49 protein-coding genes and 2 pseudogenes (1 of these 51 running past the window's edge) are annotated in these 57,671 nt (G+C 68.5%); 21 read left to right on the forward strand and 30 right to left on the reverse strand.

Annotation, left to right across the window (positions count from 1 at the left end; all coding sequences use genetic code 11):
* On the forward strand, nucleotides 1-282 hold a 282-nt coding region (locus tag AB0915_RS16880; RefSeq protein WP_366691821.1), incomplete at its 5' end, for a hypothetical protein.
* A gap of 144 nt (nucleotides 283-426) precedes the next feature.
* Here AB0915_RS16880 and AB0915_RS16885 read toward each other — a convergent pair.
* From AB0915_RS16885 to thyX, 3 genes are all read right to left on the reverse strand, one after another.
* Nucleotides 427-2,112: a ribonuclease J gene (locus tag AB0915_RS16885; protein WP_366691822.1), complete on the reverse strand. Its 1,686-nt coding sequence runs from the start codon at nucleotides 2,110-2,112 to the stop codon at nucleotides 427-429.
* Nucleotides 2,113-2,239: 127 nt separating this feature from the next.
* Nucleotides 2,240-3,139, reverse strand: coding sequence for a 4-hydroxy-tetrahydrodipicolinate synthase (gene dapA / locus AB0915_RS16890; RefSeq protein ID WP_345514408.1), 900 nt, complete (start codon nucleotides 3,137-3,139; stop codon nucleotides 2,240-2,242).
* Between the two features lie 153 nt (nucleotides 3,140-3,292).
* Entirely contained in the window at nucleotides 3,293-4,030 is a 738-nt protein-coding gene (thyX, locus tag AB0915_RS16895; protein ID WP_366137094.1) for an FAD-dependent thymidylate synthase, read from the reverse strand.
* A gap of 185 nt (nucleotides 4,031-4,215) precedes the next feature.
* Between thyX and AB0915_RS16900 the strand changes: the two genes are divergently transcribed.
* On the forward strand, nucleotides 4,216-4,452 hold the full coding sequence (locus tag AB0915_RS16900) for a hypothetical protein (protein WP_366137095.1): 237 nt from the start codon (nucleotides 4,216-4,218) through the stop codon (nucleotides 4,450-4,452).
* A gap of 93 nt (nucleotides 4,453-4,545) precedes the next feature.
* Nucleotides 4,546-5,097 carry a hypothetical protein gene (locus AB0915_RS16905; RefSeq protein WP_366691823.1) on the forward strand — a complete coding sequence of 184 codons (552 nt, stop codon included), beginning with the start codon at nucleotides 4,546-4,548 and terminating at the stop codon, nucleotides 5,095-5,097.
* A gap of 380 nt (nucleotides 5,098-5,477) precedes the next feature.
* Here the strand turns inward: AB0915_RS16905 and AB0915_RS16910 are convergent, their stop codons facing one another.
* The 7 genes from AB0915_RS16910 to eccD all read right to left on the reverse strand — a co-directional run bounded on the left by AB0915_RS16910 (nucleotide 5,478) and on the right by eccD (nucleotide 13,592).
* Nucleotides 5,478-6,011 carry a putative immunity protein gene (locus AB0915_RS16910; protein WP_366691824.1) on the reverse strand — a complete coding sequence of 178 codons (534 nt, stop codon included), beginning with the start codon at nucleotides 6,009-6,011 and terminating at the stop codon, nucleotides 5,478-5,480.
* A 327-nt stretch (nucleotides 6,012-6,338) separates the two neighbouring features.
* On the reverse strand, nucleotides 6,339-6,830 hold the full coding sequence (locus tag AB0915_RS16915) for a tetratricopeptide repeat protein (RefSeq protein WP_366691825.1): 492 nt from the start codon (nucleotides 6,828-6,830) through the stop codon (nucleotides 6,339-6,341).
* A 14-nt stretch (nucleotides 6,831-6,844) separates the two neighbouring features.
* Nucleotides 6,845-7,597 (reverse strand): 4-hydroxy-tetrahydrodipicolinate reductase, encoded by a 753-nt coding sequence (gene dapB, locus AB0915_RS16920; RefSeq protein WP_366691826.1) that lies wholly within the window; start codon nucleotides 7,595-7,597, stop codon nucleotides 6,845-6,847.
* A gap of 24 nt (nucleotides 7,598-7,621) precedes the next feature.
* Nucleotides 7,622-9,001: a pitrilysin family protein gene (locus AB0915_RS16925; RefSeq protein ID WP_366691827.1), complete on the reverse strand. Its 1,380-nt coding sequence runs from the start codon at nucleotides 8,999-9,001 to the stop codon at nucleotides 7,622-7,624.
* Nucleotides 8,998-11,211, reverse strand: a complete 2,214-nt coding sequence (locus AB0915_RS16930; protein WP_266980869.1) for a polyribonucleotide nucleotidyltransferase — start codon at nucleotides 11,209-11,211, stop codon at nucleotides 8,998-9,000. Before AB0915_RS16930 ends, AB0915_RS16925 begins: the two co-directional genes overlap by 4 nt.
* 309 nt (nucleotides 11,212-11,520) lie before the next feature.
* The gene (gene rpsO, locus AB0915_RS16935; protein WP_189546018.1) at nucleotides 11,521-11,811 is read right to left on the reverse strand and encodes a 30S ribosomal protein S15; all 291 of its coding nucleotides are present in this window, start codon (nucleotides 11,809-11,811) and stop codon (nucleotides 11,521-11,523) included.
* 278 nt (nucleotides 11,812-12,089) lie between these two features.
* Complete coding sequence (eccD, locus tag AB0915_RS16940; protein WP_366691856.1) at nucleotides 12,090-13,592, reverse strand: type VII secretion integral membrane protein EccD; 1,503 nt, start codon at nucleotides 13,590-13,592, stop codon at nucleotides 12,090-12,092.
* A 234-nt stretch (nucleotides 13,593-13,826) separates the two neighbouring features.
* On the opposite strand from eccD, the gene eccCa reads away from it, so the two are divergent.
* The 5 genes and pseudogenes from eccCa (at nucleotide 13,827) to AB0915_RS16965 (ending at nucleotide 21,980) form a co-directional block, all read left to right on the forward strand.
* Nucleotides 13,827-17,801: a type VII secretion protein EccCa gene (gene eccCa, locus AB0915_RS16945; protein WP_366691828.1), complete on the forward strand. Its 3,975-nt coding sequence runs from the start codon at nucleotides 13,827-13,829 to the stop codon at nucleotides 17,799-17,801.
* A 358-nt stretch (nucleotides 17,802-18,159) separates the two neighbouring features.
* Nucleotides 18,160-18,604: pseudogene (locus AB0915_RS16950) on the forward strand (hypothetical protein).
* Nucleotides 18,604-20,685, forward strand: a complete 2,082-nt coding sequence (locus AB0915_RS16955) for a hypothetical protein (RefSeq protein ID WP_366691829.1) — start codon at nucleotides 18,604-18,606, stop codon at nucleotides 20,683-20,685. Before AB0915_RS16950 ends, AB0915_RS16955 begins: the two are co-directional and overlap by 1 nt.
* Nucleotides 20,682-21,221 carry a hypothetical protein gene (locus AB0915_RS16960; protein ID WP_366691830.1) on the forward strand — a complete coding sequence of 180 codons (540 nt, stop codon included), beginning with the start codon at nucleotides 20,682-20,684 and terminating at the stop codon, nucleotides 21,219-21,221. Before AB0915_RS16955 ends, AB0915_RS16960 begins: the two co-directional genes overlap by 4 nt.
* A 210-nt stretch (nucleotides 21,222-21,431) precedes the next feature.
* Nucleotides 21,432-21,980 (forward strand): hypothetical protein, encoded by a 549-nt coding sequence (locus tag AB0915_RS16965; protein ID WP_366691831.1) that lies wholly within the window; start codon nucleotides 21,432-21,434, stop codon nucleotides 21,978-21,980.
* A 352-nt stretch (nucleotides 21,981-22,332) separates the two neighbouring features.
* Here the strand turns inward: AB0915_RS16965 and AB0915_RS16970 are convergent, their stop codons facing one another.
* A complete protein-coding gene (locus AB0915_RS16970) occupies nucleotides 22,333-22,524 on the reverse strand; it encodes a DUF397 domain-containing protein (RefSeq protein ID WP_366691832.1) in 192 nt (63 codons plus the stop codon).
* An 11-nt stretch (nucleotides 22,525-22,535) separates the two neighbouring features.
* Nucleotides 22,536-23,375, reverse strand: coding sequence for a helix-turn-helix transcriptional regulator (locus AB0915_RS16975; RefSeq protein WP_366691857.1), 840 nt, complete (start codon nucleotides 23,373-23,375; stop codon nucleotides 22,536-22,538).
* A 159-nt stretch (nucleotides 23,376-23,534) separates the two neighbouring features.
* Between AB0915_RS16975 and AB0915_RS16980 the strand changes: the two genes are divergently transcribed.
* Nucleotides 23,535-23,861, forward strand: a complete 327-nt coding sequence (locus AB0915_RS16980; RefSeq protein WP_366691833.1) for a hypothetical protein — start codon at nucleotides 23,535-23,537, stop codon at nucleotides 23,859-23,861.
* Nucleotides 23,862-24,041: 180 nt separating this feature from the next.
* Here the strand turns inward: AB0915_RS16980 and AB0915_RS16985 are convergent, their stop codons facing one another.
* The 6 genes from AB0915_RS16985 to eccB form a co-directional block, all read right to left on the reverse strand.
* Complete coding sequence (locus tag AB0915_RS16985) at nucleotides 24,042-24,344, reverse strand: WXG100 family type VII secretion target (protein ID WP_366691834.1); 303 nt, start codon at nucleotides 24,342-24,344, stop codon at nucleotides 24,042-24,044.
* A 64-nt stretch (nucleotides 24,345-24,408) separates the two neighbouring features.
* On the reverse strand, nucleotides 24,409-24,768 hold the full coding sequence (locus AB0915_RS16990) for a WXG100 family type VII secretion target (protein ID WP_366691835.1): 360 nt from the start codon (nucleotides 24,766-24,768) through the stop codon (nucleotides 24,409-24,411).
* Nucleotides 24,769-24,847: 79 nt separating this feature from the next.
* A complete protein-coding gene (locus AB0915_RS16995) occupies nucleotides 24,848-26,107 on the reverse strand; it encodes a S8 family serine peptidase (RefSeq protein ID WP_366691836.1) in 1,260 nt (419 codons plus the stop codon).
* 1,764 nt (nucleotides 26,108-27,871) lie between these two features.
* On the reverse strand, nucleotides 27,872-28,345 hold the full coding sequence (locus AB0915_RS17000; protein WP_366691858.1) for a hypothetical protein: 474 nt from the start codon (nucleotides 28,343-28,345) through the stop codon (nucleotides 27,872-27,874).
* A 165-nt stretch (nucleotides 28,346-28,510) separates the two neighbouring features.
* On the reverse strand, nucleotides 28,511-29,770 hold the full coding sequence (gene mycP, locus AB0915_RS17005; RefSeq protein ID WP_366691837.1) for a type VII secretion-associated serine protease mycosin: 1,260 nt from the start codon (nucleotides 29,768-29,770) through the stop codon (nucleotides 28,511-28,513).
* Nucleotides 29,771-29,781: 11 nt separating this feature from the next.
* Nucleotides 29,782-31,314, reverse strand: coding sequence for a type VII secretion protein EccB (gene eccB, locus AB0915_RS17010; protein WP_366691838.1), 1,533 nt, complete (start codon nucleotides 31,312-31,314; stop codon nucleotides 29,782-29,784).
* A 185-nt stretch (nucleotides 31,315-31,499) separates the two neighbouring features.
* On the opposite strand from eccB, the gene eccE reads away from it, so the two are divergent.
* From eccE to AB0915_RS17055, 9 genes are all read left to right on the forward strand, one after another.
* Nucleotides 31,500-32,840, forward strand: a complete 1,341-nt coding sequence (gene eccE, locus AB0915_RS17015; protein ID WP_366691839.1) for a type VII secretion protein EccE — start codon at nucleotides 31,500-31,502, stop codon at nucleotides 32,838-32,840.
* On the forward strand, nucleotides 32,837-33,547 hold the full coding sequence (locus tag AB0915_RS17020) for a hypothetical protein (RefSeq protein ID WP_366691840.1): 711 nt from the start codon (nucleotides 32,837-32,839) through the stop codon (nucleotides 33,545-33,547). Before eccE ends, AB0915_RS17020 begins: the two co-directional genes overlap by 4 nt.
* 85 nt (nucleotides 33,548-33,632) lie before the next feature.
* Nucleotides 33,633-33,866 (forward strand): DUF397 domain-containing protein, encoded by a 234-nt coding sequence (locus tag AB0915_RS17025; protein WP_358860056.1) that lies wholly within the window; start codon nucleotides 33,633-33,635, stop codon nucleotides 33,864-33,866.
* A gap of 325 nt (nucleotides 33,867-34,191) precedes the next feature.
* Nucleotides 34,192-36,816 (forward strand): SCO5717 family growth-regulating ATPase, encoded by a 2,625-nt coding sequence (locus tag AB0915_RS17030; RefSeq protein ID WP_366691841.1) that lies wholly within the window; start codon nucleotides 34,192-34,194, stop codon nucleotides 36,814-36,816.
* Nucleotides 36,817-37,013: 197 nt separating this feature from the next.
* Nucleotides 37,014-38,891 carry an ABC transporter substrate-binding protein gene (locus AB0915_RS17035; RefSeq protein ID WP_366691842.1) on the forward strand — a complete coding sequence of 626 codons (1,878 nt, stop codon included), beginning with the start codon at nucleotides 37,014-37,016 and terminating at the stop codon, nucleotides 38,889-38,891.
* A 94-nt stretch (nucleotides 38,892-38,985) separates the two neighbouring features.
* Entirely contained in the window at nucleotides 38,986-40,068 is a 1,083-nt protein-coding gene (locus AB0915_RS17040; protein WP_366691843.1) for an ABC transporter permease, read from the forward strand.
* Nucleotides 40,065-41,000: an ABC transporter permease gene (locus AB0915_RS17045; RefSeq protein WP_366137116.1), complete on the forward strand. Its 936-nt coding sequence runs from the start codon at nucleotides 40,065-40,067 to the stop codon at nucleotides 40,998-41,000. The genes AB0915_RS17040 and AB0915_RS17045 overlap by 4 nt, the downstream gene beginning before the upstream one ends.
* Nucleotides 40,997-42,025 (forward strand): ABC transporter ATP-binding protein, encoded by a 1,029-nt coding sequence (locus AB0915_RS17050; protein ID WP_366691844.1) that lies wholly within the window; start codon nucleotides 40,997-40,999, stop codon nucleotides 42,023-42,025. The genes AB0915_RS17045 and AB0915_RS17050 overlap by 4 nt, the downstream gene beginning before the upstream one ends.
* Nucleotides 42,022-43,017: an ABC transporter ATP-binding protein gene (locus AB0915_RS17055; protein WP_366691845.1), complete on the forward strand. Its 996-nt coding sequence runs from the start codon at nucleotides 42,022-42,024 to the stop codon at nucleotides 43,015-43,017. Before AB0915_RS17050 ends, AB0915_RS17055 begins: the two co-directional genes overlap by 4 nt.
* A 74-nt stretch (nucleotides 43,018-43,091) precedes the next feature.
* Here the strand turns inward: AB0915_RS17055 and AB0915_RS17060 are convergent, their stop codons facing one another.
* From AB0915_RS17060 to rimP, 9 genes and pseudogenes are all read right to left on the reverse strand, one after another.
* Complete coding sequence (locus AB0915_RS17060; RefSeq protein WP_366691846.1) at nucleotides 43,092-44,045, reverse strand: bifunctional riboflavin kinase/FAD synthetase; 954 nt, start codon at nucleotides 44,043-44,045, stop codon at nucleotides 43,092-43,094.
* Nucleotides 44,046-44,316: 271 nt separating this feature from the next.
* Nucleotides 44,317-44,754: pseudogene (locus AB0915_RS17065) on the reverse strand (serine protease); the annotation flags it as partial.
* A gap of 210 nt (nucleotides 44,755-44,964) precedes the next feature.
* Nucleotides 44,965-45,921 carry a tRNA pseudouridine(55) synthase TruB gene (gene truB, locus AB0915_RS17070; RefSeq protein ID WP_366691847.1) on the reverse strand — a complete coding sequence of 319 codons (957 nt, stop codon included), beginning with the start codon at nucleotides 45,919-45,921 and terminating at the stop codon, nucleotides 44,965-44,967.
* Complete coding sequence (gene rbfA, locus AB0915_RS17075) at nucleotides 45,918-46,382, reverse strand: 30S ribosome-binding factor RbfA (protein WP_358860065.1); 465 nt, start codon at nucleotides 46,380-46,382, stop codon at nucleotides 45,918-45,920. Before rbfA ends, truB begins: the two co-directional genes overlap by 4 nt.
* 101 nt (nucleotides 46,383-46,483) lie before the next feature.
* Entirely contained in the window at nucleotides 46,484-46,777 is a 294-nt protein-coding gene (locus tag AB0915_RS17080) for a DUF503 domain-containing protein (protein ID WP_326606046.1), read from the reverse strand.
* A 137-nt stretch (nucleotides 46,778-46,914) separates the two neighbouring features.
* The gene (infB, locus tag AB0915_RS17085; RefSeq protein ID WP_366691848.1) at nucleotides 46,915-50,001 is read right to left on the reverse strand and encodes a translation initiation factor IF-2; all 3,087 of its coding nucleotides are present in this window, start codon (nucleotides 49,999-50,001) and stop codon (nucleotides 46,915-46,917) included.
* A 149-nt stretch (nucleotides 50,002-50,150) separates the two neighbouring features.
* On the reverse strand, nucleotides 50,151-50,429 hold the full coding sequence (locus AB0915_RS17090) for a YlxR family protein (RefSeq protein WP_266980910.1): 279 nt from the start codon (nucleotides 50,427-50,429) through the stop codon (nucleotides 50,151-50,153).
* A gap of 218 nt (nucleotides 50,430-50,647) precedes the next feature.
* Complete coding sequence (gene nusA / locus AB0915_RS17095; protein ID WP_366691849.1) at nucleotides 50,648-51,688, reverse strand: transcription termination factor NusA; 1,041 nt, start codon at nucleotides 51,686-51,688, stop codon at nucleotides 50,648-50,650.
* Between the two features lie 2 nt (nucleotides 51,689-51,690).
* Nucleotides 51,691-52,188 carry a ribosome maturation factor RimP gene (rimP, locus tag AB0915_RS17100; RefSeq protein ID WP_345514436.1) on the reverse strand — a complete coding sequence of 166 codons (498 nt, stop codon included), beginning with the start codon at nucleotides 52,186-52,188 and terminating at the stop codon, nucleotides 51,691-51,693.
* Nucleotides 52,189-52,365: 177 nt separating this feature from the next.
* Between rimP and AB0915_RS17105 the strand changes: the two genes are divergently transcribed.
* The 3 genes from AB0915_RS17105 (at nucleotide 52,366) to AB0915_RS17115 (ending at nucleotide 54,455) form a co-directional block, all read left to right on the forward strand.
* A complete protein-coding gene (locus AB0915_RS17105; protein ID WP_366691850.1) occupies nucleotides 52,366-52,980 on the forward strand; it encodes a hypothetical protein in 615 nt (204 codons plus the stop codon).
* A complete protein-coding gene (locus AB0915_RS17110; RefSeq protein ID WP_366691851.1) occupies nucleotides 52,977-53,414 on the forward strand; it encodes a ferritin-like domain-containing protein in 438 nt (145 codons plus the stop codon). The genes AB0915_RS17105 and AB0915_RS17110 overlap by 4 nt, the downstream gene beginning before the upstream one ends.
* Nucleotides 53,415-53,549: 135 nt before the next feature.
* Complete coding sequence (locus AB0915_RS17115) at nucleotides 53,550-54,455, forward strand: aminoglycoside phosphotransferase family protein (protein WP_366691852.1); 906 nt, start codon at nucleotides 53,550-53,552, stop codon at nucleotides 54,453-54,455.
* Between the two features lie 73 nt (nucleotides 54,456-54,528).
* Here the strand turns inward: AB0915_RS17115 and AB0915_RS17120 are convergent, their stop codons facing one another.
* The 3 genes from AB0915_RS17120 to AB0915_RS17130 form a co-directional block, all read right to left on the reverse strand.
* Nucleotides 54,529-56,229 (reverse strand): proline--tRNA ligase, encoded by a 1,701-nt coding sequence (locus AB0915_RS17120; RefSeq protein ID WP_366691853.1) that lies wholly within the window; start codon nucleotides 56,227-56,229, stop codon nucleotides 54,529-54,531.
* Nucleotides 56,230-56,302: 73 nt separating this feature from the next.
* Nucleotides 56,303-56,878: a GNAT family N-acetyltransferase gene (locus AB0915_RS17125; protein ID WP_366691854.1), complete on the reverse strand. Its 576-nt coding sequence runs from the start codon at nucleotides 56,876-56,878 to the stop codon at nucleotides 56,303-56,305.
* Between the two features lie 41 nt (nucleotides 56,879-56,919).
* On the reverse strand, nucleotides 56,920-57,671 hold the 3' portion of the coding sequence (locus AB0915_RS17130) for a GNAT family N-acetyltransferase (protein ID WP_366691855.1). Its footprint extends 94 nt past the window's final position; only the last 752 of its 846 coding nucleotides appear in the window; the start codon falls outside the window, past its right edge — the gene reads right to left on this strand; its stop codon occupies nucleotides 56,920-56,922.

Genomic DNA, 57,671 nt, shown 5'->3' on the forward strand with positions numbered 1-57,671 from the left:
TTCGTACTCACCCTCTCGGGCTTTCCTCCGGGCTTTCCCTTCGGTCTTGCGTTTCCGACTCTATCAGACTCTTTCCTGTCCGATTCCCGGTCGAAGCGGGCCCTCTGCGAAGCAGAAGATTTGTTACTGCGCTTTCAAGTTCTTCGCTTTCGCGTTTCGCTTTCCGGCGGCTCCAACTTTACCAGACTCTTTTTCGTTTCCGTTTCCGGTCCGAATTTGATTCCGGTGGCCGTTGAAGTGGCCTTTGCCTTTCGGCGGATCCGACTTTATCAGAAGTTCTGAGTCGGAATTTCCGACCCGCTCGGGGCTGTCGCTGCGCACGAGTGCGCCAGCTGCTTCCCGGTCAGGCGGAGCCGTAAACGTACTGGAGCGGGGCGCCCGATGCAAATCGGGGGCCCCGCTCCGGAGTTCGCGCCTGTCGGAGGGTCAGACCTCGACGACGACGGGGAGGATCATCGGGCGCCGACGGTAGGTGTCGGAGACCCACTTGCCCATCGTGCGGCGGACGAGCTGCTGCAGCTGGTGCGGCTCCATCACGCCGTCCTGGGCGGACTTGTTGATCGCTTCCTCGATCTTCGGTACGACGGCGTTGAATGCCGCGTCGTCGATACCGGAACCCCTGGCATGGATGTCGGGGCCGCCCGTGATCTTGCCGGATGTGCTGTCGACCACGATGAAGACCGAAATGATGCCTTCGTCGCCAAGGATGCGGCGGTCCTTGAGGGAGGTCTCGGTGACGTCTCCGACCGAGAGGCCGTCGACGTAGACGTAACCCGCCTGGACCTTGCCGACGATCTTGGCCTTGCCGTCGATGAGGTCGACCACGACGCCGTCCTCGGCGATGACGATGTGGTCCTTGGGAACACCGGTAAGGGCGCCCAGTTCGGCGTTGGCCCGCAGGTGGCGCCATTCGCCGTGCACCGGCATCAGGTTCTTCGGCTTGCAGATGTTGTAGAAGTACAGCAGTTCGCCGGCCGAAGCGTGACCCGAGACATGGACCTTGGCGTTGCCCTTGTGGACCACGTTGGCGCCCCAGCGGGTCAGGCCGTTGATCACGCGGTAGACCGCGTTCTCATTGCCCGGGATCAAGGACGACGCCAGGATCACCGTGTCGCCCTGGACGATCCGGATCTGGTGGTCGCGGTTGGCCATCCGGGACAGCGCGGCCATCGGCTCGCCCTGCGAGCCCGTGCAGACCAGCACGACCTCGTCGTCCGGCAGGTCGTCGAGGGTCTTGACGTCGACGACCAGGCCCGCGGGGACCTTCAGATAACCGAGGTCGCGGGCGATGCCCATGTTCCGGACCATCGAACGGCCGACGAAGGCGACCCGGCGGCCGTACTCGTGTGCCGCGTCCAGGATCTGCTGAATGCGGTGCACGTGGCTGGCGAAGCTCGCCACGATGATGCGCTTCTGGGCGTTCGCGAAGACCGTGCGCAGGACGTTGGAGATGTCCCGCTCGGGCGGGACGAAGCCGGGCACCTCGGCATTCGTCGAGTCGGAGAGGAGGAGGTCGATGCCTTCCTCGCTCAGCCGGGCGAAGGCGTGCAGGTCGGTGAGACGGCCGTCCAGCGGGAGCTGGTCCATCTTGAAGTCACCGGTCGCGACGGCCATGCCCGCGGGGGTGCGGATGGCGACCGCGAGGGCGTCCGGGATGGAGTGGTTGACCGCGATGAACTCGCAGTCGAAGACGCCGATGCGCTCGCGCTGGCCTTCCGCCACCTCGAGGGTGTACGGACGGATCCGGTGCTCCTGAAGCTTCGCCTCGATGAGTGCGAGGGTCAGCTTGGAGCCGATGAGCGGGATGTCCGGCTTCAGGCGCAGCAGATACGGGACGCCGCCGATGTGGTCCTCGTGGCCGTGCGTGAGGACGATGCCCTCGACGTCGTCGAGGCGGTCCCGGATCGTGGAGAAGTCGGGCAGGATCAGGTCGATTCCGGGCTGCTCCTCCTCGGGGAAGAGCACTCCGCAGTCGACGATGAGCAGGCGGCCGCCATACTCGAAGACCGTCATGTTGCGGCCGATTTCGCCGAGGCCGCCGAGCGGGGTGACGCGGAGGCCGCCCTTGGGGAGCTTCGGCGGGGTGCCGAGTTCGGGATGCGGATGACTCAAAAGACTCTCCTTACCACGCACGCCACGTACCGCTGAGGCACGTGGCGTGCATGTCATTCGTGCACTTGCTGTTCTCTGACGTCGCTCTTGTGAGTGTTCTTCGCTTATTCAGTTGTGAAGTCTGTGGTTACAGCTGTACCCCACCGGCGGCGAGGTCGATCTTGAGCTGGGCCGCTTCCTGTGCGGTGAGTTCCACCAGAGGGAGGCGCAGCGGGCCTGCGGGCAGGCCTTGGAGCGCCAGTGCGGCCTTGGTGGTGATCACACCCTGGGTGCGGAACATGCCGGTGAAGACCGGCAGGAGCTTCTGGTGGATCTCTGTGGCCTTCTGGACGTCGCCGCCGAGATACGCCTCGATGAGGGCGCGCAGGTCGGGGGTGACGACGTGGCCGACGACGGAGACGAAGCCGACTGCGCCGACCGAGAGCAGCGGGAGGTTCAACATGTCGTCGCCCGAGTACCAGGCGAGGCCGGACCGGGCGATGGCCCAGCTTGCGCGGCCGAGGTCGCCCTTGGCGTCCTTGTTGGCGACGATACGCGGGTGCTCGGCGAGCCGGACCAGCGTCTCTGTATCGATCGGCACACCGCTGCGGCCGGGAATGTCGTAGAGCATCACCGGGAGACCGGTGGCGTCCGCGATCGCCGTGAAGTGGCGGAAGATGCCTTCCTGCGGCGGCTTGTTGTAGTACGGCGTGACCGCGAGGAGGCCGTGGGCGCCGGAGCGCTCGGCCGTGCGGGCGAGCTCGATGCTGTGGCGGGTGTCGTTGGTGCCGATGCCGGCGACGACATGGGCCCGGTCCCCTACAGCTTCCAAGACCGCCCGTACGAGCTGGTCTTTCTCCGCGTCACTGGTGGTCGGGGACTCGCCGGTGGTGCCGTTGATGATCAGGCCGTCATTGCCTGCGTCCACCAGGTGGGCAGCGAGCCGCTGGGCGCCGTCGAGGTCGAGTGCGCCGTCCGCCGTGAAGGGCGTGACCATGGCGGTGAGGACCCGCCCGAAGGGAGTTTGCGGAGTGGAGATCGGAGCCATGGGTAACACGCTACTCGCTGCTCAGCGCCCGGTCGTCCCTCGGGGGGACAAGTGGAGAGGAGCCCGGCACTGCCTGCTCGGGGGTTCAAGCAGTGCCGGGTCCGTTTGATCAGCCTAGATGAACTTCACGAAACGTCGCAATACGGACACCGCTTACGGGGCTACGCGTCCATTCTTGTTGAAGGCTGCATGGGTGAGCGGCATGAGCCGCGCCCAGTGCTCCTCCATCTGTTCGCCGACCATTTCGATCTCACGCTGCGGGAAGGACGGGACCTTCGCCAGCTCGTGCTGGGTGCGCAGACCGAGGAAGTGCATCAGCGAGCGCGCGTTGCACGTGGCGTACATCGACGAGAACAGGCCGACCGGGAGCACGGCCCGGGCGACCTCGCGGGCGACGCCGGCGGCGAGCATCTCCTGATACGCCTCGTACGCCTGGCGGTACGAGTCCTCCATCACGCGGCCGGTGAGCTCCTGCTGGGCCGCGGTGCCCTCGACGAACTCGTACTTGCCGGGGCGGCCCTGCTGGACGAGCTTGCGGGCCTCACTGGGAACGTAGAAGACCGGCTCCAGCTCCCTGTAGCGGCCCGATTCCTCGTTGTACGACCAGCCGACGCGGTGACGCATGAACTCGCGGAACACGAAGATCGGTGCGCTGATGAAGAACGTCATCGAGTTGTGCTCGAACGGGGATCCGTGACGGTCCCGCATCAGGAAGTTGATGAGTCCTTTCGAGCGCTCCGGGTCCTTGGTGACCTCTTCGAGGGACTGCTCTCCGGCCGTGGAGACACGGGCGGCGAACAGGACGTCGGAGTCGGCCGCGGAGTGCTTCACCAGCTCGACGGTCACATCGCTGCGGAAGCTGGGCTTTGCGGGCTCGGGGGTCTCGGTCACCGGCGGGGTCCTTCCAATTGCGTCGCTCGGGCGGCGCCCACTCTACGGGCCGCCACTGACAACGTGCCCAGAAGGTCCGTCCGAGGATTTCTTCGGCGAATTCGGCGATTCGGGGCACCGAACGGGCCCGCCGTGCGTCTGACTCAATAGCACCGCCTCTATCAGAGTTCAAGGAGAGTTTCCTCATGTTCCGCCGGCGTGAAGCCGTCCCGTTCGCTTTCGTGGCCGAGGCCGACCGATTCCGCAGCAACGTCGCCCCGCCGCCCCGGGAGCGCGCCACCGTCTCGCAGCTGGCGGCCCGCTCCCTCGTGGGGCTGACCGTGATCGCCGGTCTCGCCGGATCGCTGCTCCTCGGCCTTCCCGCCCTCGCCCCGGAGCAGGCTCCGTCGCACAGCCAGCAGACCGAGGCCGCCCACCGCTGACTCGTACGGACCCCTGGGGTGGTAGGGGCAGGGGCCTGCTCGATAGCCTCACCGGGCACAGCAATCGAGCGTGCTTGTGAGTGAGGATCAGTCGTGCCCCTGCCCTTTCTGACGGCCGACCGCGCGTTTGACGCGAGCGCTGAGGACATTGCGCTGCCGTTCGACGACCACGACAACTGGCGGCGCCCCTACCGCCCCGGGCCGTGGCGGGTCGCGGTGGCGGCCACCTTGTTGTTGCTCGCCTCGTTCGTGCTCATCGCGGGCATGGTCACCGCGTTTGCCGGGGCGATGCCCGGGGCCGCCCTGTGTGTCGGGCTCGCCCTTGTGGTGATCTTCTGTGCCCTGCGACTGCTGCGAGTGGGTGCCTGGGTGAGCCGGCACGGGGTGCGGCGGGTGGGCTTCCTGGTGACGACGACCGTGCCGTGGGACCGGGCCGCCACGGTCCGTACGGTGCAACAGCCGGTGAGGTGGCTCGGATTCCCACGCACCGTGCAGGGTCAGGCTCTGATCGTCGTACGAAAGGGTGGCGAGGCCGTGCAGCCGCTGCTCACCGACTGCAATGCGGACTTCCTCGGGCGTGGCGAGGCGTTCGACCGGGCCGCCGACACGATCGAGGCGTGGGGGGACGAGTACCGGCGCGGTTGAGGGTTGTCCCGTAATCCCTGGCGGATCGGCGCACGGCGTCAGGCGCGGTGCTTCGCAGGGCGGAGGAGCGTCCTCGTACTGGAGGTGGTCGCACCGGCCGATGCCTCACCCGTTGGGGATGACGCCGGTCGGAGCCCTCGCGGGTGCGCGCAGTGCCGGCCGCCTCTGGCGGGGTCCGCCCGGGTGCCCGTCACCATGCCCGCGTGCAGCTGACCCGAACGGAGCGTAAGGAACTCTCGCGCGGCATCGCGGCGGGTGAGCCGGCTCGGGCGATCGTGCGGCGACCGGACCACCTCACACGAGCGCTTCGACCGCCTGCTCCACGCCGGCGGCGTCTCGGCGACGCTCCCTCCGCGGGGGCCTCCGGTATCGGATCGCTCTCAGGCGCGGAGAGCGGCGTCGAGATCGCGAATGAACTCGCCCACGCGCCCGCCTCCGGGAGGTGCGGCGGGCAGACGGCCGAGCACCGCGGTGACCGCAGTTGGCGCGTGATGACGTGCCCATTCGAGGGTCCCCGCGGTGGCACGCCGGTCTTCTCCGGATGCCAATTCTTCTGCTCGTGCCGCATGCGCTGCCGCACCGAGAATGTGTTTCACCTGATGAGCGCTTGCCTTGGGATGAAGGTACGCGGCGGCGGCCGCGTGGCTCGCCGCTCGTGCCGCGTCGGCCGCAGCGGGTGAAACGGCTTCTCGTGCCGCTCGGTACGCCGCCCACGCGCTCTCCCGCAGAGCACCCGTGCGCCCGGCGCCCCCAGCGAAAGCGTGTGCTGCATCGATGGCGTCGCGAGGACGCGTGTCAGCAGGAAGATTCTGTTCGAAGATCGACAGCGTCCTGCGCGCACAATCAGCCGCGTAGCCCGCGATCTCACGGAGTTCGTGTTCGCTCAGCTCAATCCTGTCCGATTCAGTTGGCACGGCTCAATCCTGCCGCAGGTCGCCGGGCGGTGTGAGGCACTCACTGCATGCCGGGCAGGCAACACCCCCGCGGTGACCGAACTCGACCGGTTCGCCCGATCTGTCCAGGCGCCCGCGACATCGTCGGCGAGCTCACCGACAAACGTGAAGCTCCGGATCGGCTCCGGCGTGCATGGCCCCGTTGGCCGGCTGCTGTTTCAACGTCCTCGCGCTGGTGCGTACCCGCGTGTGAGCCGCCGTGTGCGAGACACGCGTCTCGGCTGCGGCATGGACGTGGCGTACGGCGGCCGGTTCTGTTCTCGGCCGCCGTACGCTCGAACGATGTCCTCAGTCGCCGGACGGAACCGAGGTGGCGGCCGAGCCCGGTGCGCCCGTCGGCGTCGGGTTCATGTGCAGGGCGATGGCACGCTGCATGGCCTTGCGGGCGCGCGGGGTGTCCCGGGCGTCCTGGTAGGCGACGGCGAGGCGGAACCAGCAGCGCCAGTCGTCCGGGGAGTCCTCGGTCTCCTCGCGGCGCCGTGCGAACACCGCGTCGGCCGAGTCGCGGTCGATACGGCCTCCCGCGGTACGGACCAGTTCGTCGACCGGCAGGCCGCCCTCGGCGTCCAACTCCGCAGCGAGGGCGTTGGCCCTGCGGACGAACTGGGTGTTCTTCCAGAGAAACCAGATACCGATCACCGGCAGGATCAGCACCGCGACCCCGAAGGCAACCGTGAGCAGCGTGCCGTTCTCGATGAGGAGCACGCCACGGCTGCCGACCAGGACGAAGTAGAAGACCAGGACGGCAGCGGTGACGAAATAAGTGATCTTTGCGCGCATGGCGGTGGGCTCAGTCAGTTGAGGTCGAGGAAGTGTTCCAGGCCGAAGGTGAGGCCCGGGGTGGTCGCCACGCGGCGTGCGCCGAGCAGGATGCCCGGCATGAAGCTGCTGTGGTGCAGGGAGTCGTGGCGGATGGTGAGGGTCTCTCCCTCGCTGCCGAGCAGCACTTCCTGGTGGGCCAGGAGGCCGCGGAGTCGGATCGCGTGGACCGGGACCCCGTCCACGTCCGCGCCGCGGGCGCCGTCGAGCGCCGTGGCCGTGGCGTCCGGCTGCGGGGCGCAGCCGGCCTTCCGCCGGGCCTCGGCGATCAGCTGGGCGGTGCGGGTGGCGGTGCCGGACGGGGCGTCGACCTTGTTGGGGTGGTGCAGTTCGATGACCTCGACGGACTCGAAGTAGCGGGCTGCCTGCTCGGCGAACTTCATGGTGAGGACTGCGCCGATGGAGAAGTTCGGCGCGATGAGCACACCGGTCTCCGGGGAGCCGGAGAGCCAGGTGTTCAGCTGCGCGAGCCGTTCGTCGGTCCAGCCGGTTGTGCCGACGACCGCGTGGATGCCGTGCCGGATGCAGAAGTCGAGGTTCCCCATCACCGACCCGGGCGTGGTGAGTTCGACCACGACCTGGGCGTCGTTCTCGGCGAGGGTCTCCAGCCTGTCGCCTCGGCCGAGAGCGGCCACCAGTTCCATGTCGTCGGCGGCCTCGACGGCTCGTACGGCTTCCGATCCGATGCGGCCGTTGGCGCCGAGAACGGCCACGCGCAGCTTGCTCATTGCTCTGCTTCCTTACGGGTGGAGTTAGGAGACCGCTTCGTCGAGGCGGCCGGCCTGCTTGTCCTTGAGCGGACCGATGACGGAGAGCGACGGTCGCTGTCCGAGGACTTCGCCGGCCACCGCCCGGACGTCATCGGGGGTGACCTGCGCCATCCGGGACAGCAGGTCGTCGACCGACATCTGCTCGCCCCAGCACAGCTCGCTCTTGCCGATACGGTTCATCAGCGCACCGGTGTCCTCCAGGCCGAGGACGGTGGAGCCGGAGAGCTGGCCGATGGCGCGGCCGATCTCCTCGTCGCTCAGTCCGTCGGACGCCACCCGGTCGAGTTCGTCACGGCAGATCTTCAGGACATCGTGGACCTGGCTGGGCCGGCAGCCCGCGTACACGCCGAAGAGTCCGCAGTCGGCGAAGCCCGAGGTGTACGAATACACGCTGTAGGCGAGGCCACGCTTCTCCCGTACCTCCTGGAAGAGGCGGGAGCTCATGCCGCCGCCGAGGGCGGTGTTGAGTACCCCGAGTGCCCAGCGGCGCTCGTCGGTGCGGGCCAGACCGGGCATGCCGAGGACGACGTGGGCCTGCTCGGTCTTACGGTTCAGTACCTCGACCCGGCCTGCGGTGCGCAGGGTGCGGGATCCCTGGCGCGGTGCGACCGGAACGGCGTCGGTGCGGGTCAGCGCGCCGGCCCGCTCGAAGGCCCGGCGGACCTGGCGGACGACGGTGGCGTGGTCGACATTGCCCGCCGCGGCGACGACCAGGTGGGTCGGGTCGTAGTGCTTCTTGTAGAAGCGGGCGATCTGGCCGCGGCTGAGCGCGTTGATCGTGTCGACGGTGCCGAGGACCGGGCGGCCGAGGGGGGTGTCGCCGAGCATCGTGTGCGCGAACAGGTCGTGCACGCAGTCGCCCGGGTCGTCCTCGGTCATCGCGATCTCTTCGAGGATGACGCCGCGCTCGGCGTCGACATCCTCGGGGGCGATCAGCGAGCCGGTCAGCATGTCGCAGACGACATCGATGGCCAGCGGCAGGTCGGTGTCGAGGACCCGCGCGTAATAGCAGGTGTACTCCTTCGCCGTGAAGGCGTTCATCTCGCCGCCGACCGCATCGATCGCGGACGATATGTCGAGGGCACTGCGCCGGTCCGTGCCCTTGAAGAGAAGGTGCTCGAGGTAGTGCGTCGCGCCGTTCAGCGTGGGTGTCTCGTCGCGTGATCCGACGTTGGCCCAGATCCCGAAGGTGGCGGAGCGTACGGAGGGCAGGGTCTCGGTGACGATCCGCAGACCGCCGGGGAGGATCGTACGGCGGACGGTGCCGACGCCGTTGCTGCCCTTGAGAAGCGTTTGGGTACGGGCGACGGCCCGCGCCTCGAAGGAGGCGCGGGCCGTCGTCACGGAACTACGGGACGTCACTTGGCGGCGTCGTCCTTCTTCTCGTCCTCTTCGCCCTCGATCACGGGGATGAGGGAGAGCTTGCCGCGGGAGTCGATCTCGGCGATCTCGACCTGGACCTTGGCTCCGACCGCGACCACGTCCTCGACGTTCTCCACACGCTTGCCACCGGCGAGCTTGCGGATCTGCGAGATGTGCAGCAGGCCGTCCTTGCCCGGCATGAGGGAGACGAACGCACCGAAGGTGGTGGTCTTGACGACCGTGCCCAGGTAGCGCTCGCCGACCTCCGGCATGGTCGGGTTGGCGATCGCGTTGATCGTGGCGCGGGCGGCCTCGGCCTGCGAGCCCTGCTGGGCACCGATGTAGATGGTGCCGTCGTCCTCGATCGTGATGTCGGCGCCGGTGTCCTCCTGGATCTGGTTGATCATCTTGCCCTTGGGGCCGATGACCTCACCGATCTTGTCCACCGGGATCTTGACCGTGATGATCCGCGGGGCGTTCGGGGACATCTCGTCCGGGACGTCGATGGCCTCGTTCATCACATCGAGGATGTGGAGGCGGGCGTCGCGGGCCTGCTTCAGCGCGGCGGCCAGGACCGACGCGGGGATGCCGTCGAGCTTGGTGTCGAGCTGCAGCGCGGTGACGAACTGCTTCGTGCCGGCGACCTTGAAGTCCATGTCACCGAACGCGTCCTCGGCACCAAGGATGTCGGTCAGGGCGACGTAGTGGGTCTTGCCGTCGATCTCCTGAGAGATCAGGCCCATGGCGATACCGGCGACGGCGGCCTTGAGCGGCACACCGGCGTTCAGCAGCGACATGGTGGAGGCGCAGACCGAGCCCATGGACGTCGAACCGTTGGAGCCCAGCGCCTCGGAGACCTGGCGGATCGCGTAGGGGAACTCCTCGCGCGACGGCAGCACCGGCACGATGGCGCGCTCGGCGAGTGCACCGTGGCCGATCTCGCGACGCTTGGGCGAGCCCACGCGGCCGGTCTCACCGACGGAGTACGGCGGGAAGTTGTAGTTGTGCATGTAGCGCTTGCGGGTCACCGGGGAGAGGGTGTCCAGCTGCTGCTCCATGCGGAGCATGTTGAGGGTGGTGACGCCCAGGATCTGGGTCTCGCCACGCTCGAACAGCGCCGATCCGTGCACGCGCGGGATGGCCTCGACCTCGGCGGCGAGCGTACGGATGTCCGTGACGCCACGGCCGTCGATGCGGACCTTGTCCTTGATGACGCGCTCGCGGACCAGCTTCTTGGTCAGTGCGCGGTAGGCACCGGAGATCTCCTTCTCGCGGCCCTCGAACTGCGGGAGCAGCTTCTCGCCGGCGATCTCCTTGATGCGGTCCAGCTCCGCCTCGCGCTCCTGCTTGCCGGCGATGGTGAGCGCCTTGGCGAGCTCGGTGCTGACGGCGGCGGTGAGCGCCTCCAGGACGTCGTCCTGGTAGTCGAGGAAGACCGGGAAGTCGCCGGTGGGCTTGGCGGCCTTGGCGGCGAGGTCCGACTGGGCCTTGCAGAGGACCTTGATGAACGGCTTCGCGGCCTCGAGGCCGGCGGCGACGATCTCTTCGGTCGGGGCCTCGGCGCCGTCCTTGACGAGCTGGATGGTCTTCTCGGTGGCTTCGGCCTCGACCATCATGATCGCGACATCGCCGTCCTCGAGGACGCGACCGGCGACGACCATGTCGAAGACGGCGTCCTCGAGCTCGGTGTGCGTCGGGAACGCGACCCACTGGCCCTTGATCAGGGCAACACGGGTGCCACCGATCGGGCCGGAGAAGGGCAGGCCCGCCAGCTGCGTGGAGCAGGAGGCGGCGTTGATCGCGACCACGTCGTACAGGTGGTCGGGGTTGAGCGCCATGATCGTCTCGACGATCTGGATCTCGTTGCGCAGGCCCTTCTTGAAGGAGGGGCGCAGCGGCCGGTCGATCAGGCGGCAGGTGAGGATGGCGTCCTCGGAGGGGCGGCCCTCGCGGCGGAAGAAGGAGCCGGGGATCTTGCCGGCGGCGTACTGCCGCTCCTCGACGTCGACCGTGAGGGGGAAGAAGTCCAGCTGGTCCTTGGGCTTCTTGGACGCGGTGGTGGCCGACAGCACCATGGTGTCGTCGTCCAGGTACGCAACGGCGGAGCCGGCGGCCTGCTTGGCCAGGCGGCCCGTCTCGAAGCGGATGGTGCGGGTGCCGAAGGTTCCGTTGTCGATAACGGCCTCGGCGTAGTGGGTCTCGTTCTCCACTAGCGTTTTCTCCGATACATATCGTCTTCTCGCCCCCACGCCCGTGTGGCGGGGAACGGTAGCGGAGAAGCCCTCCATCGGCGGGCCGGTCTTCGATCGAAGCACCCGGGTTGCTGTGTCCGGGGGCCACTACCGAGGACCGGCGGCGGGGAGGCTGCCTCTCGCTCGTCTGTAGGACGTTCTGGGACCAGGTTACTGAGAATCGGCTCAGCTTGGCATTCCGGTCGTCCGGGCGAGCCGGACACGTCCCGTGCATACAGCAAAGGGAGCGGCTCCCTCAGTCGTGGGAACCGCTCCCTTCACGGCGTCTTACTTGGCGCCGCCGGCCGCACCGCGGCGGATGCCGAGGCGGTCGACCAGGGCACGGAAGCGCTGGATGTCCTTCTTGGCCAGGTACTGCAGGAGGCGGCGGCGCTGGCCGACCAGGATCAGCAGACCACGACGGGAGTGGTGGTCGTGCTTGTGGGTCTTGAGGTGCTCCGTCAGGTCCGAGATCCGGCGGGAGAGCATGGCCACCTGGACCTCGGGGGAACCGGTGTCACCCTCCTTGGTGGCGAACTCGGCCATGATCTGCTTCTTCGTAGCGGCGTCGAGCGACACGCGGTACTCCTCTTTGATGTTCGATGCGCCCGCGAGTGCCCCTGGTCTTGATCTCAGGGGGTCTTCCGTTACTCGGGGGCGAAGGTCCGATGAGCGCAGCCCTCAGGATGATCCGGGGGCGCGTACACAAACGGCCGTCACACAGCGTACCAGGCCGGCGGAGCCGGGCTGCCTGGGGGCGGTGACCCGGAGGCTCCCCGGCGCCACGGTGTCCTCGATCGCCGGACGGGCCTGTTTCTGCCCGGCCGAGCCGGGTTCGGCCGGGCCGGCCCGCAGGGTCAGCTGGTGAGGGCGCGGATCGAGTGGTAAAGGTCGAAAACGGCGAGGCACAGGGGCATCAGCGTAAGGAGCACGCACGCTTCGGCGATCTCGAGGAAGCGCCCCCAGAACGGGGTGACTCCCTTGCGCGGCACGATCAGCCCTATGGCAGTGATCACGGCGGCGGCGCCCGCGACGGCTGCGGTGAGCCAGATCGTACGGATGTCGAGCGCGGTGCTGTCCCCCGCGACAGCCCCGCGCAGCATGTCGGTCGGCGGATTGAGGGACAGGCCGAGGCCCAGGAGTACGAGCGCGCCGAGACCCGCCGCCAAGGCGCAGCCGACCTGGGACGTGTAGCGGAACAGGTGGGAGCGCATCAGCATGGCGACTCCGGTGGCGAGCGCCAACAACTGGCCCCAGACGTTGTCCGAGAACCCCAGGACGGCTGCGGCGCCCACGGCCACCAGCGCGCATCCGCCGACCAGGCCGACGAGCAGTTCGTGGCCGCGCCGCGCCTGGGCGGCAATGCGGTCGGCGTCGACCGGGCCCTGCGGCGCCGGTTCGGACGTCCCGTAGTCACCGACGGTGGTACGGGGCGGCTCGAAGCCGATGGGGAGGCGGGCGAAGCGGGTGGAGAGACCGGGCAGGAAGGCGAGGACACCCACGGAGAGCGGGGCACAGACCGCCGCGGTCTCGACAGGCTCCATGCCGGTCATGATCGCGATGAAGGTCACCAGCAGGCCGATGGCGGCGGCGAACACGAACGCGACGAAGAGACCGTCCCCGCCGGGGGCGGCGATCATGAGGATCACAGCCACCACCAGCACGGCGGCGCAGGCGAGCAGGAACTGCAGCCTGCCGATGCCCTGGCCCTCGCCGAGCGGCAGCAGCCCCGCACCGGAGACCGCGGCGTTCGTGAGCGCGCCGATCCCCAGAGCCGTGGACGATCCCCGGTCGTCGTACACACGCCCGCGTACACAGGCGAGCGCGAGAGCGAGTACGGCGATGACGGCGGCAAGGACGCCCGGCAGGCCGTGCATGTCGCGCCGGGGGCCGGAGGTCCACAGCACGAAACTGAGCAGGACCAGCAGAAGCGACCCGCCGAAGAGCCCGGCTCCGCGCATGAGGCTGTCGCCCCAGAGGGTGCGGTCCCGGGCGACAGCGGTGGCGACGGCGTCGGAAACATCGTCGAAGACCGCGGGGGGCAGCGACTCGGAGAAGGGACGCAGGGACAGCAGTTCGCCGTCGAGGATGCGTTGGCCGGCCAGGGTGCGTCCGCTGTCGAGGACGGTGCCGTCGCGGCGTACCAGGTGATAGCCGACCGGAGCGCCCTGGGCGGGGCTCTGTCCCGACAGCCGGAGAATCTCCGGGTACAGGTCTGCGACGGGGATGTCCTCGGGCAGCGCCACGTCGACACGGCTGTCGGGCGCGACGACCGTGACCCGGCAGAACCCGGTTCCGTTGCCGGCCGGAACTCCGGGACCCGGCCGACCGGATCCGGTGGCTGCCGCTCGGGCCGTCATAGTCACCTGCTGTTCCCCCTCATCGTTCTCCTGAAACGAACCTCAGGATCGCGGGCCTCGCTCGCGCTCCGAATGCCCTTTTGCTTACGGTAGTTAGCGGATGCTTACACGCGTCGCGACACCCTACCGCTCCCTGGTCATCCCGTACGCCAGTAGGATCCTCCCGCGGATGGAGCCCGTCGCCACGGGGGCGCCGATACGAACAGCTCTGTCCGGCAAGGGAATTGGTGAGCCGTGAGTCAGATCGTCGTCAAGCGCCCACCGCGGGCCCTGCCCTCCGAAGTGCCGGACGAACAGGTGCAGTTGCAACCCCCGCCCGAGCTGCCTCGCGGTCAGCAGGAGGGGATGATGATGCAGCTGCTGCCGATGCTCGGCATGGGTGGTTCCGTCGTCTTCTTCTTCATGACCCCGAACCCGATCATGCGAATCATGGGCATGATCATGATCGCGTCAACGATCGCCATGGCCGTCGCGATGATCGTCCGCCTCCGGCAGGGCACCCAGGGGCAGCTCGCGGACATGCGGCGTGACTATCTGAAGTATCTGACGCAGACACGACGCGCCGTTCTGAAGACAGCCCGCAAACAGCGCGACGCACAGTTCTATCTCCACCCGTCCCCCGAACAGTTGTGGGCGCTTGTCGCCGAGGGCAGCCGGGTGTGGGAGCGCCGCGTCGGTGACGCCGACTTCGCGCAGGTACGCATCGGCCTGGGCAGTCAGGAACTCGCCACGCCGCTCATCGCGCCCGAGACCGCGCCGGTCGATGAGCTGGAGCCGCTGACCGCCGGGGCGATGCAGCAGTTCTTGACGACCCACAGCACGCTGGACGGCCTGCCCATGGCGGTCTCGCTGCGCGCCTTCTACCACCTGACCATCAGCGGCGAAGCGGAGTCCGTTCGTTCCACGGCCCGTGCGATGATCGGTGCGCTCGCCTCGCTGCACTCCCCCGAGGATCTGATCATCGCCGTCGCGACGGGCCAGGACGCTGTCCCGCGCTGGGAATGGGCGAAGTGGCTTCCGCACGTCCAGGCCCCGGACTTCGTCGACGGTGCCGGCAGCCGCCGCCTGATCACCACCAGCGTCGCGGAGCTGGAGGAGATGCTCGCGGGCCGGCTCGACGGCCGGCCGCGCTTCCAGCCCGATGGTCAGCCGCTCATGGACCAGCCCCATGTCGTCGTCGTACTCGACGGCCAGTCCGTATCGCCGGTGTCGGCTCTCGCTGCGGCCGAGGGCCTCCAGGGCGTGACGGTCGTCGAGGTCGTACCGGGTGAGGTCAACGGGGCACGCGGCGGCCTGTCCGTCGTGGTGCACCCCCATTCGCTGCAGCTGGAGTCCGAGCACGGGCTGGTCTACGACGGCCTTCCCGACCTGCTCAGTTATGAGGCCGCCGAAGCACTGGCCCGGCAACTGGCGCCGCTCCAGGCGGCCTCGGGTGGGGACGACGACGAACCACTGCTCGCCAATCTCGAATTCACCGATCTCCTGAACCTCGGCGACGCGGCCTCGATCGACGTCAGCAGGACCTGGCGGGCCCGCTCCCAGGCGGAGCGGCTGCGCGTCCCGATCGGTGTCGGCGAGGACGGCACCCCCGTGATGCTGGACCTCAAGGAGGCGGCGCAGGAGGGCATGGGACCGCACGGCCTGTGCGTCGGCGCCACCGGTTCCGGCAAGTCCGAGCTGCTCCGTACGCTCGTCCTGGGCCTTGCCGTCACCCACACCTCGGAGACGCTCAACTTCGTCCTCGCGGACTTCAAGGGCGGTGCCACCTTCGCCGGCATGGCACAGATGCCCCACGTCGCAGCGGTGATCACCAACCTCGCGGACGATCTGACGCTGGTGGACCGCATGGGTGACTCCATCAGCGGTGAGCTCAACCGCCGCCAGGAGATGCTGCGTGACGCGGGCAACTACGCCAACATCCATGACTACGAGAAGGCGCGCGCCGCGGGAGCCCCGCTGCAGCCCATCCCCTCCCTGGTCCTGGTCATCGACGAGTTCAGCGAACTGCTGACGGCCAAGCCCGACTTCATCGAGATGTTCGTGCAGATCGGACGCATCGGCCGTTCGCTGGGCGTCCATCTGCTGCTGGCCTCGCAGCGCCTCGAGGAGGGGCGGCTGCGCGGTCTGGAAACCTATCTGTCCTACCGGATCGGCCTGCGCACGTTCTCGGCGGGCGAGTCCCGGGCGGCGCTGGGTGTGCCCGACGCGTACCACCTGCCCAACGTCCCCGGTTCCGGCTACCTGAAGTACGGCACGGACGAGATGGTGCGCTTCAAGGCCGCGTACGTCTCCGGGGCGTACCGCTCGGGCGCTCAGTCGGCCGTATCCTCCGGCCCCCTGCCGGTGGACCGCAGGCCGGTGGTGTTCACGGCGGCTCCGGTGCCGGTGCAATACGTACAGCCGAGCCCTCGGACCGGGGCCTCCGTACCCGACGCGCGTACGGCGGAGGACGACGCCCTGGCGGACACGGTGCTCGATGTGATCGTGCGCCGGCTGGAGGGCCGGGGGGCCTCCGCGCACCAGGTGTGGCTCCCTCCGCTGGACAACCCGCCGTCGCTGGACGAGCTCCTGCCGGGGCTCTCCGCGGTCGAGGGCCGTGGGCTGACCCAGCCCGGATTCGAGGGTTCGGGCCGTCTCGTCGTCCCCCTGGGCGTGGTCGACAAGCCGTACGAGCAGCGGCGCGACACGCTCTACCGGGACTTCTCCGGGGCTGCAGGCCACATGCAGATCACCGGTGGTCCGCAGTCCGGCAAGTCCACGCTGCTGCGCACACTCATCGCGGGCTTCGCACTCACCCACACGCCCCAGGAGGTCCAGTTCTACGGGCTCGACTTCGGTGGCGGCGGCATGGCCTCGGTCTCCGGTCTTCCGCACGTCGGCGGGATCGCGTCCCGGCTCGACCCGGAGCGGGTGCGGCGTACGGTCTCCGAGGTGTACGGGATCATGGCGCGGCGCGAGGAGTACTTCCGCAGCGCGGGCATCGACTCCATCGCCACCTTCCGCAGGCTGCGGGCGCGTGGCGACATCTCGGTCACGGACCAGCCGTGGGGCGACGTCTTCCTGATCATCGACGGCTGGGGCAACTTCCGTACGGACTACGAGGGCCTGGAAGCGGCAGCCGTGGACATCGCGGCGCGCGGCCTCGGATACGGCATCCACCTGATCGTCACGGCGTCGCGTTCCATGGAGGTCCGGGCCAACCTCAAGGACCACCTGATGAACCGGCTCGAACTGCGGCTCGGCGACGTCATGGACTCCGAACTGGACCGCAAGGCCGCGGTCAACGTGCCGGCCGGCGTGCCCGGTCGTGGTCTCACGCCGGAGAAGCTGCACTTCATGGCCGCGGTACCGCGGATCGACGGCATCAACTCCGACAGCGACCTCTCCGAAGCAACGGCGGCCATGAACCAGGAGGTCGCCCGGCACTGGACCGCGGCTCCCGCCCCGGCGGTCCGGCTCCTGCCCCGCGAACTTCCGGCGCACGAGCTCCCCGCGGGCTACGCGCATCCGGAGCGGGGCATCGCGTTCGGTATCGACGAGAACAACCTGGAGCCGGTCTTCCTCGACTTCGAGCGCGACCCGTTCTTCCTGGTGTTCGGCGAGAGCGAGTCCGGGAAGTCCAATCTGCTGCGGCTGCTCATCAAGCAGCTGACCGAGAGGTACGACGGGAGCACCTGCAAGTTCTTCGTCATCGACAACCGGCGAGCGCTCCTGGACGTCACCCCTGCGACGCACCTGGCGGAGTACGTGCCCATGTCCAACAACATGGAGCACCACATGGACGCGCTGTACGACCTGATGAAGCGCCGTACGCCGTCGCCCGACGTCACGGCGCAGGAGCTGCGCGAACGCAGCTGGTGGAGCGGCCCGACGGTGTACGTGGTCGTCGACGACTACGACCTGGTCTCCACGTCCAGCGGAAACCCGCTGGCCAAGCTCACGGAGATGCTGCCGTTCTCACGTGACGTCGGCGTCCGGTTCATCATCGCCCGTAGCACGGCAGGCGCCGGACGGGCCCTGTACGAGCCGTTCATGCAGCGCATCATGGAGCTGGGCGCGCAGGGCCTGATGCTCTCGGGCGACCCCATCGAGGGGGACGTCCTCGGCAACGTACGGCCGCGCCCGATGCCCCCGGGGCGCGGGGTCTTCATCACGCGGCGGCGGGGGAATCCGCTGGTGCAGTCCGGGCTCATGGCCGGAGAGCGGTAGCGCCGCATGCGCGGCGGGCGGGGCAGCGGGGCAGGCCGGTGTGGCTGTTCCCTCACGCCTCGTACGCCGCGCCCTCTCCACGTCGGAAGTCGGGGCGGCGGCTCGCCCGCTGCCGCCCCTGGACAGAGCTGATTCCAGCAGTCCGGCATTCCCGTCACACAGGAGGCGCAGCCCTATAACCACACTGTCGGCCATCGGACCGTCGGAGCCAACGGGGCTGACACGTATGAAGATCGGACGACTGCCGGGCGAGCGCTAGACTCCCGTCCAGTTCGATTGTCAGGTCGATTTTTCGAGTGAAGGATCAAAGTCTTCTCAGCCAGCTCGGCGGAACAGGCTGCACGGGGGAAGGGGTCTGATGACCTGGGACGAGTGGGAGCAGCTCAAGACGGCAGCTGTCGAGAATCGCTCCGCAGCGATGCAGCTGAACCGGGTACCTGACGAGGGCGGTGCGCCCGCTCCCGGAGGTGACCTGAAGGTCAATCAGCAGGACCTCGCGGCCGTCGGCGACGCCGCGTTCAAGCTCTTCGACAATCTGGGCAAATACGGCCGTGATGCCTGGTCCATCAGCCAGACGGCCGCGAAGGACCTGAGCACCCAGGGCTTCGCACTGGGCGGCGCGCTCGACCATGTGCAGGAGCGCTGGGAGAAGCAGCTCAAGACCCTGCTGGACGCCTGCGCGCACATTTCCAATCACATGGATTTCACCAAGGGTGCGCACGGGTGACGAGTACTACATCTACGGCATCGTGAGCAGCATTTCGACGCTGGACGACGGATTCACGGAGAGGACGCAGCGCTGATGGACTTCGAAACGCTGCGTCAGGGCAACTTCAGCCAGCTCGGCCAGGCCATCACCGCCTGGAACGGAGTGGTGGAGAAACTCGGAACGCTGGAAACAGACGCACGGGACGATCTGAAGGCGAAGGCGGACAAGGCAGACTGGGCCGGTGTAAATGCCACGGTCTCTCGTGAATTCATCACCAAGACTGCGGGTGAATTCTCCGACGCCCACACCCAGGCCAAGACCATCCACGACATCCTCAGGGACACCCACGACGAACTGGTGGACTACAAGGAGCAGTTGGATCAGGCCTTGGAGCGGGGCCGCAAGAAGAACCTCACGGTTGCCCAGACCGGCGGTGGCGGCTTCACCGTGACGATGCTCATCCACCCGGACCGCGCCGCCAAGGGCCACGAGGTTCCGGACCACTCTCCGCAGGACGCGGAGCACCTGCGGGACGATGTGCAGCGCATCTTGAACCGGGCGACGGAGAGCGACACGACGGCGGCAACCGTCCTGCGTGCCATCGTCGACCAGGCCGAGGTCGGCTTCTCAGGTGCCTCGTACAACGACCGTGACACCGCGATCGACGCCCTGCGCAAGGCCGAGGAAGCGGCCAAGCTGATCAAGGAGAAGGGCGACGAGATGTCGCCCGAGGAGTTCCAGAAGCTGAACGGTCTGCTCAGCTCGTTCAAGAACGACCCTTTGTTCCAGGAGAAGTTCGCCACCCAGCTGGGCCCGAAGGCGACGCTGGAGTTCTGGGCGGACCTTTCGAGCCCGGACAGCCCGAATGACCTGACCCGCACGCAGCTCAACCAGCTCGGTGAGTTCCAGAAGAACCTGGGCCATGTCCTGGGCGGCGCCACCCAGTCGGACAGCCCTGCCATGCGGCAGTGGGAGGACAACATGCTGAAGCTCGCGGGCGAGCGGTACAACACCCGCGCAGGTGACGTCTGGGGCTTCCAGATCATGAGCAACCTCATGCGCACGGGCGACTACGACGACCAGTTCCTCAACAAGTACGGCAACGAACTGGTCGCCAAGGAAAAGGAGATGAGGCTGCCGGACCGCTACTGGAACTCGCAGCCGAAGCCCAAGCTGAACTTCATCGGCGACGAGGAGTTCGGCCGCGACCCGATGACGGGCTTCCTCACGGCACTCGCCAACAGCCCGGACGCCTCGACGGACTTCTTCAACGCGAAGGAGCCGCAGGACAATGCGCAGTGGGTGCTGAAGGACCGCCCGTACTTCGACGACACGCCGCTGAACGATGGCCCGAACCCGGCCAAGGACGCGGCGGGCAAGGCCATGTTCGCGGCGGTGTCGGGCGTGTCCGACCCGAAGGACCCCGACGCGGAGTTCCTGCTGCACTCGCCGGAGCAGCGGGAGGCCATGAAGCGCTCCCTCGGGTTCCTCTCCAGCATGGGCAACGACTTTCCGTCCGAGCTGCGCGACGACATGGCGCTGGCCATGGGCAACCACGGCGACTGGGTACACAAGGCGATGAGTGATCCGGTGTCACGGCACGAGCTCGACTCGGGGCAGTTGATGGAGGTCAGCAAGCAGATCTCGCGTAACAGGGACGCCTACGGCGAGCTCGTCAGGCAGATGCACGGAGCGGTCGTGGCCGACATCTACACGGAGAAGGCGCACCCGGAAGACAGTTTGGACCGCGCCGGCCGCACCATCGGCTTCTTGGAGGAGGCCCGCTACCAGGCCACCAACGACGAGAAGGGCCAGAAGCTCGCCGACGCCTCGTGGGAGAAGGCCGGGAGGTACCACGTCATCGGCGGCCTCGTCACACCGTGGCATCCGGCCGGTGACGCTGCCCAGCGTGTCGTGGACGTGGTCACGTCGAAAATGCTGGAGGACGAGCAGAACAAGATCAGCGGCCAGGCGACCGCGGACCACCAGGAAACGTATAGGCGACGCACCCGGGAGCTCCAGAAGATCGCGGACATCTGGTACCAGGAGAACACAAAGTGGGCCGAGGATCCGACGCACGAGGGCTACTCAAAGAACCACGGCATCTACAAGCAGATCGGAGAAGCCGCCAACGATGGCAATAAGAAGGCCGAAGGAGTGGCGGGCATCCAATGACCGGGACGACATCACGGCGCCTCACCGCCTCGGCCCTGGCCTGCTGCCTCGCGCTGTCACTCGGCGCGTGCGCCGGGGGACGTGAGTACACCGTTCCGAAGGAAGCGTGCGGCGTCGCGATCAGCGAAAAGGCGCTCGACCCGTTCCTGGTGGACGGGAAGAAGCTCCAGGTCCTGGGCGAGCCCCTGGCCACGGGCGAGGGCAACTGCGCCATCTGGGTCGACGATTGGCTTGTGGTCAACCTCCTGCTCGAAAAGGTCGACAAGCTCTACGACCCGATGGACGAGTCGGAGGAGTTTCGCTTCAAGAACCGGGCGAAGACGGCGGACCTGCCGTTCGACGGACTGGGCGCGGTGGGCGACTTCAACGCCATGGTCAGCGCGAAGTGCGTGGCGCCCGACGCCAAGTACGTCATCGTGTACGTCGAGGTCAGTCTCAAGTCCACCAGCGACGTCACCCGGCGGCGCGAGAACATCGAGTCCTTCGCCGTCGATGTCGTGCCGAAGGTGAAGAAAGCGCTCGGCTGCACAGCCTGACACCCACGCCCCGTAGTCGTATCTCCCGGGGTATGGCTACGGGGCGTGAGTCATCGTGCGGAATCCCCCAGCCGACGGGCAGACAGGACGCCGGGGCTCAGGAGGAGGGCCCCGGAGGGGTCGCTACGGCTACACCCGAGCCGGCGGCCCCGATGAGGTCGCCCTGGAGACGCGCACCGAAGTACCGACCGAGGAGATCGGAAGCATCCCATGACGAAGGTGCTGCGCCGCACCGCCGCCTGCGCCCTCACCGCAGGCCTCGCACTGTCCCTCACCGCGTGTGGCAGTGGACGGGAGTACACCGTCCCGAAGGAAGCATGCGGGATCTCGATCAACGAGAGGACACTCGACCCGTTCCTCTTCGACGGCAAGGAACTCAAGGTCGTGGGTGATTCCCTCATCGATACCAAGGGGAAGGGCCAGGGGCGCTGTGAGATTTCGGTGGACGACTGGCTGGTGGCAAACCTCGAAGTGGACAAGGTAGACAAGCTCTACGACCCCATGGGAGACCTGGACAGCTTCCGATTCAAGAACCGGGACGAGATCAAGGACCTGCCATTCGAGGGCCTGGGGGCGGTGGGCGACTACAACGCCATGGTCAGTACGGGCTGCGCGGCCCCAACGGCGGACCACCTCGTCGTACTGGTCACCATCAGCCTCAAGGCGGGCGGCGACGTTACCGAACGCCGCGAGGACATCCAGGACTTCACCCTCGACTTCGTACCAAAGGCAAAGAAAGCGCTCGGCTGCACCGCCTGACACCCCTGCCCACTGCCCCACTCTCCCGGGAGACGGCCGTGGGCAGGGGCCTCCGTCTCGCCCACACACACGCGCCGAGATCGCTCGTCCACAGGCCCAACTTCCGTATCTCTTACGGAATTCGCCACTCACGTATTCCGATCCGCGATCCGAATACATGATGCAGCCGGGCTTCAGCCCGCCCCGGCCAGCAGCCATCCGCAGCACGGCGACGACGAGTTCAGCCGTGATGTCCCCGGCCAACTTCTGACCCGGTCGCCCGCCGGTGAAGTCGCGACCTGCCAGGTCCAACACCCATACATCCCAGCATCAACCTGTCCAGATCAGAGGAGGAACTTGCCCTGCCCCTGCGCTATGCGCCGGTCACGCGGTCAGCTTTGATCGACGCGAGCAGTGCGGACAGGCCGACGCTACTGGCGATGAGTATCACGTTTGGCTCGTCGCTCTCTCGCAGCCGGAAGGTGCCATCAGACGCACTGGCGACGTTGACGCAGTTCGCGCCCTCGGTGCTGTACGAGGACTTCTGCCAGTTGTACTCGGACATGAAATGGCCTCTCAGAGACTGCTAGCAATCTTATGGACGAAGTCCCGGCTTTGCGCGGGGCTGAGCGCGCAGCTCTCCATGCGGTCCAGGACAGATCTATAGCGCGCAAGCTGTGCCTCAGCATCGAGGAAATCGCAACCGTGATCGGAATCCAGCACAACGGTGTCCAACTGCGGCACCTGCCCGGCGACGTAGGTGATCGGCTGCCCAGCAGCGGGGAAATCCTCGCGCTCGAAGGGAATTACTCGGATCGTGACGTTGTCCTGCTCCATCATCGCGGCCATGTGAAGCAACTGCGCTCGAGTGACCTCAGGTCCACCGAACCGCATACGTAGCGCTGCTTCGTGAACGATGGCGGTGTAGGGAAGTGTGACCTCCCGGAAGAGCACCGCTTGGCGCTTGACTCGGAAAGAAGCGCGATGTTCGATTTCATGGGGCCGCAACTGCGGAACGCTCTGCCTGAACACTGCTCGCGCGTGCTCCAGCGTCTGTACCAGTCCCGGCATGGAGACGACCACCCCCACACGCATCGAGGTCGCCCAGTGCTCACACTCCGCGACCTCGATCAGTCCCGCAGGCAGCAGCTCACGGTACTCGTCCCACCAGCCGCGCTCTCGGCCGCCTGTCATCTCTGTCATGGCATCCACGAGAGCGGCGTCATCGCATGAATAACTGTTTGCCATGGCACGCACTCGGTCAGCGCTCACCGCATAGCGCCCAGCTTCGATCATGCTCATTCTCGCCTGCTGAACACCGACGCACGCCGCAGCCGTCGTCGACGAGAGGCCGGCCCGCTCCCGCAGCTTGCGTAGTTCGGCTGCCAGGCGCCGCTGCCGCAGTGTCGGAGGCATTGCTCGCGCCACCCGAACCCACCTCCATTCGCGCAGGTATTCCATCCGTCACTCACACGACGGAATGTCTAAACTCTCCCCACGAAAGGGATACATCTATCCCCACACAAGCTACGTTATCTATGCCGTTCAACTCCTCCCACTGACAGGAGACTTCGCATGGCTAACGTATCTCCACCTTCCTCCCCCGCCGGCCCTCCTGACCGCTTCGCCCACGAGATCCGCGCCCTCGTCGAAGCGACCGCACCCCGCCTCTTCGCCGTGGTCGAGCAGTTCGAAACCGACAGTGGCGAGCCTGACGCCCGTGTCGCCGCGTGGGGCCTCGCGCACGACGACGGGAGCGCCCAGGTCACCGCTGTGGACGGCGGGTTCCGGATGTCGCTGCGCACTCCCGACCGTGCGGCCCAGCTGATTTCCCTGCGTCCGGGAAGCAACGGATGCCTGGTGTGGCCGGGACCAACCACCCTGATTACGCGAGCGAGTTGACAGAGATCAGCTCTCTCGCCCCGTACCTGCTGACCATCGGGGAGGGGCCTACTCCGGGGCCCGGTGACATCACCCCGCCTGATGGTAAGGACGCCGCGCTGTAATCGGCTTGGTGTTCGGGGCACAGGTCAGGGTGGGCACCTCCCGTGCGTGCCCACCCTGACTGTGTCCTGTCGAGAATTACTCGAAGTTGGCCCTCGCCCGCTTGTCGCCGGCCTGGTAAGCAGTCCCCGCCTCGCGCACCTTGCGAGAGATCTCGCTCAGGGCGGTGTGAATCGCTGTGGCGTCGTTGTCCCAGCCGCGCTGAGCGGTGTCATAGGCGCTCTTGGCTTCGCCCACCCAGAGCTCGGACACATTGGCGATCATCCGCTTGATGGACGCAAGGTCCTCCTGGAGCTGCTTGCTCTGCCGGTCGATGGCCCCGGCGGCCAGGTCCAGGCTCGCGTAAGTGACAACCATCGTGCCGTCGTTGTTGTTCGGCATGCGGTCCTCCCGTGTTATCTAGGTTTGGTGTGACTGGCTCGTACGTGGTGCGGGCGCAGCCAGGTCAGAAGTTGTTGAGGTTCGAGGTCCTGGCCTCCGCCGTCGCGTCGCCCGAGTAACCGCTGACGACGTCGACACCCTGGAGGGCCTGCTTGATTTCGTCTTCGGTGTTACCTGAAATGGTTCGCGCCGCCTTGATGGCCTCCTGGAAATTGAGGAGCCGATGGGCGATGCTGACCATCTTCCGATTGACCTCTTCCTGCTTGGCGTTGAAGGCGCCGGCGCCGATTCCCTTCCAAGCGCCTTCCAGGCTGTCGATCGTCGCCTGCAGCGTCTTCAGCTGGCCCTTCACGGAGTCGAAGCGCGTGGAGAGCTCACCCTCCAGCTTGAGGAGAGCGGCATCTGAGAGCTTTTGATCGGCCATTTTTTCGGCTTCCTTCCTGGTGCTCTTATTCGGTCCGGCTTTACTCGCCGGTGGGTACGGGTGAAGAACCTACGGCCAGTCAGGCGCTGCGGCGCTTACGGGCGAGCGCGAAGGCTCCCCCGCCGAGCACGATTACCGCTGCCGCTCCGCCGAGGATCAGGCCCAGTTGACTGTTGTCGTCCTTCTCAGCGCTGGAGCCTGCCATGGCCGCGTCATCAGCCTTCTCATTCTTGTCGGGCTGTGACGAAGCTGATGCGGACGGGGCAGGGGAGGCCGAGGAACCGGACGTATTTTCCTTGGTGAGGGGGCTGATGTCAGGAGCTCCAGGGTTTCCCTTGCCCCTCAGGATGTTGACGGCTGGACGGATGATGCCGTGGCCGAGGTAATTACTGAGGGTGCCCTTCTCCCAATCTCCTCGTCCAGCCGTATCGAAGAGGACGTTGAGAACTTGGTTGGCCGTCCAGTCGGGGTGGGCGGACCAAATCAGGGCGGCTGATGCCGAGGTGATGGCAGTGGCTTGGCTGGTCCCGCCCTCAGAGTCGCAATAGCCCTGAAACTTCGCATCGCACCACGTCGGAATCCCATCTCCCGGGGCGGCAATATCTACGGCGTCCCCGTGCTGAGAGTACGTGGAAACTTTGCCACTGCTGTCAGTTGCAGCGACACCGACTACCTGCGGATACGAGGCGGGAAATTGTTCCTTATTGCCTTTCTTGGCATTGTTCCCAACCCCTGCGAAGAACAGTTTCCCCTTGCTTTGCGCGTACTTGACGGCTTCTCGCTCTTCTCGGCCCGGGAAGTCACTAGCAAACGACATGCTGATGATCTGCGCATCGCTGTCCGCTGCGGCCCGGATTGCATCCGCCGTGTCATGCGCATTCACCGAATGCTCATTCTGGAAATCCGTATCGGTGATCCTCATCGGGATGATCTTCGCACCTGGTGCAAGGCCTCGCAGGCCCCCACCCTTGCCCGTTCCGGCAATCAACTCAGCCATCGTTGTGCCGTGCCCGTCATAGTCGTCGTGCTCATCGCCGTCGGTCCCTGTAGCGTCAAACCCCTTCAGGACCTGCCCCTTCAGAGAAGGCGTGGACGCATTGACTCCGGTGTCGATGACAGCAACCTTGATGCCTTCGCCCGTGGTGACCTTCCACATCTCCTCCGCATGCATCGGGCCGAGATACCACTGCTTGGACTGCACGTCCGCCGCGACCGCAGAGGGAACGGCCCCTGCGAATCCCATACTCCAAGCAGCAAACACTGCCATCGTGCTGAGCAGACGCCCACGCAAGCCGACAGGCATGCGGCGCTTCCGGGTTTGGCTCATTCCTGCTGCCATCCTGATTTTCGAACCTTCCCTGTATCTACTCGATCACCGGAGGTGCGACTCCACGCCGTCCGGCCTCCCACGTCTCTCTGTCCTCCGTCAGGTAGTCCGGACGTGCCGTACCGCCATCCTGGCCCTCATCGTCAGAGTCACGTCGGCCTGCGGGCCCACGCACCAGGCCTGCTCCCCCAACTGTGAAGCCCTTTGCGCCCGAGCCGGTCCCGGCAGCACCACCACGAGGCGTACCCACGACTCCGTTGGCGCTGGGAGTGCCCCGCCCACCGGGGCGGGGCGCGCCGCTCGCTCCGCCGGCTCCGATGACTCCCCGCTGCCCTGCACGTCCAGCAGAGCCACCCGTTTGTGCCGCTCCTCCGGCTCCGATGACTGTGCCGCGCGGAACACCACGAGCCGCCCCGGACGTACCCGCGCCCGGAACGGGGCGCTGTGGGGTCCCACCTACGATGCCGCTCCCTCGACCTGCAAGCGGGCCGGAAGCTCCGGACCTACCTGCATGACCTCCTGCCACGGGCCTGTTGCCAGTCGCACCAGATCGACCGGCAACAGGCGACTGATTGCCCCCGCGTCCGGATGTGCCTGAGGCCGAACCCCCACCCATGGGAGCCGGACGCCCCACAGGGGCTCCGGCGCGACCATTCGCCGCAGGGCCACTGCTGGTGGAGCCGCTGGCTCTGGGCCCGCTGCCCCCAGGTTGTGCGACTTTCCTGGGCAGGCCTGTCGATCCCTGGGACCACCGCGAGCCGCCCGTCACGGGATTCACAAAACCATTCGCTACGGGCGGAGTCGAGCGTGCTCCGGAACTGACCGGACCTGTGGCCGAAGGAACTGGAGATGGACCGGGAGCCGTCACGGGAGCCGGTGGTGTGGCCACGCTGTTGATCTCCGTCGAGGTGCCCTCGCTCGATACCGGTGCCGTTACGGGCATCCCAATAGCAGCTTGACTGGCAGTAGCACTCACGTTGGTCGAACCGCTCGCGACGACGTGCTCTGCGGTCCCTGGTGTCGTGCTGTTACTCAACCTCTCGGAGCCTGCCGATGAGCTCCCGGAGTCGGTTACTCGGATGCGCCCCTGCGGCCGCGGCATCGCAACATCAAGCTGCTTGTCGAACCGCGGCGGCTCCTGCGCCGCCAGCGTCTCCGCCGAAACCGAGTAGTACGAAGCCAGCCTGTTCGCCTGGTTGATGGCCTCCTGGCGGTCCTTCTCGACCCTCACCGCCGCGGCGTACTCCGGGTTGCCCTCGATCCGCTTCGGGGCCTCGATCTCCTCAGGGGACTTGCGACTGACGCGGTTGTCACGGGGCGGGAGCGAGTTACGCACCGAGGCGAGGCCCGTGCCCGCGACCATGATCTGCGTGCCGGCCGCCTCCGCGAAGTCGCCCAGCCTCGTGGCGTGGGCAACCAGGCCATTGCCCCAGTCGCGGAAGGCGGTTCCGGACTCGCCCTCCCAGTCGACATCCCCGATGAAGTCGCCCAGCTCCTTCGCGGCGTCCTTGATGGCCGTCCTTGCCTTCAAGAGCGCCTCACCCGCGTCTTCGAGGTGCTCCGGATTGGAGTTTTCGATCAGGTCGATCATCGCGTTGAGCTCGTGGCCCTCGAACGAAGTCCGTCCTGAGGAACCCGAACGCCCGAAGCCGAAGGACTCCATGACGTTCTGGACCTGCCGGTTGACATCAGTGGCGATCAGCTGGGTCTGGACGCGTTGCTTGTCCTGCGTGTGCTGTTCCTTGGGAGTCAGCTCCGGCTGCTTGTCGTCACTCATCAGCTATCACCCAGGTCGTCGTAGGCAGAGCCGGTCTTGCTGTCGGAGCGCGCCTGCTCAGGCTTGTCGGCCTTGTCGGTCTGCGCCTTCTCGTGCTCCTTGTCCAGGAGGACCTGGATCTCGTAGAACCGGCGCCGCACGTCGTCGTCCACGTTGTCGAAGCCGACGGCCGCCGCGTGCACGCCGAGGCTCAGGTATTCGATCTGGTCGCCCAGCGACTTGGAGAGCGAGACGAGCGCCTCGTGGACGCGGTTGTACTGCGCGTACAGCCCGTCCGCCTCCGCGAAGCACGCGTTCTGACCACTCAGGGCAGCGCGCGAAACCGTCTGCGCCGCAATCTTCGACTTACCGGCTGGCGAACCCTCGAGCTCCGCAAGCAGCGTATCGACACGCCCCCTGAACTTCTCCAGCGCGCCAACACCACGCCGGAGGTCGCCCGAGCCTCCCCCGCCACCGCCTGGACCGGCCACGATCCTTCCCCTCCCCGATTCCCCGTTTGCTCAGACCGTCACTCGTTGCTACCGCACCCGCGTGAACAAGTCTGACCTCATTCCATAAACTCTAGCCACTGGCTACAACAGGCCAAGTCTTTTGTGCGTCACGTAACTTCCGCAGACCGATCCCCGGTTGACGCCACGTCAAGCATGGTTCACTCGTCCCAGCCGCCTGGACCGCCGTCGGGTATCGCGCACAGCCACGGCCGTACCCGCTATCGCGGCGACCAGTACTGCCCCGCCCACCACCACGTAGGTCGCCAGGCGTGCGTTGCGTTCGTCCGCCGTTTCGCCCAGGTGGAGTTCAGCAGGTGTCGATGCTTCGCCCTTGCTCACACCTTCGTTCGCAATGGGGTGTTCGATGGGCTTGTCGTCCTCGGTCAGGGCACGCACCGGGTCGACGACGCCCCAGCCCACCAGACGGTCGTGTCCCGCGACCGAGCGTTCCGCCGTCTGCTGGATCTGGGCGACGATCTGCTTCTGCGTCCAGCCCTGGTGCTTGGCCTTGATGAGGGCGGCGACTCCTGCGACGTACGGAGCCGAGAAGCTGGTGCCGTTGTCGGCGCAGTGTCCGCCACCGGGGACCGTCGAGATCATGTCCACGCCGGGGGCAGCCACGCCCACGAACTCGCCGGACTGGGAGAAGGCCGCCCGTTCGTTGTTGCGGTCCGACGCGGCCACGGCCAGGACGCCGTCGTACGAGGCCGGGTAGGTCTCCTTGACGTTGCCGCCCAGCCCGTCGTTGCCGGCCGAGGCCACAACCACGATCCCCTTGACCAGGGCGGCGTCAACCGCTTGCTTGAGGACGGGCGCAGGCTTCACCGCGTTGGCCGTGTCCTGGGAGATGTTGATGACGTCCGCCTCCGCCTCGTCGGCGGCGTACCGGATGGAAGCGGCCAGTGACTCCGCCGTTCCGTGACCCTCGGCGTCGTTCTGCTGGATCGGGATGATCGTCGCGTCCGGGGCGAGGCCGGTGAAGCCGGTGCCCTTCACCTCTCGCGCGGCAATGATTCCGGCAACCTTGGTGCCGTGACCGACCGTGTCGGTGGTGCCGTTCTCCTTGCCGCGCTCGATCTTGCCGCCATTCTCGTCCTTGAGGTTCTTCGGCAGGAAGTTGCGGCCACTCCCGGTGTCCACGGCCTTGGTGAGCTGAGGGTTCTTGACGTCGACGCCGGTGTCGATGACTGCTACCCGTACGCCCTTTCCGGTGGACTGCTTCCACAGCTCGTCCATCAGGACGCGCTGGAGTGCCCAGGGGCGGCCCGCGTACTTCTTCGAGGGGAAGGTGCACTGGGTGGAATCGTCCGCGGCCGCGGGCAGTACGGGCAGCGTGATGAAGAGGACGGCGGTGGCAGCCGCGGCTGTCAGCAGGCGCCGGGGGCGAGGAGAGCGGTGCGTCGTCACGTGGTCACTCCTCACGAACCCTGCGGCTGGCGGGCGGCGCCGGTCGACAGACGCGGTCCCGTCGGCAGGAACGTGGACCAGGCAGCCGGAATGGGCGCGGGATCGACGTCCTTGTACCCCAGCCGGTTCTGCGCCTGTTGTGCCTCCTGCTGACGCTGTTCTCTCTCCTCCTTCGTGCCGGATTCGCCGATGCCGGAGTCGTCCTGCACGCTGTCGCCATTGGACTGCATGGCGTAGCGCAGACCGGTGTCGGTGACCAGGAAGAGGGGGCCGGAGTCGGCGCTGGACCCCTTGAACTGCCGGAAGAGCTGCCCTGATCCGGGGGTGACGTAGGCGCTGCTGGAGCCGGTGGGGAGCGTTGCGGGGAAGCTCGTGCCCGCCCACGTGCTGAGCGTGCTGGCCCCGTCCTTCGTGGCGACATCGCGCAGAACGTTGCACACGGTGTTACGGCTGCCGGCCGCGGCGCTCGCGGAGTTGACGGGCGTCGGCGCGCTCGTGGGCCAGTTCATGTCCTGCCCGAAGGCATCGCCGGGCTCGAACGCTCCGGCGCTGACAGGCCTCTCCTTGCCGTCCTGGCCAAGGTTGACCAGGGCCCGGCTGCTGAGCAGGAGCTTCGCGACAAAGTCCGATACGGGGGCGACCCGGCCAGGCAGGACCACGTACTGCTGGGTCCTGGTGCCGGATGTCGCCGCGAGGACCGTGCCCACCTTGTTCGCCTCGGGCGGCAGCTTCCCCGGGATGCCCGCGTCGGCGCCGGGGGTTCCGGGGACGGTCGGGAAGTCGACCGCGTCTCCGGTGTGCAGGGTGTCCAGCCACGCGGCGGAGACTCGCTGGGGGGCGCGGCCGTCGCCGACCAGGGTGCGCAGCAGCAGTTCGTCCTTCGTCATCCTGTACGCCGTACCCGCGGCGTCCACGATGTAGCGGGTCCTGTCCGGTCCCGGTCCCTCGACGTACATCAGCTCACCGCCGTGCAGCCGCCCCGCGCCCTCGGTCTTCTTCTGCTCGCGCTCGGCGAAGACGAACGCCGCCTTCTGGATGGCCCTGCCGCCCTCGCCGGGCCGCTCGCAGACGGCCCACCGTTTCTTCGATCCGGCTTCGTCCTTGGCCGGCAGCCGGTCGGGGGCGTAAGGGATGCCAAGGGTGGCGCCGTGGGGGATCGTGCCGTTGTCGAGGACCGATTCGTCGACGTTGATGACCTTGCCCTTGTCCGGGGCAAGGAGCAGCTTGGCGGAGGACATGTTCAGCACCGGGTGGAGTTGCGTCTTGCCATCGGTTTTCAACACCACATAACGCGTGGTGGATTTGCTGGCGATAATGACATTCTCGTAGGGGGTGTCCCAGTTCTGGGGTGCTACGGGCTTGAACATCCCCCAGGCTCCGAACGCCGCAAGGATGACGACGCCGACGATCGCACCGGGCATCACCGCACGCAGGGGGCGCGGTGCACCCTCCTCCGAGCCGGTCGGGTTGGGTTGCAGGAACTGTGCGATCAACCTCCGCTTCGCGAAGGTGTAGGCGTTGAGTTCGTCCCGCCGTGATGCCATCTGTCCGCTGCCCCTTTTCCCCAGTGGGCGACCAGGCTCCCACACACACTGTGGGCCACCGCCGTCGACCGGGCCCCCTACTATGCCTGTTGGCGCTTGACCGCCACTCCTCAGGTTAGGGTGATCGCCCGGTCAACGCCCGTGAAAAGAAACGGTAGACAGGGACACGAGGGGGCAATGCGGCGATGGGTGCAGCGACGCGCGAGCGCACGGGGCGGTCTACCCATCGAACGTCCAGCCCTTCCCGAAGGCAACACGGCAACGAGCCGGACGGCGCAGCACCCACCCCGTCGGTGAACGCCCCTGCGGCGACGACTCTGCGGCCGATCTCGCGGAACGGTCGCATCGGTCCCGTACTGCGGCAGATGGTGCTCGTCGAGGCGGCTCTGGCGGTCGCCGCGGTGGGAGCCGTGCTCGGCGGCATCTGGCTGGTGCCCGCAGTCACGGTCGCCTGCCTGCTGGTGCTTCTCACGGTGGTACGTCGCCGGGGCCGCGCCGTGCAGGACTGGCTGTCGACGACACTCGCCCTCCGCGATCGCAGGCGGACCGCCGTGGCGCCCGCCGTGGGTGCGGAGCCGCAGCTGGCGCCGGTGGCGGAAAGTGTGCCGGGATTCGCTCCGTACATCTACGTCGACCGGGACCGCCGCACGGTGGGCATGCTCGGGGACGGCACGTTCCTGACCGCTGTCGTACGGGTCGAGGCCGGCGGTGAATCGCTCCGCCAGGCGCGCGGTGCGCGGGCGCTCCCGCTGTCCCTCCTCGGCGATGCCCTCTCTGTGGACGACATCGTGCTGGAGTCCGCGCAGCTCGTGCAGCAGGTACGCCCCGCTCCGGCGCAGCATCTGCCGCAGCAGTCGGCGGCGCGGCTCTCCTACGCCCCCCTTCAGGAGCAGACCGGGGCGCCCGCGGTGCGGATGACCTGGGTGGCTGTGAAACTGGATCCGGAACTGTGCCAGGAGGCGGTCGAGGCACGCGGCGGCGGAATCGGCGGAGCTCAGCGCTGTCTCGTTCGGGTCGCGGACCACGTGGCGAGCCGGATCACCGGCGCCGGATTCCGGGCCGTGGTGCTGGACCAGGAAGAGCTGCACTCCGCCGTGGCGACATCCGCGTGTGCCAGTCCCATCCTGTCGGCCCGCGCCGGACGCCAGGATGCCGCGCCGCAGCGGCGGACGATGGAAACATCGAGGGTCTGGCGGTGCGACGACCGTTGGCACACTGTCTATGCGGTGGACCGTTGGCCCGAGTTGGGCCGGGGGGCGACTCCTCTCCCCCGCCTCGTATCGCTGCTGACCTTGGTCCCCGCTTATGCGACGACCTTCAGCCTGACGGTGCGACGCGGTTCACACCAGGGCGATGTGTCCGTGTCCGGTCACGTACGGATCACCGGCGGCTCCGACACCGAACTGGTCGGGGTGCGAAGGACATTGGAGCAAGCCGCACGGCACGCCAAGGTCGGTCTGGTGCGACTGGACCGCGAGCAACTGCCGGGCGTGCTGGCGACGCTCCCGCTGGGAGGCGCACAGTGACGCATCGCACCGAGCCGAGGCGAGGACTGCGCGGCCCTCGCCACGCGGGGCACACCCTGGCGGCGGAGCACCTGGGCGCGCTGTCCTTGCCGGTCGGGGACGACGGCGTGATCATCGGCAGCGATGCCGAGGGGCGCACGCAGATGATCGGGTTCCACCGCCCGGCGCCGTACGACGTCCTGTTGATCGGCGGCCTGTGGACCGCTCAGGTGCTGGCGCTGCGCGCGGCGGCCACGGGTGCGCGGGTAGCGGTCGAGACCGGGCGGACCCAGGCCTGGACCACTCTGGCGCAAGCCGCTGGTGCCGGTCTTGAGTGCGTCTCCCTCCATGACGTAGGCCAGGTTCCGCCGACCGGAGCGACCGTGGGCAGCCCGGTGGTGGTGGTGCGCGACTGTGGCATGCGCCCGCCCCGTGGCCGGGTGGTGTCCTCGCCCTGGCAGTCGGTGTTGACGCTGCTGCCCTATCTGAGTCCTGTGGCGCCCCGGTTGATGCGGGCGTCGACGCTCGTGGGTGTCCAGCGGGTCTCGCCCGCCGAGGCGGATCAGATCGGCCGGATCCTGGGGCTCGCTCGGGCCGAGATCGAGGCCCTGCCCACCCTGGCGGACGGTGTCACGCTCTGGGTGGCGGGCCGCGAGCGCCACTGGGTGATGACCAGCGCGACGGATATCGAGAGCGGCCTGCTGGGCACTGCTCGCCGGATGGACTGAATACTGTTTCGTTCGCAACCCCGGGCCTGCCGCTTCCAGGGAGGATGGCCAGGGAACGACACGGTTCGATCGAAGGGACGCCGCCATGGGCACCCAGCAGGAAAAGGAAGAGCTCTACGCTCTCGACATCTCGGATGTGGAGTGGCTGAGCGCACCGGGGACCGAGAACGTCGAGGAACGGGTCGAGATCGCGCACCTGCCGAATGGTGCGGTCGCCATGCGCTCGTCGCTGGAACCGGAGACCGTGTTGCGGTACACGGAGGCCGAGTGGCGTGCCTTCGTCCTGGGCGCACGGGACGGTGAGTTCGACCTCACGTAGGCAGGGGTCAGGTGAGGGTGGCTGTCCGGAGGCGATGGCCACCCTCTCACCACGCCTGAGTATGTGCCGAGTTGACCGCTTCGGATCGTACACGCTGCCCTATCGGGGCACTTGAGGACGGTTCGTGACCTACTGGATGGTTTCTGCCGAGCCGAACGGCTTGCCGGAGCGGGCCCGATGACGATTAGGGTGGGTCCGGGCGCGGCAGAAGACCTGCGGGCAGGCAATGCGCGCCCCGAGGGGGAGAGCCGGGCGGTTCGGAATACGGGAACGGCCGCCCCCACCCACCACGGCACAAGGGTGCTCGACCACACCAGGAGGCAAAGTGAACGGCGATCGGGACGAAATCCGAGGGGGCTGGAGCAGGCCCGTCGACGAGTCGTCCGACGCGGAGCCCGCCGAGATGACGGGTGAGTTCACCATCGACTACACCCCGCCCGCCTGGTACACGCAGAACGCGCCGGGGGACTCGTCGGGCGGGGCCGGAACGCACCTGGCGCCGCCTCCGCCGCCCCATGGGGCGCCGGTGTCCGCGCCCGGGCTGCCGGTCGGGGGCGACTTCGAACCCGACTGGACCCCGGCGCCGCCCGCGCCTGCGCCCGTTCCGCCTGTGGCCCCTGTGGCCCCTGTGGGTCAGACGCCTCCTGTCGCTTCCGCCGCCGCTCCTTCGCCCGCCCCTGCGGAGGGCGCGGGAAACAGTGCGCCGGATCCGTTCGGGGGCGGTGATGTGGAGAGCGGCGCGACCATGCGGTTCTCACCTGCCGCGCTGAAGCGCGAGATCGCGGAGCGGGAGGCGGCTGCGGACGGGGGGCGGGTCGCATCCGGTGCCGGTTCCGAAGGCCCTGACGGCGGCCCGGCCGGTACGGACGCGGGTGTGACGGCAGGAGCCGATTCCGTACCGTCGGATTCCGTCCGGTCCGAGCAGCCCGAGCAGTCCAGCAAGCAGTCCAGCCGGACCGATGCCGCAGAGCCTTCCGACGCGGCGGCCGACAACGGTACGGACTCCGTTGCCGAGGAAGCTCCGGATGACGGCGCCGACGCTCCGTCCGATGCGCCCGCCGACTCCGTGCCCGCGGCCGCCGCTTCCGCTCCGGCACCTCAGGACGCCACGCCGCCCGCCGCTCCGGCTCCGGAGCGTCAGGACGCCACGCCCGCGGCTCCACCGACGCCGTGGACCCCGGCGCCGCCCGCGCAAGGCGGTCTGCCGCCCCTGCCGCCCACATTCCAGCCCGCCACCGGGCACCCCAACACGCCCCAGCCGGCGCCGCAGTGGCCCGCGACGGCTCCGGCTCCCGCCCCGGCGAGCGAAGCGCCCGGTGGGTACGGATTCCCGAACGTTGCCCAGACACCGCAGGCACCCCAGGCACCGCCGTTCCCGCAGCCCGCACCGCAGCCGCCCCCTCAGGGAACACCACCGCAGCAGGGCAGCTACGGATTCCCCCAGCCGCCTCAGTCACCGCAGGCACCCCAGTGGCCCGCACAGCAGGAGGCCCCACAGGGCGGTTACGGATTCCCGCAGTCGCCCCAGCCCCACCAGGCACCCCAGCCCCAGGCGCCCCAGCGGCCGGTCCAGGGAGCTCCCCACGTGCCCGCCCCGGTCGCCCCGCAGCCGCCCTCTCACCAGCAGCTGCCGCAGCAACAGCCTCAGCAGCAGCATCCGCCGCAGGGACCGCCCGTGGATCCGCGGACTGGGACGGCCTGGCCGACGGCGGTCACGCATGACCAGCGCGAGCGGTCCGTACCGGGTGCTCCGCTCGGCTACACGGCGGCCGTCGAGCTCTCCTCCGACCGTCTGGTCCGGGGCAAGCAGAAGGCGAAGAGCAGCCGCGCGCCTTCCGCTGCGTCCCGATTCAAGCTGGGCAGCAAGAAGGAAGAGGCCGAGCGGCAGCGCAAGCTCGACCTGATCCGTACACCCGTGCTGTCCTGCTACCGGATAGCGGTCATCAGCCTCAAGGGCGGCGTCGGCAAGACCACGACGACCACCGCGCTCGGCGCGACCCTGGCCACCGAGCGGCAGGACAAGATCCTCGCCATCGACGCCAACCCGGACGCCGGCACGCTCGGCCGCCGGGTGCGCCGCGAGACCGGGGCGACCATCCGTGACCTGGTCCAGGCGATCCCGTACCTCAACTCGTACATGGACATCCGCCGCTTCACCTCGCAGGCGCCGTCCGGCCTGGAGATCATCGCCAACGACGTGGACCCGGCGGTCTCGACGACCTTCAACGACGAGGACTATCGGCGTGCGATCGACGTCCTCGGCAGGCAGTACCCGATCATCCTCACCGACTCGGGCACCGGTCTGCTCTACAGCGCGATGCGCGGAGTGCTGGACCTCGCCGATCAGTTGATCATCATCTCGACACCGTCGGTCGACGGTGCGTCCAGCGCCTCCACCACGCTGGACTGGCTCTCGGCGCACGGGTACGCGGATCTGGTGCAGCGGTCGATCACCGTCATCTCCGGGGTCCGCGAGACCGGCAAGATGATCAAGGTCGATGACATCGTGCAGCACTTCGAGACCCGCTGCCGGGGTGTGGTCGTCGTGCCGTTCGACGAGCATCTGTCGGCCGGTGCCGAGGTCGACCTCGACATGATGCGCCCGAAGACGCGTGAGGCGTACTTCAACCTCTCCGCGATGGTGGCCGAGGACTTCGCCCGCGCCCAGCAGCAGCAGGGGCTGTGGACCTCGGACGGCAGCAACCCGCCGCCGCAGTACGCTCCGCCGATGCCCGGACACCCGATGCCCGGTCAGCAGCAGTACGTACCGCAGCAACCGGGTCAGCCGTATCCGCCCCAGCAGCCTCAGCAGCCCCAGGGCCTGGGACAGCCGTACCCGCCCCAGCAGCCGTACGGCGGGCAGCAGACCCAGCAGCCCTACCCGCCGCAATCGGGCCCCGGCGGGCAGCAGAACGGCTGGCAGCAGCTGCCGCCAGCGCCTCAGCAGTAAGGCATCAGAGGTCTCGACCAATGAGGGCCCGCACCGTTCCCACGGTGCGGGCCCTCTTCGCATTCCTGCAGCCCACACGCCATTTGGCACACCGTTGACGCGGCTCGACCACCGCTGATAAACCTTCGCTTCACCAGCTGGCGAACCAGAGATCAACCCGCCTTCTCCGTGCGAGTCATGACGCGAGGTCCCTGTCCATGGTCACAAGAGTCCCACCACCCTCCGCTCAGCCACGCTCACGTCTGCGTACCCTCCTGGCTTCCGGTGCCGCGGCCCTTGCCCTGGCCGCCGGGTCGATCGTCCCGGGGATGCCCCTCGGCGCCGCGCCTCAGCAGGCACAGGCCGCCGACAACGGCAAGACGACGCTGACTGTCGCGGTCGCGCAGAGCGTCGACTCGCTGAGCCCGTTCCTCGCTCAGCGGCTCATGAGCACCAGCGTCCTCCGGCTCATGTACGACTACCTCACCAACTACGACGCCAAGGACAACCACACGATCCCCGGCCTCGCCACCAAGTGGGAGCCGTCCGCGGACAAGTTGACCTGGACGTACACCATTCGGTCCAACTCCAAGTGGGCGGACGGGCAGCAGGCCACCGCCGAGGACGCGGCGTGGACCTTCAACAAGATGATGACCGACGAGGGCGCCGCGCAGGCCAACGGCAACTTCGTCGCCAACTTCAGGAAGGTCACGGCACCCAGCCCGGACAAGCTGGTCATCGAGCTCAAGGAACCGCAGGCCACCATGGCCGCGCTCGATGTGCCTATCGTTCCCAAGCACGTCTGGGAGAAGGTCGGGGACTTCTCGAAGTTCAACAACGACACGACGTTCCCCATCGTGGGGAACGGGCCGTTCATCCTGACCGACTACAAGGTCGACCAGTATGTGAAGCTCAAGGCCAACAAGAACTTCTGGCGCGGTGCGCCCAAGTTCGACGAGCTCGTCTTCAAGACGTACAAGGACCAGGACGCCGCGGTCGCCGCGCTGCGCAAGGGCGAGGTGTCATTCGTCGCGGGCGCCCCCGCGCTGACGCCTGCCCAGGCCGCGTCCCTCAAGGGCGACAAGAACATCAAGGTCAACGAGGGGCCGGGCCGCCGCTTCTTCGCACTGGCGACCAACCCGGGCGCGCAGACCAAGGACGGCAAGAAGTTCGGCAACGGCAACAAGGCCCTGCTCGACCAGAAGGTGCGCCAGGCGCTCTTCCTCGCGGTCGACCGCAAGACCATCATCGACAAGGTCTTCCAGGGTCACGCCGTCGAGGGCCAGGGGTACATTCCGCCGCGCTACGGGGACTACTTCTGGCAGCCGTCCGACAGCCAGACGCTGGCCTACGACCCGGCCCGGGCGGCCGAGCTGCTCGACCAGGCGGGCTACAAGCTCAAGGGCGACCAGCGTGTCGGCAAGGACGGCAAGCCGCTCGACCTGCGCATCCTGTGCCATGCCACGGACCCCAACGACAAGGCGATCGGCAAGTACCTCAAGGAGTGGTGGGGCAAGCTCGGCATCGGGCTGAAGGTGGACTGCCTCGACGACGTCTCCGTGCCCTGGTACGCCGGTGAGTACGACCTCGCGTTCGACGGCTGGTCCGTCAACCCGGACCCGGACTTCGTCCTGGGTATCCACACCTGCTCCGCGCTGCCCGCCAAGGCCAAGGAGAGCGCCGCCACGGACAACTTCATCTGCGACAAGACGTACGACAAGCTGTACAAGAAGCAGCTCGCCGAGTACGACCCGGCCAAGCGGGCTGACACCGTCAAACAGATGGAGTCGTGGTTGTACGACTCCGGGTACATGAACATCATCGCGTACCCGAACGCGGTCGAGGCGTACCGGACGGACCAGATCAAGTCCATCACCACCATGCCCGAGGCGGCCGGCAACATCTACGGCCAGGATGGGTACTGGAGTTGGTGGTCGGCCGTTCCGGCGGCTGACGGCAAGAGCGGTTCGGGCAGTGACAGCGGTGGCAACTCCACCGGTGTCGTCATCGGCATCGTCGTCGCCTTGATGGTGCTCGCCGGTGGCGGGTTCCTCATGACGCGTCGTCGCCGGTCCACGGCGGAGGACCGCGAATAGTCACGCGGACGGGATGAGAGGGACCGGCAGCACGGGGTCATGACACCCTCCCCGCCGGTCCCTCCAAGGGCAGCACGAGTAACGAGAGTTCCCCATGACAGCTGACAGCACTCCGGCGCTCGTGCAGAACGCGGATGCGGACACCGACGGCCCGGCTCCGGCCGGGCCGTCGGCCGCCCGCGGCCCACGGGCGCGCAACACCAAGGCCTATCTCCAGTACGTGGCAGCCAAGATCGCGGGAGCGGTCGTCTCGCTGTTCGCCGTTCTGGTCACCAGCTTCTTCCTCTTCCGGCTCATTCCCAGCGACCCTGTGAAGCAGATGACCGGCGGCCGCCGCGTCTCCGCCGAACAGCTGGATTCGCTCAGACACCAGTTCGGCCTCGACCAGCCGCTCTGGAAGCAGTTCACGAGTTACGTGGGTGACGCGCTGACCGGGGACTTCGGTACCTCGTTCCAGTTCCACGCCCCCGTCATCGACAAGATCACCGAGGCGCTCCCGGCAACGCTGCTGCTCACCGGCACGGCCTACGTCCTCTACACGGCGCTCGGCATCTGGCTGGGCACCCGTACGGCCTGGCGCAACGGCTCCCGCAGCGACCGCTTCAACACCGCGTTCGCGCTCACGCTCTACTCGGTGCCGTCGTTCTGGCTCGGCCTGCTGCTCATCATCGTCTTCTCGGTGGGCATCGGCCCGATCCCCGGCATGTTCCCGACGGGGGGCCTGGAGTCGGGCGGGGAGACCGGCTTCGCGTACGTCGTCGATGTCGCCCATCACCTGGTGCTTCCCGTGATCACACTGGTCGCGGTCGGCTATGCGCAGACGCTTCTCGTGATGCGTTCCTCGCTCCTCGACGAGATGGGCAGCGACTATCTGACGACGGCCCGCGCAAAGGGGCTCCGTGACGACGTCGTACGGCGCAAGCACGCCGTCCCGAACGCGATGCTGCCGACATTCACCCTGATGTTCGTGAACCTGGGGCATGTGGTGGCGGGCCAGATCCTGGTCGAGACGGTGTTCTCCTGGCCCGGTCTCGGCGGTCTCTTCTACCAGGGGCTGAGTGTTCCCGACCTTCCCCTCGTCCAAGGGCTGTTCTTCGTCTTCGCCACTGCGGTGATCCTGGCGAACACCCTCGCCGACGTGCTGTATCCGCTGCTCGATCCCCGGGTGGGCCGATGACGACCGAACCATTGCCCGTGCAGAACGAAGCGGGCGTGACCACGAACCCGCGCGCCCTGGCCCGGGCCCGTAAGCGCCAGTCCCTGGCCCGCTTCTGGCGGGAGTACCGCACACACCGGGGCGGCCTGTGGGGGCTGGGCGGGCTCATCCTGATCGCGCTGATCGCCGTGTTCGCGCCCGCGCTGGCCGGCGCCGACTCGCAGAGCGTCACCGCCGCACCGGGCGGCGCCCTCGAATCGCCCAGCGGAGAATTCCCGCTCGGTACCGACCAGTTCGGACGCAGCGTCCTGGCACTCCTGGTGTGGGGTGCGCGCGTCTCGCTCACCGTGGGGCTGCTCGCCGCGTTCCTGTGCGTGGCGATCGGCACGGTCGTCGGGATCGTCGCGGGCCACTTCCACGGCTGGTACTCGACGGTTCTGATGCGCGTCACCGACTGGTTCCTGGTGATGCCGACCCTGGTTCTCGCGATCGCGCTCGCCACCGTGATGGACCGCTCCATCTGGACGATCATCATCGCGATCGGCGTCACGACCTGGCCGACCACGGCCCGGCTCGTCCGTGCCCAGACGCTCGCCGTGGAGTCACGCCCGTACATCGAGCGTGCCCGCGCGCTGGGCGGCGGGCACGGGCACATCATGACCCGCCATGTGCTGCCGAACGTGATGCCCCTGGTGCTCGCGCAGACCACACTCGTGATCTCCAGCGCAATCCTCACCGAGGCCACGCTCGCCTTCCTCGGTCTCGGCGACCCGACCATCACCTCCTGGGGCGGCATGCTCCAGGACGCACGTGAGGCGGGCGCGGTGAGCGCGGGCGACTGGTGGTACCTGGCACCACCCGGTGTCGCCATCGCCCTGGTGGCCCTGTCGTTCACTCTGTGCGGCCGCGCGATCGAGTCCGTCCTCAACCCCAGACTGGGGGTGGCCCGTTGAATACACCGAGCACACAGAAAGCGCCCCTGCTGGACGTCCGCGACCTCTCGGTCATGTACGCCGGGGGTGCCCACGCGGTCCGCGGTGTGAACCTCACCGTCGACGCGGGCCAGAAGCTCGGCATCGCCGGGGAGTCGGGCTGCGGCAAGTCCACACTGGCGCTGGCACTGCTGCGACTGCTGCCCGCCGGGACGAAGGTCTCCGGCCGGATCCTGCTGAACGGCGAGGACGTCCTCGCCATGAAGTGGGGCCAGGTCAGGGCGGTGCGCTGGGCAGGCGCCTCGATCGTGTTCCAGGGCGCGATGCATTCGCTGAACGCCGTGCACCGCATCGGGGACCAGATCGCCGAGCCGATCCTGCTGCACAGGAAGGCCACCCCGTCCGGGGCGAAGAAGAAGGTCGGCGAACTCCTGGAGCAGGTGGGACTGCCGGCCTCCCGCGCCGGCTCCTACCCGCACGAGCTCTCCGGGGGGCAGCGACAGCGCGTGATGATCGCGATGGCGCTCGCCTGCGATCCGGGCCTGATCATCGCCGACGAGCCGACAACCGCCCTCGATGTGATGATCCAGGCCCAGATCCTGCGCCTGATCGAGCAGCTGGTGTCCGAACAGGACCTGGGTCTGATCATGATCAGCCATGACCTGGCCGTGCTCTCGGACACCTGTGACCGGCTCGCGGTGATGTACGCGGGCCGAGTGGTGGAGGAGGGCCCGGCGTCCCAGGTCTACGAGGACGCGCACCATCCCTACAGCAAGGCCCTGTCGGGCGCGTTCCCGCGCATCGGGGACCCGGCGTCCCGGTACGCGCCCCGCGGGCTGCCCGGCGATCCGCCTGACCCGTCGGCGCTGCCCGCCGGCTGCACGTTCCATCCGCGCTGCCCGGTGGCGCTGGACTCCTGCACCACGCAGGACCAGGAGCTGCGGGAGTTGGATGCCCTGCGGCGGGCCGCCTGTGTGCTGGTGGAGCCGGGGGCGGCCGGCGCCGCGCCCCGGCAGGGTGCCGAGGAAGCAAGGAGCACGACATGACCACCCCCACTCCCCTGCTGAGCGCGGAGGAACTGAAGGTCGCCTTCCCCGGCCGGCGCGGAGCCGCAACGGCGCGCGCGGTGGACGGTGTCGACCTGGACATCCGGCCCGGCGAGATCGTCGCGCTGGTCGGCGAGTCCGGGTGCGGCAAGACGACGCTGGCGCGCTCCCTGCTGGGGCTCGTCCCCCCGACGTCCGGCCGGGTCACGTTCGGCGGCGACCCGCTCGACTACTCGGGCCGTGCCCTGAAGGCGTACCGCAAGCGCGTCCAGCTCGTACTGCAGGACCCCAGCGGCTCGCTGAACCCGCGGCACACGGTGTACGACGCGGTCGCGGAGGGGCTGCGGATCCACGGGTACGCGGGGGATGAGCGGACGGCGGTCGCGGAGGCGCTGTCGCGGGCGGGGCTGCGGCCTCCCGAGCGGTTCTTCCTGCGCTATCCGCACGAGCTGTCGGGCGGGCAGCGCCAGCGCGTCGTGATCGCGGGCGCCCTCGTCCTGGAACCGGAACTCATCGTTGCCGACGAACCCGTGGCCTCGCTCGACGCCTCGGTGCGCGGTGAGATCCTGGCCCTGCTTCTGCAACTGAGGGATGAACTGGGGCTGTCCGCACTGGTGGTCACGCACGACCTGGGGCTGGCGTGGAACATCGCCGACCGGGTCGCGGTGATGTATCTCGGCCGGATCGTGGAGACGGGCGAGGTCGAGCAGATCCTCACGGCTCCGCAGCATCCCTACACCCAGGCACTGCTGTCGGTGCTGCCTGAGGCCGAGGGCGAGCCGGTGATCCTCACGGGCGAGCCGCCGGACCCGGCCAAGGTGCCGTCCGGCTGCCGGTTCCATGCCCGCTGCCAGGTCCTCGCGTCGGGCGAGGCCGAGCGGGCGGGGGTGGCGGATGCCTGCCGTACGAAGGACCTTCCGGTGCTCGCGGGCAGCGGGGAGACGCAGGTGGCGTGCCACTGGGCGCAGGCGATGGCGGGCGTGGAGGTGTAAGAGGAGCCGCGCCCTGTACGGCTTGGGCCGGGACCGCATCCCGCGGTTCCGGCCCGAGGCGTACCCGACGTAGGTCAGCCGCGGTCGTGCGCTGCGATCAGCTCGCCGGCCCGCTTCACATCGGCCGCCATCGCCACCAGCAGGTCCTCTATCGAGTCGAACTTCTGCATCCCGCGGACGTACGCGAGGAAGTCGACGGAGACATGGAGCCCGTACAGATCAAGACCGACGCGGTCGATCGCGTACGCCTCGACCGTCCGCTCCGTGCCGTCGAACTGCGGGTTCGTGCCGACCGAGATCGCGGCGGGCATCGCCTCGTCGTCCACGTTCAGCCAGCCCGCGTACACGCCGTCGGCGGGGATCGCGGTGTGCGGCAGGGTTTCCACGTTCGCCGTCGGGAAGCCCAGTGCGCGGCCGCGCTGCGCGCCGCGGACGACGATGCCCTCGACCCGGTGCGGGCGGCCCAGGACCTCGGCGGCGCCCGCCACATCGCCCTCGGCGACGAGCCTGCGGGTGAGGGTGGAGGAGAACGGCTCGCCGCCGCCCGCCTCGCCGCTCAGAACCAGATCGATGACCTCGACGCCGTAGTCGTACGTCGCGCCGAACTCGGTGAGCAGCTGCACGTTCCCCGCGGCCCTGTGACCGAAACGGAAGTTGGGGCCCTCGATGACGAGCTGCGCATGCAACTTGTCGACCAGCACCTTCACGATGAAGTCGGCGGGCGCCAGCTTCGAGAACTCGGTGGTGAACGGCAGGATCAGCAGCGCATCCACGCCCAGTCCGGCCATCAGCTCCGCGCGCCGGTGGTGCGGGGCGAGCAGAGGCGGGTGGCTGCCGGGCCGTACGACCTCGCTGGGGTGCGGGTCGAAGGTCACGACGACCGACGGCACGCCGAGCTCGCGCGCCCGGTCGACGGCTCTGCCGATGATCAGCTGGTGTCCGCGGTGCACCCCGTCGTAGGAGCCGATGGTGACGACGCTGCGTCCCCAGTCCTGGGGGATGTCCTCCAAGCCACGCCAGCGCTGCACTGTGACCGCTCCTCGCCCGAACCTGTGTACGTGGGTGTATCTCTTATGCAGGTCTAAGACTGCCATGCCCACGACCCGCGGCCTGCATCGGCATCGGCATCGCGGTGGACGCCGCCTCCACGGTCCGCCGCGCACCCGGGCCGATGACCACAGCCCGGTCCAGTTCCCCCCTGCCCCGGCCCCAGACAGTGCCGTGCGGCCTCGTGGACCCGCCCGGGCACCTGAGCCGGTCGGCCGCCGCACCGCCGTGCCCCTGAGGGCCGGGCGGGACGCTCTGCGGATCGAGCACAGGCCCGCCGACCGCCGCGCAGCCGCAGGGCGTCGCTGCCGTCCGTGCCGAGCGCCAGCTCCAGCCGTACGTCACGGGCACCACGCCCAGCACCCGCGCCTCCCGCCACCCATGGGCGGCGATGCGTACGTACCCGGTTCGATCCGGTCCCACAGGACGATCGGCAGCGGCTCCACGCCGAGCACATCGAGCCCCCGGTGCGCACGAGCGCGAGGGCCGGCTCCGGGAGCGCGGTGATCGCCTGGGACCCCACGGAGCGGCTCCGGCCACCTGTTCCGTACAGGACGAGCCGGGCAAGTCCGTCGACCACTTCATGGCTGGTCACTACTGTGCCGCGGTCGTCCGCGACGAACCCGGTCCCTCGCAGCCGGCCGGATCGCAGATACGCACCAGCGTCGACCGGTCACCGTTTCCCGTGATCCGACGTTAGGTCGGCGATGATCGGCGCGAGAAGATCTCGGAATAAAAGCGCCCCCAAGTGCACCCCTGAGTCACTCCGAGCGCCTGCCCATTCAGGTGATTCAGCGGGTTCCGGTGGACAGACACCAGAGGGGGGATCGTGGAGCGGGCACGGGGGGCTGCCCGCTCCACGATGGGGAACCGGATCAAGGACGGGCGGAACCCGTCCCGTCAGGCGAAGACGGCGAGGCTCTTGGCCTTGCCCTTCTGCTCCTCCACGAGCACCAGGAAGGTCCCGTCGGGCCCGAAGACCGCGACCGGCCCCGGCGGGTAGGAGGGCATGTCCAGCCGCACGCCGTTCAGCAGCAGCTTGGCACGCTTCTCGTCCACGTCCCAGCGCGGGAACGCCGCGGCGGCGGCCTCCGCGACCGGCATCACGGTCAGCTTCTCCTGATGCTGATCGAGCGTCCGCGCCGCATCGAGACCGTACGGACCGACGCGGGTGCGCCGCAGCGCGGTCAGATGCCCGCCGACGCCGAGCCCGGCGCCGAGATCGCGGGCGAGGGCACGGATGTACGTACCGGAGGAGCAGACGACGGAGACGACCAGGTCGACGACCGGGGTCCCGTCCTCCGCGACCGCCTCACGGACGTCGTAGACCTTGAAGGACGAGATGGTCACCGGCCGGGCCGGGATCTCGAACTCCTCGCCGCCGCGCACCCGGGCGTACGACCGCTTGCCGTCGATCTTGATGGCGCTGACCTTGGACGGCACCTGCATGATCGCGCCGGTCAGTGCCGTGACACCCGCGTCGATGCCCTCACGCGTGACCCCCGACGCGTCGGTGGACGACGTGATCTCGCCCTCCGCGTCGTCCGTGACGGTGTCCTGGCCGAGGCGGATCGTGCCGAGGTACTCCTTCTCGGTCAGCGCCAGGTGACCGAGCAGCTTGGTGGCCTTCTCGACGCCGAGCACGAGAACGCCCGTCGCCATCGGGTCCAGCGTGCCGGCGTGGCCGACGCGGCGGGTGCGGGCGATGCCGCGCATCTTGGCGACGACGTCGTGCGAAGTGAAGCCGGACGGCTTGTCGACGATGACAAGGCCGCTCTCCAGTCGCCCGCCGCCACCCCTGCCCGAGGTCGCTTCGCTCCCGCTCCTGTGACCGGGCGTCTTGTTCTGCTGTGTCATTCGGAGGCTGAGCCCTCGTTCTCGTCGGACTCGTCGGCGGCATCCTCCGGCTTGCGGTACGGGTCCGCGTCGCCCGCGTACTTCGCACCGGTCGACACCTCGCGCACCTGCGCGTCCTTGGCCCGCGCCCTGTCGAGGAGGTCCTCGATGGTGCGTGCGTTGTCCGGCAGGGCGTCGGGGACGAAGGCCAGGGTCGGCGTGAACCGGACCCCGGTCTGCCGACCGACCTCGGACCGGAGCACGCCCTTGGCGCTCTCCAGCGCCGCGGCGGAGGCCGCCCGCTCCTCGTCGTCGCCGTAGACCGTGTAGAAGACCGTGGCCTCCCGCAGGTCGCCGGTGACCCGGGCGTCCGTGATCGTCACGAATCCGAGCCGCGGATCCTTGATACGCCGGTCCAGGGTCTCCGCGACCACGACCTGGATGCGATCGGCCAGCTTTCGGGCCCGCGCGTTGTCGCTCACCGGTCCGTCACTCTTCCTTCTGGGGTTGCTTACGGTCCGACGCTTCCGGCGTCCTGCGCTTCCGCGTCGGACGATTTCACGTCTGACATATCTGACGTTGTTCAGTCTTCGTCGCTGTGCAGCCGCCGCCGAACCGACAGCAGCTCCACCTCGGGCCGAGCGGCCACCAGCCGCTCGCACCGGTCCAGTACGTCCGCGAGGTGTCCGGTGTCCCCGGAGACCACGGCAAGACCGATCTCGGCCCTGCGATGGAGATCCTGTCCACCCGTCTCCGCCGCACTCACCGCGTACTTGCGCTGGAGCTCGGCAACGATCGGACGGACGATGGAGCGTTTCTCCTTCAACGACCGTACGTCGCCGAGGAGCAGATCGAAGGACAGTGTCCCCACATACATGGATGTCCGGATGTCCCGCCGGTTCGGGTTCGCGCCCTACCAGCGCTTGGCAGGGACACAAGAACCGTACACGGAACGGCCGGGGCCGATCGACGGAAATACGACCCGTCGACCGGCCCCGACTGTTGAGGTACGGGTCAGCCTCGCGGCTTCTCGCGCATCTCGTACGTCGCGATGACGTCGTCGATCTTGATGTCGTTGAAGTTTCCGAGGTTGATACCGCCCTCGAAGCCTTCGCGGATCTCGGTGACGTCGTCCTTGAAGCGGCGCAGACCGGAGATGTTGAGGTTCTCCGCGATGACCTTGCCATCGCGCAGCAGGCGCGCCTTGGTGTTGCGCTTGACCTCACCGGACCGGACCAGCACACCGGCGATGTTGCCCAGCTTGGACGAGCGGAAGATCTCGCGGATCTCCGCCGTACCGAGCTCGACCTCTTCGTACTCCGGCTTGAGCATGCCCTTGAGGGCCGCTTCGATCTCTTCGATCGCCTGGTAGATGACCGAGTAGTACCGGACGTCCACACCTTCGCGCTCGGCCATCTGCTGCGCACGCCCTGCGGCGCGCACGTTGAAGCCGATCACGATGGCGTCGGAGCCGGTCGCCAGGTCGATGTCCGACTCGGTGACCGCACCCACACCGCGGTGCAGGACCCGGATGTCGACCTCGTCACCGACGTCGAGCTGGAGCAGCGAGGACTCGAGAGCCTCCACCGAACCGGACGCGTCGCCCTTGATGATGAGGTTGAGTTCCTGGACCAGACCGGCCTTGAGCGCCTCGTCGAGGTTCTCCAGGGAGAACCGGACACCCTTGCGGGCGAAGTTGGCGTTGCGCTCACGGGCGGCACGCTTCTCAGCGATCTGACGGGCCGTACGGTCCTCGTCGACCACCAGGAAGTTGTCGCCGGCACCCGGGACGTTGGTGAGACCCAGCACGAGGACGGGGGTCGACGGACCCGCTTCCTCGACGTTGTTGCCGTTGTCGTCGAGCATCGCCCGGACACGGCCGTACGCGTCGCCGACCACCATCGTGTCACCGATGCGCAGCGTGCCGCGCTGGACCAGGACGGTCGAAACGGCACCGCGGCCGCGGTCGAGGTGGGACTCGATCGCAATACCCTGCGCGTCCTGCTCCGGGTTGGCCCGCAGGTCGAGCGAGGCGTCCGCGGTCAGGACCACGGCCTCCAGCAGCTGGTCGATGTGCAGGCCCTGCTTGGCGGAGATGTCGACGAACATCGTGTCGCCGCCGTACTCCTCGGCCACCAGCCCGAACTCGGTGAGCTGACCGCGCACCTTGGTCGGGTCGGCACCCTCGACGTCGATCTTGTTGACCGCGACCACGATCGGCACGTCGGCCGCCTTGGCGTGGTTCAGCGCCTCGATCGTCTGGGGCATCACACCGTCGTTCGCCGCCACCACGAGGATCGCGATGTCGGTGGACTTCGCACCACGGGCACGCATGGCGGTGAACGCCTCGTGACCCGGGGTGTCGATGAAGGTGATCCTGCGGTCCTCACCGTTGACCTCGGAGGAGACCTGGTACGCACCGATGTGCTGCGTGATGCCGCCGGCCTCGCCCGCAACGACGTTCGTCTTGCGGATCGCGTCCAGCAGTCGGGTCTTACCGTGGTCGACGTGACCCATGACGGTCACGACCGGCGGACGCGAGACCAGAGCCTCTTCGCCGCCCTCGTCCTCGCCGAACTCGATGTCGAAGGACTCGAGCAGCTCGCGGTCCTCCTCCTCGGGGCTGACGATCTCGAGGACGTAGTTCATCTCCTCGGCCAGCAGCTTCAGCGTCTCGTCCGAGACCGACTGCGTGGCGGTGACCATCTCGCCGAGGTTCATCATCACGGCGACGAGCGACGCCGGGTTGGCGTTGATCTTCTCCGCGAAGTCGGTGAGGGAGGCACCGCGCGACAGACGGACAGACTGCCCGTTGCCGCGGGGCAGCATGACGCCGCCCACCGACGGGGCCTGCATGGCCTCGTACTCCTGGCGCCTCTGCCGCTTCGACTTGCGACCACGACGCGCGGGACCGCCGGGACGGCCGAACGCACCCTGTGTGCCACCACGGCCACCGGGGCCGCCGGGACGTCCACCGAAGCCGGGACGACCGCCGAAGCCGCCGCCACCACCGGGACGACCTGCGCCGCCACCGCCACCGCCGCCACCGGGACGACCGGCGAAGCCGCCGCCACCGCCACCGGGACCGGCCGGACGACCGGCGAAGCCGCCGCCGGGACGACCTGCACCGCCGCCGGGACGGCCTGCGCCGCCACCGGGACCACGGCCACCGCCGGGGCCACCACCGGGACGCGGGCCGGCAGCCGGACGCTGCGGCATCATGCCCGGGTTCGGACGGTTACCACCGGGCGCACCGCCCGGACGCGGAGCCTGCGGACGCGGCATGCCGCCCGGAGTCGGACGGGCACCGCCCTGGCCCTGCGGACGCGGGGCGCCACCGGGGCCGCCCTGCGGACGCGGGGCGCCGGGACGCTCCTGGCCGCCACCGGGACGCGGGGCGCCACCGGGACGGGGTGCCTGCGGACGGGCCATGCCCGTCGAGCCACCGGAGGTGAAGGGGTTGTTGCCCGGACGGGGACCGGCCGGACGGGCGCCGCCGGGGCGCGGGGCACCCTGGCCTGCGGGACGGGCAGGACGGTCGCCGCCACGCTCGCCACCACGGCCGCCGTCACGCTGACCGCCGGCCGGGGCCGGACGGGCGGGGCGAGGACCGGGGGTGGCACCCGCGGGACGCGGGGCCTGCTGCGGCGCGGCCGGCTGGGCCGGGGCCGGAGCGGAGAACTCTGCCGCGGGCACCGGGGTGACCGGAGCGGGCTTCGGCGCGGGCTTCGGACCCGGACGCGGGCCCGCCGACGGCGCGGAAGGCGCGACAGCGGAAGGGGTGCTGCTGGGGGCCTGGGCTGCGGCCGGCTTGGGGGCCGGGGCACCGGGCTTCGGGGCAGCGGGACGTGCCGCAGCGGCCGGGGAGGGCGCTGCGGGCTTTGCGGGCGCGGCCTTGCGGGGCGCGCCAGGCTTCGCAGCGGACTTGCCGGCGTTGCCGCCGGGCCCCTGCAGTGCGTCAGTCAACTTGCGTACAACCGGCGCCTCGATCGTCGAGGACGCCGAACGGACGAATTCACCGAGTTCTTGGAGCTTGGCCATGACGACCTTGCTCTCGACGCCGAACTCCTTGGCGAGTTCGTATACCCGGACCTTAGCCACTTCGCTCCTTATAGGTCCGGGTTACCGCCGGACCGTCGCTACTTCATGGGCGTACTCATCGCGTACTCATCGAGTGCTCATCGCAATCTCGACCTACTTCCAACTCGCGAGGTACCTGACCGCACGGGGTCCCGTGCCGTTCTCGTTTCTTACGGTGTCACCCGTTCGACATACCGCTGCAGTGCCGCGGAATCGAACGGCCCCTTGGCCTTGAAGGCCCGGGGGAATGCCCGACGGCGAACCGCCAGGTCGAGACAGACAGTGACGGGGTGCACATACGCACCCCGGCCGGGCAGCGTACCGCGAGGATCGGGGACGCATGCGTCCTCATCCACCACGATGCGCAGCAGCTCGCTCTTGGCCGCTCGCTCCCGGCATCCCACACAGGTTCGCTCAGGGCAAGCGCGGGCGTGCGTCCGGCCAGACACGGTTAAGTCTACCTCCCCGCACCGACCTCACCCCTTTGGGGCAAAAATCGAACGGACGTTGTCGTGATCTCAGCGGCATTCCGCGTGGATTTATTCCCCGGGACCGGCATCGGTCCCGTACTCCGGACCCGGGGCCCGGCCGGTCTCCGGATCATTGTGGTCCATCGTCCGGACGGGCGCCGGTCCACTCCCCGGACCGGCGCCGGTCCCGTACCGGTTCAGCCGCGCTCGGACCGGTCCCGGGCCCGCTCGGCCCGCTCACGGTCGGCGATGTCCCGCTCGGCGTCGGTCTCGGTGTCCGGGCGGATGTCGATGCGCCAGCCGGTGAGGCGGGCGGCGAGGCGGGCGTTCTGGCCCTCCTTGCCGATGGCGAGCGAGAGCTGGTAGTCGGGGACCGTGACCCGGGCGGACCGCGCTCCGAGGTCCACGACCTCGACCTTGCTCACCCGGGCGGGCGACAGCGCGTTGGCAACCATCTCGGCGGGGTCGTCCGACCAGTCCACGATGTCGATCTTCTCGCCGTGCAGCTCGGCCATGACATTACGTACCCGGCCGCCCATCGGACCGATGCAGGCGCCCTTGGCGTTCAGACCCGAGCGGGTCGAACGGACCGCGATCTTGGTGCGGTGGCCGGCCTCGCGGGCGATCGCACAGATCTCGACGGAACCGTCGGCGATCTCCGGAACCTCCAGCGCGAAGAGCTTCTTGACCAGGTTGGGGTGCGTCCTGGAGAGGGTCACGGACGGACCGCGGACGCCCTTGGCGACCCGCACGACATACGTACGCAGCCGCAGGCCGTGGGTGTACTCCTCGCCCGGCACCTGCTCCTGCACCGGCAGGATCGCTTCGAGCTTGCCGATGTCGACCAGGACGTTCTTCGGGTCCTTGCCCTGCTGGACGACACCGGTGACGACATCGCCCTCGTGGCCCGCGTATTCGCCGAACGTCTTGTCGTCCTCGGCGTCGCGCAGCCGCTGCAGGATGACCTGCTTGGCGGTGGTCGCGGCGATCCGGCCGAAGCCGGACGGGGTGTCGTCGAACTCCTTCGGCTCCTGGCCCTCTTCGAGGTCGGCCGGGTCCTCCTTCGCCCACACCGTCACATGGCCGCGCTCGTTGAGCTCCACGCGCGCACGGCGGTAGCTCCCGTCGGTGCGGTGGTAGGCGATGAGGAGGGCCGACTCGATCGCCCCGACGAGCACGTCGAAGGGGATCTCCTTGTCCTGTGCCAAGCCCCTCAAGAGCTTCACATCGATGTCCACGGCTACGCCTCCTCTTCCTTCTTGTCCTTGCGGTTGAATTCGATCTCCACGCGCGCCTTGGCGATCCCGTCGAAGGGGACCCGGCGGGACGTGGGCTTGCGGCCCTTGACGCCGGGCACTTCGAGGTCGAGCCCCTCGTCGTCGACGGCGATGATGCGGGCGACCAGCTCGCCGCCCTCATGCAGCTGCAGCTTGGCCAGGCGACCGGTGGCGCGTACGTAGTGGCGGTGCTCCGTCAGCGGACGGTCGGCACCGGGAGAACTCACTTCGAGGACGTACTCGTCCTCACCCATCGCGTCGGTCTCGTCGAGCTTCTCGGAGATCGCGCGGCTCAGTTCCGCGCAGGCGTCGAGCTCCACGCCCTCGTCGGAATCCACGACGATGCGCAGCACACGTCTGCGGCCGGCCCGGGACACCTCGATCTCTTCAAGATCCAGCTGCTTGGCGCTGACGAGCGGTTCGAGCAGCCCGCGCAGCCTCTCGCTCTGGGTGGTGCTCATCCGGGTGACTCCTCGGCCGCGTGTGCTGTTGTGTGGTTCGTCGCGTGTCAGGTCAAAGGGTATCCGGTCCCGAGGGGTGTTGCCGTCCGCCGACCGCTCAGCCGCAGGTACGCTCGCCTGCGGTGATCACTTCAGGACAGATCCAGTCAGGACAGATCAACGCCCGAAGGAGAACAGGTGCGGCGCACGGGGACGACGCGCAGGGGTGCGCTCACCGTAACGGGGGCGATCGCCCTGGGGGCGGCGCTGGCCGGCTGCGGGGACGGCGACAGCGGCGCGGGCCGAAAGGGTTCTGCGCCGGCCGGTGCGCGGGACGCGGCGGCGAAGGCGGAGAACACGCTGCGGATGACGGCCGCGCGGACGAGCGGCACCCTGCTCGCCCAGTACGAGCAGGTCGTCACGGCCCATCCGGCGACCGCGGCCGGGCTCGCACCGTTGCGGGACGCCGTACGGGCCCATACGGAGGCGCTGTCGCCCGGGGCGGACAGGACGGTGCGGGCAGGGGCCGGCGAAACCGCGGGCACGACTGCGATGCGCGGCGCGGACCGGGCACCGGCCGTTTCGGGTCGACCCGCTCCCTCGGGTTCGCCCACCGTTCCGGGTTCGCCCGCCGCCGACGCCAAGACCGCTGTCAAGGAACTGGCGGCGGCGGAACGCCGCACCGCTGACGCCCACACGGCGACGCTCCTGACAGCGCCACCCGAGCTGGCCCGGCTGCTCGCGTCGATCGCGGCCGCCGGCGCAGCCCACGCCTACCTGCTGACCGAACTGGCCAAGGAGACCTCGTCATGAGTGCGCAGACGCTGCAGGCGGCGCAGGCGGCGCTCGCCGCCGAGCATGCGACGGTGTACGGGTACGGGCTGGTCGGCGGCCGGGTCACCGGCGGCCGCCGGGCGGAGGCGACGGCCGCCTACCGCCGGCACCGGGCCCGGCGCGACGCACTGGTGCGGACCGTACGCGACCTGGGCGGTGAGCCGGTGGCGGCGGAGTCCGCGTACGCTCTGCCGTTCGCGGTACCGGATTCGGCAGCAGCGGTGAAGCTCGCCGCCCTGCTGGAGGACCGGATCGCGGGCGTCTACTCCGACCTCGTACGGGCTGCCGGGGGGCCGCTCAGGCGAGAGGCCGCGGACGCATTGCGGGAGGCCGCGGTCCGTGCGGTCCGCTGGCGGGGCAGCGGCGTAACCTTTCCCGGACTCACCGAGCGGTCCGCCGACGGCGCCGCCTGAGCGGGCGGGCCTGCAGGGCTGATGCGACGGGCAGGACCGGAGCGAGCCCGGGACCGGTCCGACGGACGTGACCGACGCGAAGACCGGGACCGGTCCGACGCACTCAAGAAGGCTCTGAAAGGGAACACAGCACGTATGGGTTTCGAACCGCCGCAGCGTCTGGTGCGAGCGCTCGGCGAGGTGCACGGGGAGACGGCCGCCGCCGACTGGCTCGCGCGGCTCCCCGAGCTGATCGACGAGTCGCTGTCCGCCAACGGGCCGGAGCTGGCTGTCGAGCGTGTGGCTGCCCCGGGTGGGCGCAGCAGCCTGGTTCTGCTGGTGCGCCGCGCCGACGGCACCCCGGCCGCGCTCAAGATCGCTCCCGCCGGTGCGGCGCCCGATCTGGAGCGGGCGGCGCTGGCGCACTGGAACGGCTGGGGAGCGGCCCGGCTTCTCGGCTCCGGCGGCGGCGCACTGCTGCTGGAACGGCTGCATCCCGAGGTGTCGCTGCGATCGCTGCCGGAGGCGAAGGCACTCCTGGAGGCGGCGGGTACGGTACGACGGCTGTGGGTCGAGCCGCCCAGCGGGCACTCCTTCGAGACGGTCGCCGAGCGGACCGGCCGGTGCACGGACCCGATGCGGGCCGCCGGTGCGGCCGACCCGGCGCTCGAACCTCTGGTCTCTGCGGCCCTGGCCGCGCGGGAGGAGCTTGTCGCCCGCTCCCCCGAAGCCCTCCTGCTGCACGGCAACTTCCGCCAGAGCAAGGTGCTGGCGGGGGAACGGGCGCCCTGGCTGACGGTCGGCCCTGAGCCGCTGGTCGGCGAGCGTGCCTACGACCTGGCGCGGCTGGTACGGGACCGGGTGGAGGACCTCATCGCCTCCCCGGGCGGACCCGTGACGGCCCGTCGCCGGATCAACAGGCTCGCGGATTCACTGGACGTGGACCGGGAACGGCTCCACGGCTGGACGTTGTTCCGTGCGGTGGAGTCGGGTACCCGCGCGCTGACCGTCGGCCGCCGTCAGGAAGGCGAACTGTCGCTGGAATTCGCGAGCTGGCTTTAAGGCCCCGGCCCGCAGCACGGCCGAGGGCCGCCGTGCTGTCGGACAGCACGGCGGCCCTCGGCGTTTCCGGGTGTCAGCCCTGGGCCACGAGGCGGGCGATCGCCTCGTCGACCGTGAGCTCCTCGCGCTCGCCCGTACGGCGGTCCTTGAGCTCCAGGACGCCCTCGGCCGAGCGGCGTCCCGCGACCAGGATCTTCGGGACACCGATCAGCTCGGCGTCGGTGAACTTCACACCCGGCGAGACGCCCGCACGGTCGTCGACCAGGACCCGCACGCCCGCGGCGCCGAGCTTCTCGGCGACGTCGAGGGCCAGCTCGGTCTGGAGCGCCTTGCCCGCGGCGACCAGGTGGACGTCGGCCGGGGCGATCTCGCGGGGCCAGCAGAGACCCTGCTCGTCGGCGGTCTGCTCGGCGAGAGCGGCAACGGCGCGGGAGACGCCGATGCCGTACGAGCCCATGGTGACCCGGACCGGCTTGCCGTTCTGGCCGAGCACATCGAGCTGGAACGCGTCCGCGAACTTGCGGCCCAGCTGGAAGATGTGGCCGATCTCGATGGCACGGTCCAGTTTGAGGCCGGTGCCGCACTTGGGGCACGGATCGCCCGCCTCGACCACGACGACATCGAGGTAGTCGTCGACCTCGAAGTCGCGGCCGCAGACGACGTTCTTCGCGTGTGTGCCGGGCTTGTTGGCGCCGGTGATCCAGGCGGTGCCGGGGGCGATGCGCGGGTCGGCGATGTAGCGGACCTTCTCCAGACCCTGCGGGCCGACATAGCCACGTACCAGGTCGGGACGGCCCTCGAAGTCCTCTGCGGTGACCAGCTCGACCACAGCGGGGGCGAGGTGCTCGCCGAGCTTGCCGAGGTCGACCTCGCGGTCGCCGGGCACGCCCACGGCGACGATTTCGCCGTCGACCTTGACCAGGAGGTTCTTCAGCGTCGCGGAGGCCGGGACATCGAGGTGCGCCGCGAGCGTCTCGATGGTCGGGGTGTCGGGGGTGTCCAGCTCCTCGACGGGACCGTGCGCCGAGCCGTCCACAGGAGTGGCCTTGAAGGTCACGGCCTCCGTGTTGGCCGCGTAGTCGCAGGCCGGGCAGTCGACGAAGGTGTCCTCACCGGCCGGGGCGGGCGCCAGGAACTCCTCGGACGCCGAGCCGCCCATCGCACCGGAGACCGCGGAGACGATGCGGTGGTCGAGACCGAGCCGCTCGAAGATGCGGATGTAGGCGGCGCGGTGCAGCTGGTAGGCCTCGATGAGACCCTCGTCGGTGGTGTCGAAGGAGTACGAGTCCTTCATCTGGAACTCGCGGCCGCGCAGCACACCGGCGCGGGGGCGGGCCTCGTCGCGGTACTTGGTCTGGATCTGGTACAGGATCACGGGCAGGTCCTTGTAGGACGTGATCTGATCCTTGACGACCTGGGTGAAGATCTCTTCGTGGGTGGGACCGAGGAGGTACTCGGCGCCCTTGCGGTCCTTGAGCCGGAAGAGCAGGTCGCCGTACTCGTCGTAGCGGCCGCTCGCGTCGTACGACTCCTTGGGGAGCAGTGCGGGCAGCAGTACTTCCTGGCCGCCGATGGCGTCCATCTCCTCGCGCACGACGCGGGTGATGTTCTCCAGGACCTTCTTGCCCAGGGGCAGCCAGGTCCAGATGCCGGCCGCGGTGCGACGTACGTAACCGGCCCGGACGAGCAGCTTGTGATTGAGCGTCTCGGCGTCCGCCGGGTCGTCGCGCAGTGTCTTGATCATCAATCGGGACATGCGCTGGACCTGGGCCATGATGAACTCCTGCTCGGAAGGGTGATGTGCAGGAGGTTAGCCGGGTGGCGGGGGCGGGCGGAAATCGATTGGTTCAGCCCCGGTCCCGGCGGCGCAGCGGAAGAGGCGCTCCCATCACCGCGTACGGCATGGGAGCGCTGGGAAACAGCACCTGCCGGGCCAGGTCCCGGTAGCCGAGGGTGCGATACAGACCACGTGCCGGGCTCTCCGTGTCGATGGCGGAGAGGATGGAGCGCGGCTGATCGACGGCGTCCGTGATAGCGGTGATCAGGGTGCGGCCGATGCCCCGGTTCTGGAACTCCGGATGGACATGCAGTTCGGTGATCACGAAGGAGTCGTCGAGCCAGTCCTCGGAGCCGGTGGCCCGCAGATAGGGCTCGACGACGGTGGACCACCAGTGGCCGCGTTCGTTGGGCATGCCGTAGACGAACCCGACGAGCCGGCCGGTCGCGGTGGTGGCGCCGAGGGCTCGGGCGCAGGGGTGCTCGAGGTGCCTGAGGACGATATGGCGACGTACCTGGACCTCGTCGTGACCGAGGCCGAAGGCGACGGCCTGCACGGCAAGCGCCTCGTCCACCCGCGCGGCGAGGTCGATCGGCCCGACCAGAACACCGGGAGTGCGGGCGCCGCCCCCTGAATCAGCTGCCATGCGCCGAACCCTACTGTCCGCGCGGGGCTGTGGCACACGTGTCAGAAGAGCACGCTCATGAACGCGCCGACCTCACGGAAGCCGACCCGGGCGTATGCCCTGCGGGCCGCGGTGTTGTAGTCGTTCACGTACAGGCTGACGACCGGTGCGACATCGGCCAGTGCGTAGCGCAGGACCGCGGCCATCCCGATCTCGGAGAGGCCGCGGCCGCGGTGTTCGGGGGCGACCCAGACGCCCTGGATCTGGCAGGCCTGCGGGGTGGCAGCGCCGATCTCCGCCTTGAAGACGACCTTGCCGTCCTCGATCCGGGCGAAGGAGCGGCCGGTGCCGACGAGTTCGGCGACGCGTGCCTGGTAGAGGAGTCCGCCGTCACCGGCCAGCGGCGAAATGCCCACCTCCTCGGTGAACATCGCCACGCAGGCCGGCATCAGGACATCTATCTCGTCCTTGCGGATGCGGCGTACCAGCGGGTCGGGCGTCACGTCGGCGGCGGGGCTCTCGGTGACCATGAGCGGCTGGTTGGCCCTGACCTCGCGGGCGGGACCCCAGCCCGGTTCGAGCAGCCGCCAGAGCTGGGCGGTGGGCTCGGCGGGACCCACGATCGAGGAACAGCGACGGCCGGCCCGACGGGCTCGGTCGGAGAACGCCCTGATGGCCTCGGGGGTAGCACAGATGGGTACGAGATTGGCACCGGAGTAGCAGAGCGAACGCAGTCTGCCGTCCGCGTACCAACCCCACATCTCGCCGCCGAGGCGCCAGGGATCGAGCCCTGCGATCTGGACCCGGGACGTTA

It is taken from the genome of Streptomyces sp. NPDC048411, assembly GCF_040704695.1.
Taxonomy (GTDB): domain Bacteria; phylum Actinomycetota; class Actinomycetes; order Streptomycetales; family Streptomycetaceae; genus Streptomyces.

Bases quoted from the DNA above. Each gene is read 5' to 3' on its own strand.
- dapA (WP_345514408.1), bottom strand. From the start codon at position 3,139: ATGGCTCCGATCTCCACTCCGCAAACTCCCTTCGGGCGGGTCCTCACC.
- AB0915_RS16900 (WP_366137095.1), top strand. From the start codon at position 4,216: ATGTTCCGCCGGCGTGAAGCCGTCCCGTTCGCTTTCGTGGCCGAGGCC.
- AB0915_RS16915 (WP_366691825.1), bottom strand. From the start codon at position 6,830: ATGCGCGCAAAGATCACTTATTTCGTCACCGCTGCCGTCCTGGTCTTC.
- dapB (WP_366691826.1), bottom strand. From the start codon at position 7,597: ATGAGCAAGCTGCGCGTGGCCGTTCTCGGCGCCAACGGCCGCATCGGA.
- eccD (WP_366691856.1), bottom strand. From the start codon at position 13,592: ATGACGGCCCGAGCGGCAGCCACCGGATCCGGTCGGCCGGGTCCCGGA.
- AB0915_RS16955 (WP_366691829.1), top strand. From the start codon at position 18,604: ATGGACTTCGAAACGCTGCGTCAGGGCAACTTCAGCCAGCTCGGCCAG.
- AB0915_RS16960 (WP_366691830.1), top strand. From the start codon at position 20,682: ATGACCGGGACGACATCACGGCGCCTCACCGCCTCGGCCCTGGCCTGC.
- AB0915_RS16965 (WP_366691831.1), top strand. From the start codon at position 21,432: ATGACGAAGGTGCTGCGCCGCACCGCCGCCTGCGCCCTCACCGCAGGC.
- AB0915_RS16970 (WP_366691832.1), bottom strand. From the start codon at position 22,524: ATGTCCGAGTACAACTGGCAGAAGTCCTCGTACAGCACCGAGGGCGCG.
- AB0915_RS16975 (WP_366691857.1), bottom strand. From the start codon at position 23,375: ATGCCTCCGACACTGCGGCAGCGGCGCCTGGCAGCCGAACTACGCAAG.
- AB0915_RS16980 (WP_366691833.1), top strand. From the start codon at position 23,535: ATGGCTAACGTATCTCCACCTTCCTCCCCCGCCGGCCCTCCTGACCGC.
- AB0915_RS16985 (WP_366691834.1), bottom strand. From the start codon at position 24,344: ATGCCGAACAACAACGACGGCACGATGGTTGTCACTTACGCGAGCCTG.
- AB0915_RS16990 (WP_366691835.1), bottom strand. From the start codon at position 24,768: ATGGCCGATCAAAAGCTCTCAGATGCCGCTCTCCTCAAGCTGGAGGGT.
- AB0915_RS16995 (WP_366691836.1), bottom strand. From the start codon at position 26,107: ATGGCAGCAGGAATGAGCCAAACCCGGAAGCGCCGCATGCCTGTCGGC.
- eccB (WP_366691838.1), bottom strand. From the start codon at position 31,314: ATGGCATCACGGCGGGACGAACTCAACGCCTACACCTTCGCGAAGCGG.
- eccE (WP_366691839.1), top strand. From the start codon at position 31,500: ATGGGTGCAGCGACGCGCGAGCGCACGGGGCGGTCTACCCATCGAACG.
- AB0915_RS17025 (WP_358860056.1), top strand. From the start codon at position 33,633: ATGGGCACCCAGCAGGAAAAGGAAGAGCTCTACGCTCTCGACATCTCG.
- AB0915_RS17035 (WP_366691842.1), top strand. From the start codon at position 37,014: ATGGTCACAAGAGTCCCACCACCCTCCGCTCAGCCACGCTCACGTCTG.
- AB0915_RS17040 (WP_366691843.1), top strand. From the start codon at position 38,986: ATGACAGCTGACAGCACTCCGGCGCTCGTGCAGAACGCGGATGCGGAC.
- AB0915_RS17045 (WP_366137116.1), top strand. From the start codon at position 40,065: ATGACGACCGAACCATTGCCCGTGCAGAACGAAGCGGGCGTGACCACG.
- AB0915_RS17055 (WP_366691845.1), top strand. From the start codon at position 42,022: ATGACCACCCCCACTCCCCTGCTGAGCGCGGAGGAACTGAAGGTCGCC.
- truB (WP_366691847.1), bottom strand. From the start codon at position 45,921: ATGACACAGCAGAACAAGACGCCCGGTCACAGGAGCGGGAGCGAAGCG.
- AB0915_RS17080 (WP_326606046.1), bottom strand. From the start codon at position 46,777: ATGTATGTGGGGACACTGTCCTTCGATCTGCTCCTCGGCGACGTACGG.
- rimP (WP_345514436.1), bottom strand. From the start codon at position 52,188: ATGAGCACCACCCAGAGCGAGAGGCTGCGCGGGCTGCTCGAACCGCTC.
- AB0915_RS17110 (WP_366691851.1), top strand. From the start codon at position 52,977: ATGAGTGCGCAGACGCTGCAGGCGGCGCAGGCGGCGCTCGCCGCCGAG.
- AB0915_RS17115 (WP_366691852.1), top strand. From the start codon at position 53,550: ATGGGTTTCGAACCGCCGCAGCGTCTGGTGCGAGCGCTCGGCGAGGTG.
- AB0915_RS17120 (WP_366691853.1), bottom strand. From the start codon at position 56,229: ATGGCCCAGGTCCAGCGCATGTCCCGATTGATGATCAAGACACTGCGC.
- AB0915_RS17125 (WP_366691854.1), bottom strand. From the start codon at position 56,878: ATGGCAGCTGATTCAGGGGGCGGCGCCCGCACTCCCGGTGTTCTGGTC.